Source organism: Sporomusa aerivorans (assembly GCF_041428895.1).
Taxonomy (GTDB): Bacteria; Bacillota; Negativicutes; order Sporomusales; family Sporomusaceae; genus Sporomusa; species Sporomusa aerivorans.
This window is the reverse complement of the sequence record NZ_CP156926.1, coordinates 764,558-822,228: the sequence shown is the minus strand read 5'-3', so window position 1 is coordinate 822,228 and position 57,671 is coordinate 764,558. Positions and strand designations below refer to the sequence as shown.

The 57,671-nt window shown below is 49.5% G+C and carries 50 protein-coding genes and 2 riboswitches (2 of these 52 running past the window's edge); of the genes, 10 read left to right on the top strand and 40 right to left on the bottom strand.

The window, feature by feature from the left end; genetic code table 11:
• The 10 genes from SATMO3_RS03745 to SATMO3_RS03700 form a co-directional block, all read right to left on the bottom strand.
• Nucleotides 1-350: the beginning of a uroporphyrinogen decarboxylase family protein gene (locus tag SATMO3_RS03745; RefSeq protein ID WP_371377671.1), read on the bottom strand. 757 nt of this gene lie to the left of the window's left edge; the window shows 350 of its 1,107 coding nt (coding positions 1-350); its start codon is at nt 348-350; its stop codon lies beyond the left edge, outside the window.
• An 80-nt stretch (nt 351-430) separates the two neighbouring features.
• Nucleotides 431-1,645, bottom strand: a complete 1,215-nt coding sequence (locus tag SATMO3_RS03740; protein WP_371377668.1) for an MFS transporter — start codon at nt 1,643-1,645, stop codon at nt 431-433.
• 106 nt (nt 1,646-1,751) lie between these two features.
• Nucleotides 1,752-2,876, bottom strand: coding sequence for a uroporphyrinogen decarboxylase family protein (locus SATMO3_RS03735; protein WP_371377665.1), 1,125 nt, complete (start codon nt 2,874-2,876; stop codon nt 1,752-1,754).
• 47 nt (nt 2,877-2,923) lie between these two features.
• Nucleotides 2,924-4,030 (bottom strand): uroporphyrinogen decarboxylase family protein, encoded by a 1,107-nt coding sequence (locus SATMO3_RS03730; protein ID WP_371377662.1) that lies wholly within the window; start codon nt 4,028-4,030, stop codon nt 2,924-2,926.
• A 92-nt stretch (nt 4,031-4,122) separates the two neighbouring features.
• Nucleotides 4,123-5,556, bottom strand: a complete 1,434-nt coding sequence (locus SATMO3_RS03725) for an S-layer homology domain-containing protein (RefSeq protein ID WP_371377659.1) — start codon at nt 5,554-5,556, stop codon at nt 4,123-4,125.
• A gap of 152 nt (nt 5,557-5,708) precedes the next feature.
• Nucleotides 5,709-6,920: an MFS transporter gene (locus SATMO3_RS03720; protein WP_371377656.1), complete on the bottom strand. Its 1,212-nt coding sequence runs from the start codon at nt 6,918-6,920 to the stop codon at nt 5,709-5,711.
• An 18-nt stretch (nt 6,921-6,938) separates the two neighbouring features.
• On the bottom strand, nt 6,939-8,045 hold the full coding sequence (locus tag SATMO3_RS03715) for a uroporphyrinogen decarboxylase family protein (RefSeq protein WP_371377653.1): 1,107 nt from the start codon (nt 8,043-8,045) through the stop codon (nt 6,939-6,941).
• A gap of 21 nt (nt 8,046-8,066) precedes the next feature.
• Nucleotides 8,067-9,185: a uroporphyrinogen decarboxylase family protein gene (locus SATMO3_RS03710; protein ID WP_371377650.1), complete on the bottom strand. Its 1,119-nt coding sequence runs from the start codon at nt 9,183-9,185 to the stop codon at nt 8,067-8,069.
• 49 nt (nt 9,186-9,234) lie between these two features.
• Entirely contained in the window at nt 9,235-10,347 is a 1,113-nt protein-coding gene (locus tag SATMO3_RS03705; protein WP_371377647.1) for a uroporphyrinogen decarboxylase family protein, read from the bottom strand.
• Nucleotides 10,348-10,423: 76 nt separating this feature from the next.
• Nucleotides 10,424-11,635 carry an MFS transporter gene (locus tag SATMO3_RS03700; RefSeq protein WP_371377644.1) on the bottom strand — a complete coding sequence of 404 codons (1,212 nt, stop codon included), beginning with the start codon at nt 11,633-11,635 and terminating at the stop codon, nt 10,424-10,426.
• Nucleotides 11,636-11,928: 293 nt separating this feature from the next.
• On the opposite strand from SATMO3_RS03700, the gene SATMO3_RS03695 reads away from it, so the two are divergent.
• Nucleotides 11,929-12,816, top strand: a complete 888-nt coding sequence (locus SATMO3_RS03695; protein ID WP_371377641.1) for a LysR substrate-binding domain-containing protein — start codon at nt 11,929-11,931, stop codon at nt 12,814-12,816.
• A gap of 550 nt (nt 12,817-13,366) precedes the next feature.
• Here the strand turns inward: SATMO3_RS03695 and SATMO3_RS03690 are convergent.
• From SATMO3_RS03690 to SATMO3_RS03660, 7 genes are all read right to left on the bottom strand, one after another.
• Nucleotides 13,367-13,636 carry a TfoX/Sxy family protein gene (locus tag SATMO3_RS03690; protein ID WP_371377638.1) on the bottom strand — a complete coding sequence of 90 codons (270 nt, stop codon included), beginning with the start codon at nt 13,634-13,636 and terminating at the stop codon, nt 13,367-13,369.
• A gap of 208 nt (nt 13,637-13,844) precedes the next feature.
• Nucleotides 13,845-15,203 carry an aspartate aminotransferase family protein gene (locus tag SATMO3_RS03685; protein ID WP_371377636.1) on the bottom strand — a complete coding sequence of 453 codons (1,359 nt, stop codon included), beginning with the start codon at nt 15,201-15,203 and terminating at the stop codon, nt 13,845-13,847.
• A complete protein-coding gene (gene phnX / locus SATMO3_RS03680) occupies nt 15,187-16,002 on the bottom strand; it encodes a phosphonoacetaldehyde hydrolase (RefSeq protein WP_371377633.1) in 816 nt (271 codons plus the stop codon). The genes SATMO3_RS03685 and phnX overlap by 17 nt, the downstream gene beginning before the upstream one ends.
• A complete protein-coding gene (phnW, locus tag SATMO3_RS03675; protein ID WP_371377629.1) occupies nt 15,989-17,092 on the bottom strand; it encodes a 2-aminoethylphosphonate--pyruvate transaminase in 1,104 nt (367 codons plus the stop codon). The genes phnX and phnW overlap by 14 nt, the downstream gene beginning before the upstream one ends.
• Before the next feature lie 23 nt (nt 17,093-17,115).
• On the bottom strand, nt 17,116-18,129 hold the full coding sequence (locus SATMO3_RS03670) for an extracellular solute-binding protein (protein WP_371377626.1): 1,014 nt from the start codon (nt 18,127-18,129) through the stop codon (nt 17,116-17,118).
• 34 nt (nt 18,130-18,163) lie between these two features.
• Nucleotides 18,164-19,798: an ABC transporter permease subunit gene (locus SATMO3_RS03665; RefSeq protein ID WP_371377623.1), complete on the bottom strand. Its 1,635-nt coding sequence runs from the start codon at nt 19,796-19,798 to the stop codon at nt 18,164-18,166.
• Nucleotides 19,791-20,543 (bottom strand): ABC transporter ATP-binding protein, encoded by a 753-nt coding sequence (locus tag SATMO3_RS03660; protein ID WP_371377620.1) that lies wholly within the window; start codon nt 20,541-20,543, stop codon nt 19,791-19,793. The genes SATMO3_RS03665 and SATMO3_RS03660 overlap by 8 nt, the downstream gene beginning before the upstream one ends.
• A 264-nt stretch (nt 20,544-20,807) precedes the next feature.
• Between SATMO3_RS03660 and SATMO3_RS03655 the strand changes: the two genes are divergently transcribed.
• Complete coding sequence (locus SATMO3_RS03655) at nt 20,808-21,572, top strand: DeoR/GlpR family DNA-binding transcription regulator (protein WP_371377616.1); 765 nt, start codon at nt 20,808-20,810, stop codon at nt 21,570-21,572.
• A 54-nt stretch (nt 21,573-21,626) separates the two neighbouring features.
• Here the strand turns inward: SATMO3_RS03655 and SATMO3_RS03650 are convergent, their stop codons facing one another.
• Nucleotides 21,627-22,238, bottom strand: coding sequence for a DNA-3-methyladenine glycosylase (locus tag SATMO3_RS03650; protein WP_371377614.1), 612 nt, complete (start codon nt 22,236-22,238; stop codon nt 21,627-21,629).
• Between the two features lie 281 nt (nt 22,239-22,519).
• Here SATMO3_RS03650 and SATMO3_RS03645 point away from each other — a divergent pair, with 281 nt between their 5' ends.
• Nucleotides 22,520-23,491, top strand: coding sequence for a hypothetical protein (locus SATMO3_RS03645; RefSeq protein ID WP_371377611.1), 972 nt, complete (start codon nt 22,520-22,522; stop codon nt 23,489-23,491).
• A 262-nt stretch (nt 23,492-23,753) separates the two neighbouring features.
• On the top strand, nt 23,754-24,560 hold the full coding sequence (locus tag SATMO3_RS03640) for a hypothetical protein (RefSeq protein ID WP_371377608.1): 807 nt from the start codon (nt 23,754-23,756) through the stop codon (nt 24,558-24,560).
• Between the two features lie 164 nt (nt 24,561-24,724).
• On the opposite strand, the gene SATMO3_RS03635 is transcribed toward SATMO3_RS03640, so the two are convergent.
• The 6 genes from SATMO3_RS03635 to SATMO3_RS03610 all read right to left on the bottom strand — a co-directional run bounded on the left by SATMO3_RS03635 (nt 24,725) and on the right by SATMO3_RS03610 (nt 32,157).
• The gene (locus SATMO3_RS03635; protein WP_371377605.1) at nt 24,725-25,885 is read right to left on the bottom strand and encodes a phosphatase PAP2 family protein; all 1,161 of its coding nucleotides are present in this window, start codon (nt 25,883-25,885) and stop codon (nt 24,725-24,727) included.
• Between the two features lie 92 nt (nt 25,886-25,977).
• Entirely contained in the window at nt 25,978-27,534 is a 1,557-nt protein-coding gene (locus SATMO3_RS03630) for an ArnT family glycosyltransferase (RefSeq protein WP_371377603.1), read from the bottom strand.
• Between the two features lie 312 nt (nt 27,535-27,846).
• Nucleotides 27,847-29,142: a sensor histidine kinase gene (locus SATMO3_RS03625; protein WP_371377601.1), complete on the bottom strand. Its 1,296-nt coding sequence runs from the start codon at nt 29,140-29,142 to the stop codon at nt 27,847-27,849.
• Nucleotides 29,123-29,815 carry a response regulator transcription factor gene (locus SATMO3_RS03620; RefSeq protein WP_371377598.1) on the bottom strand — a complete coding sequence of 231 codons (693 nt, stop codon included), beginning with the start codon at nt 29,813-29,815 and terminating at the stop codon, nt 29,123-29,125. The genes SATMO3_RS03625 and SATMO3_RS03620 overlap by 20 nt, the downstream gene beginning before the upstream one ends.
• A 50-nt stretch (nt 29,816-29,865) precedes the next feature.
• Nucleotides 29,866-30,789: an NAD-dependent epimerase/dehydratase family protein gene (locus SATMO3_RS03615; RefSeq protein WP_371377595.1), complete on the bottom strand. Its 924-nt coding sequence runs from the start codon at nt 30,787-30,789 to the stop codon at nt 29,866-29,868.
• 219 nt (nt 30,790-31,008) lie between these two features.
• Nucleotides 31,009-32,157 (bottom strand): polynucleotide adenylyltransferase, encoded by a 1,149-nt coding sequence (locus SATMO3_RS03610; protein WP_371377593.1) that lies wholly within the window; start codon nt 32,155-32,157, stop codon nt 31,009-31,011.
• Between the two features lie 358 nt (nt 32,158-32,515).
• Here SATMO3_RS03610 and SATMO3_RS03605 point away from each other — a divergent pair, with 358 nt between their 5' ends.
• The 3 genes from SATMO3_RS03605 to SATMO3_RS03595 are packed head-to-tail and all read left to right on the top strand — an operon-like array spanning nt 32,516 to nt 35,595.
• On the top strand, nt 32,516-33,517 hold the full coding sequence (locus SATMO3_RS03605) for an ABC transporter substrate-binding protein (RefSeq protein ID WP_371377590.1): 1,002 nt from the start codon (nt 32,516-32,518) through the stop codon (nt 33,515-33,517).
• A gap of 18 nt (nt 33,518-33,535) precedes the next feature.
• Nucleotides 33,536-34,393, top strand: a complete 858-nt coding sequence (locus SATMO3_RS03600) for an ABC transporter permease (protein WP_371377588.1) — start codon at nt 33,536-33,538, stop codon at nt 34,391-34,393.
• Nucleotides 34,394-34,419: 26 nt separating this feature from the next.
• The gene (locus tag SATMO3_RS03595; RefSeq protein WP_371377585.1) at nt 34,420-35,595 is read left to right on the top strand and encodes a glycine betaine/L-proline ABC transporter ATP-binding protein; all 1,176 of its coding nucleotides are present in this window, start codon (nt 34,420-34,422) and stop codon (nt 35,593-35,595) included.
• A gap of 135 nt (nt 35,596-35,730) precedes the next feature.
• On the opposite strand, the gene SATMO3_RS03590 is transcribed toward SATMO3_RS03595, so the two are convergent.
• From SATMO3_RS03590 to SATMO3_RS03575, 4 genes are all read right to left on the bottom strand, one after another.
• Nucleotides 35,731-36,801 carry an ABC transporter substrate-binding protein gene (locus SATMO3_RS03590; protein ID WP_371377582.1) on the bottom strand — a complete coding sequence of 357 codons (1,071 nt, stop codon included), beginning with the start codon at nt 36,799-36,801 and terminating at the stop codon, nt 35,731-35,733.
• Between the two features lie 21 nt (nt 36,802-36,822).
• On the bottom strand, nt 36,823-37,587 hold the full coding sequence (locus SATMO3_RS03585; RefSeq protein WP_371377580.1) for an ABC transporter ATP-binding protein: 765 nt from the start codon (nt 37,585-37,587) through the stop codon (nt 36,823-36,825).
• Nucleotides 37,584-38,636 carry a FecCD family ABC transporter permease gene (locus SATMO3_RS03580; protein ID WP_371377578.1) on the bottom strand — a complete coding sequence of 351 codons (1,053 nt, stop codon included), beginning with the start codon at nt 38,634-38,636 and terminating at the stop codon, nt 37,584-37,586. Before SATMO3_RS03580 ends, SATMO3_RS03585 begins: the two co-directional genes overlap by 4 nt.
• An 83-nt stretch (nt 38,637-38,719) precedes the next feature.
• Nucleotides 38,720-40,918, bottom strand: a complete 2,199-nt coding sequence (locus SATMO3_RS03575) for a TonB-dependent receptor (RefSeq protein WP_371377576.1) — start codon at nt 40,916-40,918, stop codon at nt 38,720-38,722.
• A gap of 206 nt (nt 40,919-41,124) precedes the next feature.
• Nucleotides 41,125-41,307: riboswitch (cobalamin riboswitch) on the bottom strand.
• 299 nt (nt 41,308-41,606) lie between these two features.
• A riboswitch (cyclic di-GMP riboswitch) is annotated at nt 41,607-41,694 on the top strand.
• A 182-nt stretch (nt 41,695-41,876) separates the two neighbouring features.
• Between SATMO3_RS03575 and SATMO3_RS03570 the strand changes: the two genes are divergently transcribed.
• Together SATMO3_RS03570 and SATMO3_RS03565 are read left to right on the top strand one after the other, a co-directional pair.
• Nucleotides 41,877-42,074, top strand: a complete 198-nt coding sequence (locus tag SATMO3_RS03570; RefSeq protein ID WP_371377574.1) for a hypothetical protein — start codon at nt 41,877-41,879, stop codon at nt 42,072-42,074.
• A 146-nt stretch (nt 42,075-42,220) separates the two neighbouring features.
• On the top strand, nt 42,221-43,924 hold the full coding sequence (locus tag SATMO3_RS03565) for a methyl-accepting chemotaxis protein (RefSeq protein WP_371377571.1): 1,704 nt from the start codon (nt 42,221-42,223) through the stop codon (nt 43,922-43,924).
• An 87-nt stretch (nt 43,925-44,011) separates the two neighbouring features.
• Here the strand turns inward: SATMO3_RS03565 and SATMO3_RS03560 are convergent, their stop codons facing one another.
• The 12 genes from SATMO3_RS03560 to SATMO3_RS03505 all read right to left on the bottom strand — a co-directional run bounded on the left by SATMO3_RS03560 (nt 44,012) and on the right by SATMO3_RS03505 (nt 56,773).
• On the bottom strand, nt 44,012-44,710 hold the full coding sequence (locus SATMO3_RS03560) for a cytochrome b/b6 domain-containing protein (RefSeq protein ID WP_371377568.1): 699 nt from the start codon (nt 44,708-44,710) through the stop codon (nt 44,012-44,014).
• Nucleotides 44,711-44,721: 11 nt separating this feature from the next.
• Nucleotides 44,722-45,033, bottom strand: a complete 312-nt coding sequence (locus SATMO3_RS03555) for an iron hydrogenase small subunit (RefSeq protein ID WP_371377565.1) — start codon at nt 45,031-45,033, stop codon at nt 44,722-44,724.
• Between the two features lie 12 nt (nt 45,034-45,045).
• On the bottom strand, nt 45,046-46,305 hold the full coding sequence (locus SATMO3_RS03550; RefSeq protein ID WP_371377562.1) for a [FeFe] hydrogenase, group A: 1,260 nt from the start codon (nt 46,303-46,305) through the stop codon (nt 45,046-45,048).
• Between the two features lie 415 nt (nt 46,306-46,720).
• Nucleotides 46,721-47,932 (bottom strand): pyridoxal phosphate-dependent aminotransferase, encoded by a 1,212-nt coding sequence (locus SATMO3_RS03545; protein WP_371377560.1) that lies wholly within the window; start codon nt 47,930-47,932, stop codon nt 46,721-46,723.
• 62 nt (nt 47,933-47,994) lie between these two features.
• Nucleotides 47,995-48,756: an aspartate dehydrogenase domain-containing protein gene (locus SATMO3_RS03540; protein ID WP_371377558.1), complete on the bottom strand. Its 762-nt coding sequence runs from the start codon at nt 48,754-48,756 to the stop codon at nt 47,995-47,997.
• A gap of 82 nt (nt 48,757-48,838) precedes the next feature.
• Nucleotides 48,839-49,654: a glutamate racemase gene (gene murI, locus SATMO3_RS03535; protein ID WP_371377555.1), complete on the bottom strand. Its 816-nt coding sequence runs from the start codon at nt 49,652-49,654 to the stop codon at nt 48,839-48,841.
• Between the two features lie 36 nt (nt 49,655-49,690).
• Nucleotides 49,691-51,229, bottom strand: a complete 1,539-nt coding sequence (locus SATMO3_RS03530) for an amidohydrolase family protein (RefSeq protein WP_371377553.1) — start codon at nt 51,227-51,229, stop codon at nt 49,691-49,693.
• 122 nt (nt 51,230-51,351) lie between these two features.
• Nucleotides 51,352-52,338 carry an ABC transporter ATP-binding protein gene (locus tag SATMO3_RS03525; protein WP_371377551.1) on the bottom strand — a complete coding sequence of 329 codons (987 nt, stop codon included), beginning with the start codon at nt 52,336-52,338 and terminating at the stop codon, nt 51,352-51,354.
• The gene (locus tag SATMO3_RS03520) at nt 52,325-53,338 is read right to left on the bottom strand and encodes an ABC transporter ATP-binding protein (protein ID WP_371377548.1); all 1,014 of its coding nucleotides are present in this window, start codon (nt 53,336-53,338) and stop codon (nt 52,325-52,327) included. The genes SATMO3_RS03525 and SATMO3_RS03520 overlap by 14 nt, the downstream gene beginning before the upstream one ends.
• Nucleotides 53,339-53,369: 31 nt before the next feature.
• Nucleotides 53,370-54,224 carry an ABC transporter permease gene (locus SATMO3_RS03515; protein WP_371377545.1) on the bottom strand — a complete coding sequence of 285 codons (855 nt, stop codon included), beginning with the start codon at nt 54,222-54,224 and terminating at the stop codon, nt 53,370-53,372.
• Nucleotides 54,225-54,238: 14 nt separating this feature from the next.
• Nucleotides 54,239-55,195 (bottom strand): ABC transporter permease, encoded by a 957-nt coding sequence (locus tag SATMO3_RS03510; RefSeq protein WP_371377543.1) that lies wholly within the window; start codon nt 55,193-55,195, stop codon nt 54,239-54,241.
• 21 nt (nt 55,196-55,216) lie between these two features.
• Nucleotides 55,217-56,773, bottom strand: a complete 1,557-nt coding sequence (locus SATMO3_RS03505) for an ABC transporter substrate-binding protein (RefSeq protein WP_371377540.1) — start codon at nt 56,771-56,773, stop codon at nt 55,217-55,219.
• A gap of 238 nt (nt 56,774-57,011) precedes the next feature.
• On the opposite strand from SATMO3_RS03505, the gene SATMO3_RS03500 reads away from it, so the two are divergent.
• Nucleotides 57,012-57,671: the 5' portion of a LysR family transcriptional regulator gene (locus SATMO3_RS03500; RefSeq protein WP_371377537.1), read on the top strand. The gene runs 240 nt beyond the window's last position; 660 of the gene's 900 nt are visible here — the first part of the coding sequence; it begins with the start codon at nt 57,012-57,014; the stop codon falls past the right edge of the window.

Sequence of the window (57,671 nt, the reverse complement as noted above, 5' to 3'; positions counted from 1 at the left end):
TCATAATCTTCCACTGTCATCATTTCTTGTTCGTCTAACTGCCAAAGGGCATTATCCGGCAATTCCCGGCCCGGCAGTTTGACCTTCGCGCAAAAGCCTAAGGCAAATCCCTTTGCGGCTGTAAAGGCTACGCCGGAACCATCAATATCTCCCAGCTCTTTGCAGGATTTTAGAATGATTTCATTTGATCTTTCAAGCGTTGAAATATAATCAGACAGTTTTACTCCCATATGACTAGCGGCAAAAGCATCGCCTGACAGTATCACTGGCGTCTTATCCGGTTTTTCCAGTGCTATTGCCTTTTTTATTCTCACAGTACGTTCCTGCAGTAATTCTGCAGATGTTCTCATCAACAGACTCCTCCTAAATTCATCGTTAAGTCACAAGACAATTGGCAGCATGTAAATCAACTGTCAACACCACCCGACAGTTAACCGGCAATCGTGGTTTGAGATTCTCCTTCCCGGTTGCGGGTAAAAATTACATATACTAGCGCAATGAGAGCGAAAGCGGCCATATTGCCGGCGACAAACATAAAGCCAGACCGGATTGAACCATTGGTGAGCCAGTCGACGAATTGCGTGTAAAAACCGGTGAAAAATTGGCCAAGGTAAATAGCCATGCTTAACAGGGAAATGGCAAAGGTCTTTTGGGAATTAGGGGCTACTATGGATACCCGGTTCATTAGGTAGGGGAACATCAAACCCATGGAAAAGCCGAGAAAAATGACTGCAGCCATCATCATGCCATAGGAGTGGGCAATACTAAATAAAAAGTAGCAGACCGACATACAGACTAAACCGACAACAACGGTAAATCGTTTAAGCTTGTTCCAGATTTGGGCAAAAACCATACTAACGGCAAATGAGGCCAGTGTATTGATTGACGAAGCCATACCGGCGTCGGCCGAAGTACCGATGTGTTCATTGACTATGAACAAGGCTAATTTGAAGATAATAAACATAGAAACAGTCATGAATATCAGCATGTCAAGGGAAGTAAGCCAAACCCGGTAGCCGAGCTTTTCCGTCGCGCCAGTTTGCAATTTTGCCTGGGTAATTGCCGGATCTTTTTTCTCCGGGAGAAAATCCGGCAATAAAAACCACTGCATGATTAAAACGATAACAAAAAGCAGGTAGTAATAAAAAGCATATTTCCAGTCAACCAATGCGGCATAGCCGGCGGCAATACCAAGTACGAACGAGACAGCACCGCCGCAGGAATTGGTCCAGCCCATGAGTTGGGCACGCTCCTGACCGTCATACAGGTAGGCGATCATGGCCGGGGCCAGAGGATAAACAATGCCGCAGCCAATTCCCAGCAAGGCCCGGGTCCAGACTAAATCCATAACGCCGGTGGCAAAAATGCCACCAAAGCCACCAATAATGAACAGAAGCGTCCCGACGAGCAGCAAGGTTTTTTTGCTGATATAGTCGGCTAGCTTGCCGGTTATCAGTATTGCCGGAATCATTAGCAATGAAGGTAACGACAGCAATTGATTGAGCCAGGGACCGGCATCCGGGTAGGATTTTGCAATATCGGCCAATAGCGGTACCATCAGAGCGCTGGCGACCATACCGTTCACACTGCTAAGTAGCAGCGTCGTTTTCAGTAAAACAGTTCCTTCTCTTTTACTTTCACTCATAAATCATTCTCCTCTCCTATTTGTAATCTAAAAACAGCTGTTGCAAAGCTATTGCATTCATTAGCGCCATCAACTGGGAGTTGAATAGTGAATAAATCAGGCTGAGCTATTCGATACAGGCCGCGATGATCGCGTCGATATTTTCGGGTTTGGTGTTGTGCGGAAGAGTGCAGGAACCACTGGCGATAAACCCGTTAGGACCGAGATCGGCGATCTGTTTCTTGGCTTCTTTGTATACTTGATCCGGAGTGCCAAGAGACATGAGAGCTGCGCTGATATTACCGGTAATACACATCCGGTCGCCGAGAGCCTCTTTTATCTTATAGATGTCGGTCATGCCGTCGCTGTCAAAGATACAGCGGTTTGCCGGAAAAACTTTGAAGTAATCAAGAACCTTTGTCCAGTTTGCATCCATATGAAAATACGGTGTGCCGCCAACCTCTAAAACAGCGTCGGCTTCGGCCTGAAACAGGGGCCAGACAAATTTTTCAAATTTATCCGGAGAAATAAAATCGCAGTTACCGCGTACTGCAGGAGCGATCCCCACCCGGATGCTTTCTCCGGGGCAACGTTGCTGCAGTGCCGCCAAATCACGCCGGAAGTCGGCTAGCATTTCTTCCGCAATGACATCAAGCGTTGCTTTTACTTTGTCCGGTATTTTCCACAAATCGCGGGTAAAGTTGACGATACCGCGTCCGGCGCATAGACCGTCGTAAATAATCGGCCCCATCATTTGCGTCATGTTGATACAGCCAAATTCCTGCAGCTTCCGGTCGGTATAGGCCATGTATTTTCCGCTCAGCAAAAGCTCTTCTTCGGTCAGACCAAGATAATGTTCAAAATAATACTTCTGATAATACTTCCAGCCCTTGTTAATAATGACGTCATAATCTTCCATTTGCATGCAGGCAACTTCTTCAATCTGCCAGGAGGCCGTCGGCGGCAGTTCATGACCGGGCAGTCTGGTTTTTGACATCCAGACAGCGCCCAGCGCTTTGCCGGGAGTAATCCCCAAAACGCTTACAGCGTCGATGTGTTTCATTTGTTTTAAGGCATCAAGAGCACGCTCAAGCGCCCAGGGAAATTTATTCACATAATCAGCGGGAATTGCCGAACGTTCCGCATATTGGAAGAAAGCAAAGTCTCCGGACAGACAAATCGGGGTACGATCTGTTTTTTCTCTGCGAACCGCTTTTTCAATCCGTTCTTTTCCTTGATTGACTTCATGCATAATTTACACTAACCTCCATCCCGCTTATAAACAGACAGTCTTGTCGGCTACTTACCGGCAGCGGCTGCAACCATGGCTTTAACATTATCTACTTTGGCATTTGGCGGTATGGTGCAACCCGAAGCAAGAATAAAACCTGTTCCCAGATCATGAATCAGTTTGGTGCAATAATCATACACGTCATCCGGAGTGCCCAGCGTCAGTAAGGCAGCCGGAACATCACCCTTAATACACATATGGTCACCCAGAACCTCGCGCACTTTGTAGATGTTGGTAGAACTATCGGACTCGAAGATGCATTTCTGTTTAGGCAAGGTTTTAAAATATTCCAGGTCACGTTCCCAGTTGCCGTCAATATGGAGATTGGCTATGGCGCCTTCTTCGACAATCATCTCCACTGTAGCTTTCAGATATTTCCAGACAAAGCGCTCCCATATTTTGGGCGAATAGAACTCACTAGCACCCCGCGCAGGAGAAAGAAAAACAATGAAAGGCTTGATAGCACGAATTTGTTGCCGGAAATCGGTTAATGTTTCCTGCAGCATCAGATCTAAAACAGCCTCTACTTTATCAGGCATCTTAAACATATCTTTCATAAACTTGGGAAATGACCGTCCGCCGCCCAAACATTCATTAACCGTGATGGCAGCGGTAGAAGCGAATACCAGATAACCGGCATCCTCAAATTTTTTTATAAACTGCGGCACATCGGCCATTTGCGGCAGCAAGTTATCGACATCAATTCCCAGCCGGTTCTTGATGTAATCATCGCTAAACTGTTTCCAGCCATTGTGTAAAATGGCATCATAGTCCGCCACAGTCATCAGTTCCTGTTCATCAAGCTGCCACAAAGCATCAGCCGGCAGTTCCCGCCCGGGTAATTTGACCTTGGAATAAAACACTAAAGGCAAACCTGCCGCTCCTCCAAAAATATTGCCGGCTCCGTCCACATCGCCAAAGTCTTGGAATGAATGTAAAATGGCTTCATGAGAAGCCTTAAAATCCGTACAAAAATCTGATAGTCTCATGCCTGCGTATTTCGCAAAAAAAGCGTCGCCGGTGAGTGTAACCGGTGTCCTGTCCGTTTTCTCAAAAGCAATGGTTTTCCTCACCCGTTCGGTGCGTTCATTCAATAATTGTTGCGCATTTTTCATAATCAGCCACTCACTTTCTTTAAATTCCCGGTCATTTCGACTACAGCAATGCGTAGGAGTATGCATTGCTGTAGTCCGTATCGGGGCCGGAATTAATAGAAGAAGTCTAACTTAACTTGATACAGCTTACCGGATTCATCAGTGTAGCCGGGCAGCAGACTGAGATCTTTATACTTAACCTGCCAGTAGGCTAACTGTAGGTTAGTGTTTGGAGCGATAACTTTTTGATAGAGCAAAAACAGGGTTTTGGTGTTGTCCTGTTGCTCATAGCTAGGGCTGCCGACATAGTTCTTGTTCCACTGAAAATCCCAGCCATTGGTGTACGGCGGCACAGCGCCGGCGCCGCATTCAAAATAGCCGACAGCCCAGGCGCTCTGGCCAACAGTCTTGTGGTCAACAATATCGGACGCCGGCCAGGTGGTGTGGGGAATCGTTGTTTGGCCATTGGTCAGGAACAGGGCCCAAGCTGTAGGATTTTTCGGGAGCGTGGTATAGCCAGACAGCACGCTGCGGTCAGCAAGCCTGGTGTCGATATATTCGGCCAGCAGTGTCAGGCCACCGAACTTGTAGTCGGCCGAAATGTCAAGACCTTGGGATTTTTGAAACGAAGTACCGAGATAGTTGCCGTTGGTATAGGCAAGGTTGGCATCGGTGCTGCCGTTAACCGTGGACCAGTAGTAACCGGCCCGCAGACCTAAGTTGTCAGATACTTTAGTGCCTAATTGGAAATTGCCCAGTACCGGATTGATCTGGGACGGGCTGGTCATAAAAGCCGGCGAGTTTACGTTGGCAATATAGGTAGTAGCTTCAACGCCGCCGAGGGTTTTCTTTAAAAAGATGCCGTCGGCGTTCGAAGGCCGGGCGAGCAGACCGATACCGATATCATGGATCGGCTGGCGGCCTGCCCAGATCATGTCAAAGCCCATGGTATCAAACATCATGGCGCTGGCGCCGGTCATTTTTACAGCGGCAGTGGTATTGCCGATATGTTGGTCGCCGCCCATTTCCAGGGTAAGGTTAACATTCATTTTGTCATTGACTTTGTAGGTGAAGAAGTTCTTATCGGCAAAGGTAAACTTTTGACTGCCCTTAAGCCGCTCAGTACCGGCGGCTTCATTGCCGGCCGGAAGGCTGTCATGATGGTAGCCAAGCTGCAGGTCACCGGTAATTGTTAATTTATCTTGTTTCTCTTTAATAGTCTTAATTTCAGCACCGAGAGTCTTGAGCTCACCGGCAAATTCCGTGGCCAGCTTGTTGATTAGCGCTTTGTCTTCTTCATTGGCCTTGTCAACTCTTTTTAGGGCTTGGACCACGATTAGAGCCATTTCATAACGGGTAAGAACATTATTGCCACGGAAAGTTCTGTCACTGTAACCGTCTACAATTCCATCGCTTGACAACCGGGTAACAGCATCGTACGCCCAGTGATTGGCCGGGATATCGCCGAACGGATTTGCGGCGGCAAAGGCTACCGCCGCAAAACTAAATAGAAAGAGTACTAAAACCAGGAACACTACCTTTCTCATCGTTTTCCCACCTTTTAATTTTCTACTATCAAGACTTTCAACTACTGCCAGCGCTCATCAATTGCTAATAATATTCTTACTTTTATTGTCGATTGGATTAAAAACAACTCCCCCCCTTTCTGGTTGGTGCTGTTCCACCTGCAACCTGAGGATTACTTCTCCACCATGCTGACATTACGGTCCCGTCCCTGTGTGGCAAGGATATATACTATGGCAATCATTGCACAGGCAAAAAGCACCGACGCTACAAAAGAAAATGTTCCGCGAATTGAGCCATGGGAGATCCAGTCGGCAAATTGTGTAAAAAATGCCGAGAGGTATTGCCCTACATAAATCGACATACTCAACAAAGAAATAGCAAATGTTTTCTTAGAATTAGGAGCCACAGCGGAAACGCGATTCATTAGGTAGGGAAATATTATGCCTAGCGATAAACCAAGGCAGATAACCGCAACTACAACCAGTGAAAAGTTGTGGGCAATACCGAAGAAGAAATAACCTGAAGCCATGCAGACAAGTCCCAACACGGCGGTAAACCGTTTTAGCCCCTTCAGCACTTGGGAAAAAACCAGGCTAATTAAAAATGAGGCTAATGTCTGAATCGAAGTGGCAAGCCCGGCATCCGCCGATGTGCCAAGATGTTCGCTAACGATAAATAAGGATAGTTTGTAAAGAAGAACCATTGACAGGGTCATGTATACAATCATGTCGAGAGAAGTCAGCCAGACCCGGTAACCTAACTTTTCCTGCGGATTGCCTGAGACTTTGGCCTGAGCTATCTTGCCATCCTCCTTCTCCGGCGGGAAATCAGGCAACGCAGCCCACTGCATAAGGAACACAAGAACAAAAATCAGATAAAAATAGAAGGCGTATTTCCAGTGAAATAGTGCGGCATACCCGGCACCAATGCCCAAGGCAAATGAGAATACACTGCCGCAGGCGTTGGTCCAGCCTAGCAGCTGTGCGCGTTCCTGGCCCTGATATAAATAAGCGATCATGGCTGGCGCCATCGGGTAAACAACACCTGCGCCGATTCCCAGCAGCGCTCTGGTCCAAACTAAATCCATAATGTTGTTAGCAAAAATCCCGCCAAAGCCACCGGCAGTAAACAAAATTGTTCCAATCATGAGCAGTTTTTTTTTGCTAACATAGTCTGCCAGTTTACCGGTTATTATTATTGCCGGAATCATGAGCAGACTGGGTAACGACAGGAGCTGGTTCAGCCAGGGGCCAGCGTCCGGGAAGTCTTTAGCGATATTGGCCAAAATCGGTACCAACAGGGCGCTGGCGACCATGCCATCGACACTACTGAATAACAAGGCTCCTTTAAGCAGCGTTTTTTGGGTTCCATCACTGCTAACCACAAGACATTCTCCTCTCACTTATTTACCTGAAGCGGCTGATATCATTGCTTTGACATTTTCCACCCTGGCGTTTGGCGGTACATAGCAACCGGAAGATAGAATGAATCCCGGACCCATATCACGTATGAGCTTTGTGCAGTAATCATAGACCTCATCCGGAGTTCCCATGGTCAGCACGGCTGCCGGCACATCGCCTTTAATACACATGTGATCACCGAGCACTTTTTTGATCTTGTAAATGTCGGTCACCGAATCAGTATCAAAAACACATTTGCCCCGTGGCAATGTTTTAAAATATTCCAAATCACGTTCCCAATTGCCATCAATATGGATATTAACTGCCGAACCTTCCTCAATAATTACATCTGCCAATCCTTTAAGGTACCGCCAGACAAACCGTTCCCACAGTTTTCGGGAAAAAAACTGGCTGGCGCCGCGGGCGGGAGTCAGGCAGGTCACTTGCGGTTTGACGACTCGCAGTTGCGTTCTGAGCTCCTCCACCGTTTCTTGCTGGATGATATCCAAGACGGCTTGAACCTTGTCCGGCATACGGAATAAATCGCGCGTAAATTTAGGAAAGGATCGGCCTCCTCCCAAGTGTTCATTTACCGTAATGGTGAAGCAAGGCGTATAAACCATATAGCCGTCATCCTCAACATCGTTGATCATTTGCGGTATACCATTTAATTCCGCTACTATCGCGGGAACAGAAACATGCAGCCTATTGGCAAAATAATCAGCTTTAAAGGCCGGCCAGCCTTTATTTAAAATGACATCATAGTCGTCCGGCATTATCCTTTCCTGTTCGTCAATCTGCCATAAAGCATTGTCCGGCAGTTCCCGGCCAGGCAGTTTGACATTGGCAAAAAAGGCCAGTGGAAATGAATTTGCGGCGGTAAATACCGCACTTATTCCGTCAATATCTCCCAATTGCTTAACTGAATCCATGATGATTTCATGAGATCTTTCCGGGCTGGAGCAATATTCCGCTAATTTTACACCCATGTGCATCGCACAAAATGCATCGGCTGAAAATACCACCGGCGTCCTGTCCGGTTTTTCCAGCGCAATGGCCTTTAACACCCGCGCGGTGCGCTCTTTAAGCAGTTCTTGGGCTGTTTTCACAATAAACACCACCTATTCATCTTAGCCTTTTGCTGCAGCAACTAAAGCTTCGACATTTTCTGGTTTCGCATTGCAAGGTACGGTACAGCCTGAGGAAAGAATGAAGCCGTAAGGACCAATTTCTTCGATTAATTTGCGGGAATACTTGTATACTGCATCCGGGCTTCCCACCGTGAGCATAGCCGGCGATATATCGCCGGTAATGCACATCCGGTCACCGAGTACTTCCTTTATCCTGTAGATGTTGGTCGAGCTATCGGGGTCGAATATACAGCTTCCTTTGGGAAAATCAGTAAAATAATCCAGAAAATCATCCCAGCGGGCGTCCATATGGAATAATACTTTAACACCTTCAGCGATAGCTATGTCGGTAAATTTTTTGAACAATGGCCAGCCAAATTTTTCGAACATCTTGCGCGACAGGAAATCACAGTTGGCCCGGACGCAAGGAACTACGACCGTGCAAAACGGTTTTCTCGCCCGCAGGAATTTTATCTCGTCCTCAACCATTTCAGCTACCATAACCTCTAATACGGCTTTAACCTTGTCCGGTCTTTTATACAAATCGCGGTTAAACTTGGCCAGCCCGCGGCCGGAACAAAGAGCATCATACGGTATGCCGCCGCCAATACCGTCAAGCAGGTTAACCAGGCCGATTGATTTGAATTTTTCGTCCTGCCGTTTGTTGAATTCCAGATCTGGCGTTATTTGTTCTGGGGTATAACCTAACCTGGAGATCAAAAAATCTGATAAAAACTTACGCCAGCCAATTTTTAAAATGGTATCGTAATCTTCTTCGGTCATCAAGCCGACTTCATCAATTTGCCAAAAGGCATCGTCCGGCAGTTCCCGCCCGGGAATCTTGGTTTTGGACAACCACATCGCCCCGGTTGCAGCCGCTCTACCCAGTACCGGCGGTCCGCCAGCGTCAACAGCGGCCATTTTCTGATAGCCGTTAATTACCATATCATCAGCCCAATCCGGCCGGGTTATAAAATCAACCATTTTCGCCTCAGGGTTGCCATATTTCAAGAAGAAGGTTCCCGAAAGCATTATTGGCGTTCGGTCAGGTTTTTCTAATGCAATGGCTTTTTTTAACCGCGCCATTCGTTCAGCGAATAGAGTTTGCGTCGCTTCCACCGCCACACCTCATTTCTTCTTACTTTCAATCGCCGCCATGCTTGAATGCTTATGTACCGGAAGCGGCGGCAACCATGGCTTTGACATTTTCCGTCTTGGCGTTAAAAGGTACAAAACAAGCCTCAGCCAAAATGTAACCGGTCGGGCCGATTTCGTTAATCAGCTTGCGGCTGTAGTTATATACTTCCTCCGGCGTACCCAGCGTCAGCAACGCTGGCGGTACGTCACCCATTATGCAGCCATGGCCGTCTAACGCTGTTTTGAGTCGATAAATATCGGTTGAGTTGTCGCTGTGAAAAATAAATTTCTTGGCCGGCAGTCCGCGAAAGACTTCTAAATCCCGGTTCCAATCACCATCCATATGCAAATAAGCAACTGAACCATTTTCCGCAATAAATTCCACTGCCTGTTTCAAATACGGCCAGACAAAGCGGCGCCAAAGCTTTGGTGATAAAAGGGAAGTAGCGCTGCGCGGAGCGCCGATCATCACCGTTAACGGATTACCGGCAAAGCAAGGCTTGGCCATGGCCAGCAGGTCCGGCATGGCGGCATCCATGGCCGCTTGTACTTTGTCCGGGCGTTTAAATAAATCTTTCATAAAGTTACTCATGCCCCGGCCACAGCTGAACAAGTCAAGCGGCAGGCTGATTGCGCCCCCAGACAGCGGCACAACGCCGGCATTTCTAAAATTGACATCATATTGGGCCATATTGGCTTTACTCACTGCTTCTAAATCGACCAGCGTTTCGGGAATTCTGGTTTGGAGAAAATGCTTATTGAACGCGTTCCAGCCTTTGTTGATGATCATATCGTAGTCCTCGACCGTCATTAGATCCACTTCTTCAACTTGCCAGAGAACATTTTCCCCTAATTCCCGTCCGGGCAGTTTTTGCTTGGAGAGGAATGCCGGTCCGCTGGCAATGGCCAAAGCGGTCGTTTGCATTGAGCAATCGGCGTTTTCCCCCATGTCCAGCATGCAATTAAGCATCATTTCGCTTGCTTTATCCATGTCACTTAAGTATTCGGCTAAGGTAAATCCCATATGTCTTGCGGCAAAGGAATCAACTCCCAGCACTACCGGCGGCCGGTCGATCTTTTCCAATGCAACCGTCTTCTTAATTCGATCAGTACGTTCCTGAAATAGTTCCAGGCCAGTTTTCATAATAATATCCACCCTTTCGGTTACCCGTTTGCGGAGTTTCACAAACTCCGTTGACTTGAGTGAGCTTTTGCCCGCCTTAAGCGTCTAAGGTCTCACTACTATTTACATGACTATTTACATGCTTATCAAATTGACTTTGCGTTAGCAATATAAAGCCAATGGCAATAACAACAATAATCAAAAGCTGGCCGGCAATTATCGAAAATGCCGTCCTTGTTACGCCATTAACCAAAGCTTCTACCGCTTGAACATAATAAGCCGCTAAAAATTGCCCAATATACATTGCTGTACTTATGAACGATACCGCGGTGGTTTGCGCGTTTTTAGGAACAACCATGGTTATTGTTGTCATCAGGTATGGCAACACAGTTGCCAGCGAAACTCCCATAAAAAGCGAGGCAACAATAATCATTGCAAAATTCTGCGCAATACTTAGGCAAAAGAAACAGACTCCGGTTGCGGCAAAGCCCACCACTACCGTATATCTTTTCAAGAGTTTAAATATTTGTCCAAACAATAAACAAAGAATCAACGCGGTAAATGATACTACGGAAGAAGCTATGCCGGCATTAGCCGAATTTCCCAGATTTGCTTCCATGATAAAAATAGCCGTTTTTACAATGTACACCATGCTGATTACCATATAGACCAGCGTCGCCAAAACATAAACCCACGCCAACCAGTTCAAACCGTCATTTTTGTCGTCCTTTTTCATTGTGATATCCTGTTTTTCCGGAGGTACATGGGGTAATATCATTATCTGGGCAACCAACAAAACGATATATATTAGATAAATATAAAAAGCGTAATGCCAGTCCATTACCGCAAGATAACCGGTAACTGTAGCAAAAACCACCCCGAAAATGCTGCCGGCCGCATTTCCCCAGCCAATCATCTTAGGTACTTCCTGGCCTTGATAAAGCTGCGCAATTAATGCCGGAACCAATGGAAAAATCAAACCGGTTCCCACGCCGCCAATAGTCCGCATGAGTAAAATGAAATCAATATTATCATGCAGGCCACCGCCAAACCCGCCAATGATATAAAGAATAGAACCAAAAATCAGAACTGTTTTCTTACTGACATATTTGCTAATATATCCGGACAAAAGTATTGCCGGAATCATAACCAGTGACGGCAAGGAAATTAGCATAGGAATTTTCGTTCCCGCAGTTGGAAATGTTATTGCTAAATTCCCCATGATCGGCATAATTAGCGTGGTTGCCATCATTGTATAGGTGTAGCTAAACAATAGCACTGCCTTCAAAGCCAAATCCCTACTTTGCATGTATAACACCTTCTTTTTTAATTTTTGTTATATAATACTGACAACGTCTTATTCACCTCCATAGCATTCGGCTTTACAAAAATTACATGTTTATTCTACTTAAAAGAAAAAAGATTGTGAAATATCAAAATAGACAGGTATATTCCAAAAATTCATAACCTGTGTGATGGATTTTGTGCGAATCTTGAAGTATAATGACGTATATTGTCTAGAGCACAAAAAAATCGCTCAAGGCACAAAACGAATTTCATCCGTTTTGTGCCTTGAGCGATGCGAGAGGAATGGATATAGCCATGAATAATGATATTCGTTATTTGCATTCATTCATTGCTGTAGCTGAGTATTTAAATTTTACCAAAGCAGCCGAACATCTCCACCTTAGTCAGTCGGCACTAAGCAAGCACATTATGGAGTTAGAAGAACAGTTAGGTGTACAATTATTTATTCGCAATCACTCAATTGTTCGGTTAACACGTGCAGGTTTTACCCTGTTTAAAGAGGCCAAAAATCTTTTGGACAAAATTGACGAAGTGCTGGAAGCAACACGCCAATCCCAGCATGATGTTTCGGGAAAGCTAAAAATTGGCTGCCCCAGTTCTTCACACACTTTCTTGCCGAAAATTTTTAGGCGGTTTTGTACTCTTTATCCCCACATCACACTTGAGCTTCGAGTGCTACAGACGCCAATGAGCAATAACCAACTGTATTTAGAAGAATTAGACATTAACTTCAATTCCTACATTGGACATATGGGGAAACTAAAGTCTCCCTTTAAGCAAAAGGAAATACGAAGATCACGACTATGTTTCTTATTGCCTATCGATCACGCTTATGCTAATAAATATTCCCTTGATCTTCACGAACTTAAACAAGAGCGCTTCATTCTCTTTGACCAACCGGGATTTGAATTTAGCAATTGGTTTGTTAGTAAGTGTACTGAACAAGGATTTACCCCTAATATTGCACATATTTGTCCGGAAGTAGATAGTATTTTTTTACATGTGGCATCCGGGTTGGGAATTTCATTTTTTGTTTTGGATGCAGAATATTGTAAAATGCTGCAAAGTCAAATTTCTGTTGTTGCTATGAGAGGCGACGATGCATATGGCGTGGCTTATGCTGTTTGGAATACTAAAAATAAAAACCCGGCTATTCCACTTTTTTTAAATTCAATTAATTGACTATGGACTATATAATAATCAAGTAGGAAAAATCCTAAATTAAGACTGTCTACAAACGACTAAGAAACAAAAACCGATTCTGTGCTCGTTAAGGTCTAAACACAAAGAAGCTCCACAGGGGAATAGAACCCGTTGTGGAGCAGCTTCGTTTACACCGGAAAATAGCTTACTATGCTGTGCAGGCTTTCTTCTTTTTCATTGCAGCTAGTCACTTTTACGACAACAAATAGTACGGGAATGATAAAGATGTTAAGCGCCGTAGCCACAATGTATTATGACAGCATTGATTTATTTAAACCGGAGGGACGTTACCTTGTGGGCTACTATAAAGGAAACTGACGCCAGATGAATCAAGCCTTTTACCAGCTTGCCGACTATGCAGATTTGTTTGGTCTAAACGTTATTAAATCTGCAGAAAGAGCCAAAAATTTTGGTTCCCATTCCTCAACCAAACGTAAGAGTTCCTGATTGTTCTTCACAAATTCACTCATGTTCCACTCTCTATTTACCTTTCCAAAGGTAAATATGCAAACCGCCTGCTTCAAATGAATTACGCCTTGCTGTTTTTCAGATTATGAAAGAATGCTTTTAACTCCTGCTTAGTTTCAGGCGATAGCTGCTTATCCGGAATACCGAGAACAGCGCCCTGTATTCCGTACAGCATGTGCAGACAGGCGCCAGGGTCACGGTGAAGGCGGATGCGGTAAAATGCCTCCTTCGCGCCAATTGCTTTAAGCTGCTCCGGCGTCTCGATGCCGACAGCCGCCAGATTTGCTGCCATTACCTTGCCGATGTTGGGCAGTTCGGATAATGTACTCATATCAACGCCTCCCGAAAAGCGAATGCAATACAGTTTTTCCCAATTATAGTGCTTATCCCCTTGTTCGTCAATAGCAATTTCTACGGAAAAACAGGGGGACAGGGACACTGTTTTGCAAGAACATGTCCCTGTCCCCACGTTCTTTCCCCGTTTTACCCGGATAGTCCGGCAGCCTGAGCCCCGGTTTTACCGGGACTCAGGCTGCAACTTACGGCCGGTTGTGTTTGATCGCTTCCTCCAGCACGTGAAAGGCAAAAGCCAGCTGCTCTGTTGTCACAATGAGCGGCGGGTGCCAGGTAATGCAGTTGCCGCCTGTCAGCTTAAAGGACAAGCCTTGCTTGAGGCAATTATAGAGGATCTTCTCGGCCAGGTCATTGTATTTTTCTTTGGTAGTCCGGTCTTTTACCAGCTCAAAGGAGATCAGGAGCCCGGCAATCCGGCAGTCGCCGATCCATTCATAGGTATCGTATAGACGGCCGGCGCACTCCGTGACAAAGGCCGCGTGCCGCCGGCACTGCTCTACCAGCTGGTGGTTGTCAATATAGTCAATCGCGGCGCAGATAGCCGCGCAGCCCAGCGCCGGCTTCTCATGCGTGTAATGGCCGAGTGAGATATCCTGGGCCAGATCGTATTTGCTTTTCAGCAGGACCGCCGCCTGGGGAATAACGCCGCCGCCCAGTCCTTTGCCAAGCACCAGGATATCCGGCTCAACGGCAAAATGCTGGTGTACGAAAAAAGCGCCGCTGCGCCCCAGTGCGGTGGGGATTTCATCAAAAATAAGCAGGATGCCGTTTTGGTCGCAGATTTGCCGCAGCCGCTGAAAATAAGCCTGTGGGGGAATATGGGTGTCGGTGGCCCGGATAGGCTCTAGGAGAATGGCGCCGATGTCGCCTTCGTTCTGAATGATATACTCGATATAATCCAGGCAGAATTTGGCCACGGCCTCCGGGCAGGAGCTGTCAAACAGATTCCGGTATGCATTGTAGGGAATGGCGTGGATGCATCCGGGCAGGAGCGGTCCCATATCCTTGCGGAAAACATATTCGCCGCCGACCGATATCGTATCCAGTCCGGCGCCGTGGAAGGACTCCCACATGGATATTACTTTATGCTTGCCGGTAATTTTCCGGGCCGCTTTCAGGGCAATGCCTACCGCCGCACTGCCGGACGGCGTAAACAAAACCTTAAAATCCTTGGATGTTGTTTTATTGATCAGGGCCCGGGCCGCTTTGACGGCAATGTCGGCCGTATACCGGCGGGGAATAAACGGCAGCTCCTCCAGCTGCCGTTTCACGGCCGCCAGCACATCCGGATTCTTATAGCCGACCTGATGTGCGCTGTTACCGTGAAAATCAAGATAGCGCTTGTGATTGAGATCCCAGATATAGCAGCCTTCCGCATTGGCGATCCCGTTCAGGCACGGCGTGGACAGCGACTGCCGGACAAAGACGGCCTCATCGGCCTGTAACAGGGCCTGGCTCCGGTCGTCAAGCCCCTCCAGCCAGCTTACTCTTTGCCGGCTGGAATTGATATCGCCTTCCCGTTCCAGTTCAGTCATGTGTGTCATAGGGTCGCTTGCCGGCTGTAAACAGCCTGTTGATATGTTCGATCAGGGCCGGCAGCTCGCTCACCGCCTCGAGGACAAAGTGAGCACCATAGTTGAGAAACGCCTGTCTTGTCTGTTCAATTACCGGCGCTTTGTCGGACAGCAGTTCAAATTCCCGGCGGCTCAGGCCCATCTGGGAACTGCCGGTACAGACGCCGACCGACCAGACGCCGGCCTGCAAGCCTTCCTGGATATCGGCGGCCGTATCGCCCACTTTCACCACCCGCCAAGGCGCGGACAACTTTAAGGTTTCCATATTGCGAAAAATCATATAGGGATAGGGCCGGCCGCAACAGCCGGTGGCGTCCGGGCTAACCCAGCAATCCGGCTCATAGCCCTTGGCTTTCGCGCCCTGGGTTACAATCGCCATCATGTTGTCGGTATAGCCGGTGGTCGAGCCGATTTTTAACCCTTTGCCCCGGATTGCGTCCACCGTTTGCAGTACTCCGGGCAGCGGCTCAGTAAACTCTGCCAGTGAGCCTAGTAATAGCGGCTCAAATTGGGCGTACAAAGCCTCGATATCCTCTTCCTGAAAGCTTCGCCCGTATTGTTTTTCCCATTCCCGGCCAACCCGCGGCATGGTCAGCATGGCCCTGATATGGTCTTTTTTTAAGAGACCCATAGGCGCTCGCGCTTCCGCCACGGTTACCTCGACGCCGGCGGCCTGGAAAGCCTTCATAAAGGCGCTTACCGGCGCAAAGCAGCCAAAATCAACCGTAGTACCGGCCCAGTCAAAAATAACACCTTCAATTGTGTTCATGATGCTCTGCCCTCATATATTCTTCAATGATATCGCCCAGCAGAGAAATATCCTGCCGGTAGATCTCACCGATATTGCCGATGCGGAACGTGTCGGCGTCGGTTAGCTTGCCGGGGTACAACACAAAGCCCCGTTCTTTGACATAGTGATAAAACCTGTTAAAATCGAAGTCACTGTAGGGAAAAAGAAACGTGGTGATGATGGGCGACTGAGATTCTTCGGCAATGTAGGGCGCAAAGCCCAGGCTTTTGAGCTTTTCCCGCAAAAGCTTGTTATTTTCCCGGTAGCGCCGGTTCCTGGCGCTGACGCCGCCTTCGGCCGCCAGTTCATCCAGAGCCCGGGAAAAAGCGGCCACCACATGCGTAGGCGACGTATAGCGCCACTTGCCGTCCTTCTCCATGCATTGCCACTGATCATATAAATCAAGGCACAGACTGCGGGCCTGGCCCCGGCAGCCGGCCAGCGCCTCAGTTCTCGCCAGCACAAAGCAAAAGCCCGGCACACCCTGAATACACTTGTTGGCGCTGCTGATTAAATAATCTATCTTCCACTCCTGCACCGGGATCTCCAAGCCGCCGAAACTGCTCATCGCGTCGACAATAAAAGTTTTGCCGTACGCCTTGGCGAGGTCGGCCATCTCCTGAAGCGGATTGAGGATGCCGGTTGTTGTTTCACAGTGGACCATGGCCACATGCGTGATGGCGTCGTTGGCCTCCAGCAGCAGTCTTACCGTCGCGGCGTCGGCGGGCTGGCCATAGGGAACCTGGCAAACAATATAGTGCAAACCCAGATATTCCGCCATTTTAACCATCCGCTGGCCATAAGCGCCGTTGGTAATAATCAGACAGGTATCTTCCCGGCCGATACAGGTAGTGAGTACCGCTTCCACCCCGAAGCTGCCGCTTCCCTGCAGCAGCACGGCCGTGTAAGCGCCGGGCGAGGCAGCTGCCAGCGCCAGCAGCTGCTGCCGGATTTTTTGGGTTATTTGCTTATAATCGTCATCCCAGGTACAGCGGTCAAACAGCATTGCCTGTTTCACACTGTCGGTCGTGGTTAAGGGTCCCGGGGTTAGCAATTTGTAATCTTTCATTGTGTTAACACCTTATTTTATATTTATTGTTTGGCCGCTTTGAAAAAGTCCTGGTGCGCCGCCAGCAGCTCAACCGTCAGCGGCTTGGCGAACACTTTGGGATTGCCGGCCTTATTCAGATCGGTTACCGTCTCACCCTGGTACAGGGCGACCGGATAAATTTTAATTAAATCAGGCCTGGCTTTTTCAATAATCACCTGCGCCATTTCCATGGCCAGCTTGGTGGTGGCGGCATCGGCCTTCTTCACGACGGCTACCGATTCAGTCAGCGTATAGTTGCCTTCCACCGGATCAACATAATCAATTGGCTTGCCGGCGGCTTTGTCGGCCACGGCCTGATGACGCAGCCCGAAGCCGGCGGCCACTTCACCCACTCTTACCTTCTTAATCGGTCCCGAACCGGACGACTCAATGTGCGGACCGCAATTCTGAATTAGTTTGGCCAGTACTGCTTTGCCCTCGGTTTCGCCATATTGGCTGACAATCGCCTGCACCAACAGCCAGGCTGTCGAGGAGTCCATGATGTTGGGAATGGAAACCAGTCCTTTGTACTCATCCTTGGTCAGATCCTTAATGGAGGTGGGCAGCGGCAGGCCCTTATCCTTAAGTACCTGGGTATTTACAAAAATGGCGCCGGTATTCGCCAGAATCGGTGTGTAATAGGCCGGATATTTGGCAACGGCCTTGGTATCAAAGCCTAAATCGGCGAACATATTGTATTTCTGCTGGGCGCTTTCGATAAAATAAGAGCTCATGGTGATTATATTGGCCTCAATCTTGTCGCCTTCGGCCATTAACTTGCCGCCAAGCTCGGAGGTTCCCATGGTCTGCACCACATACTTGCCTTCGTAGCCGGCCGTATTGAGTGTTTTTTGCATGGCTTCCACCGCTTCCTTATCGGCGTTGGTGAAGAGAACCACCTTCTGGGCAGCCTGGGACGCGCTTTGGGTAGTAGTGCCGCCGCCCGCACACCCTGCCGTCAGCAGCAGCGAAGCCGTGAGGAAACATAAGAGCAGATTTTTGAATGCTTTTCTCATAATGACATCTCTCCCTATCTGTTTTTTTATAATTTCACTCACGCTGTTGGGTGAATGTTAGCTTTTTACTGACGGCATCGCCGCCGGTCTTGACACATAAGTTGGTCAGGAAAATCAGGATGGACAGCACAAAGATCTCATTAAAACTGGCAAAGTGCTGCAGCTCTTTTATCTTGCTGGTGACCACCGCCGTTTGGGCGCTGACCAGGAAAATAATTGCGCTGATGGTAACCATAGCATTGATGAAATAGTAACTGAACATTTCCACCAGCGTCGAAAAAGAGTTGGGAATAATCACCCGCACGATGGTCTTGAACCAGGTATCGCCCATTAGTTCCCCGGTAATCTCCCAGGCCGGACTCATTTTGGCCAGGGAATGCTTCGCCATCAGATACGGCGTCGTAAAGAAATGGACAATGTTGCAGATTACGAGGATGGTGAAGGTTCCTTTGAAGTCGCTGCCTTTGAACAGTAAGAGGTACGCCAGCCCCAGGACCATGCCCGGCACGGTATTGGTCAGCATCGAGCAAAAATCAATACTGACTTTAGCCGGCTTACGTAACCGGGTACGCACATTGATGACGGCTGCGCCGTAGGCCAGGACAGTTCCGGCCACCGCCGTCCCCATCGCCGTCAACAGCGAGTTCTGATAGGCGTCCGCTATCGGCCGGGAAAACAGAGTTTCCCGGAAAAATTTTGTGGTAAAGCTCATATCATAAGGAAAGTTAGTGACAAACGGCGTAATGAACATGACCAGAAAAACCAGCACGATGGCCGCTACCATAGCCAGCGAAGCCACCAGCAGCAGCATGTCCCGCAGTTTGTTTTTGGTCACATCGATAACCGAAGTTTTATTGTAGTGGAAGTTAAAGCGCTCCAGATAATTAAGAAACAGTACGCCGATTACCGCCGGCGACAGCATCAGCATAGCAATGGCGGAACCATTATTGAAATTGGGCAGCGCGCCCAGCATTACCTGATACAGCTGCGTGGCGATGACACTGTAGGTGCCGCCCACGGAAGCCGGGATGCCGAAATCGGTGAACGTTAAGATAAACGTGATTGCCAGTGCCCCGCCCAGTGTACCGATGAGCGGCCGGAACACCGTGTTGAGGAAGCTTCGCAGAAAGCCGTCCCCCATTAATTCGGAAACAATCATAAACTTCTTGTCAATGTATTTAAAGGAATTATCGAGGAGCAGAAACGCCGGCGGCAGGGTATAAATAACATAGCCGATCAGCAGCCCGTTAAAACCGTAAATGGTAAATAGCTCCCCGCCAAACCATTTGGTTAGTAATCCCTGTTTCCCAAACGAATAAATGATAGCAAAACCGTAGGTAATTGTCGGCAGCAGCATGGGCAGCAGGATGCCTGTTCTGATGACGGCCTTCAGCAGCCTGGCAATATGGGTGCAATTGACGGCATAGGCCAGCATAAAGGCCAGTACTGTGGTAATGAGCGCCGTCACCGTGGAAATCAGGACACTGTTTTTGAGCGCAATCACAAAATCCCTGTCGCCGGTAATCGCCCGGAAATTGGCCAGCCCGATACCCTGTCCGGTTTGAAAGGACTGCAAGAGCAGGGTAACCAGCGGGGTTAGCAGGAAGGCCAGGAAGAACACGGCGATCACGCCGTAAATAAGCTGGATTTCCCGTTTCTCTTTAAACATGACATCCTTCAAACAACTGAAAAATATTGTCCCGCTTGATGCGTAGCTGACGTAAGATAAACTCTTCGATAAAACTGTTTTCGGGCTGGTGGATAACCTGCCGGGGAGTTCCGAACTGTGACACCTTGCCCTGATCAATAATCAGCACCCGGTCCGACATGGTCAGCGCCTCTTCCGGGTCATGGGTAACGATGATGCAGGTCAGGTTGTACTTTTTGGTCAATGCTTTAATCCGGGCCTTAATGGTTTCCTTGATGACGCCGTCCAGCGCGCTTAACGGTTCATCCAGCAGCAGGATGCTGGGCTTGGTGGCCAGTGTCCGGGCCAGCGCCACCCGCTGCTTCTGGCCGCCGGAGAGCTGATCCACCGACTTTGTCAAATGCGGTCTTAGCTCCAGGAAATCGATAATCCCGTCCAGCTCCGCCGGACTGAGCAGGCCCGGCTTGTTTTTTAAACCGTAGACAATGTTTTTGTAAGCATTCAGATTGGGAAACAACGCATAATCCTGAAACACAATATTAAAACCGCGTTCCTTCATGGATACCCGGGTTATGTCCCGGCCGTTATAGATAATGGCGCCGCTGTCCGGCGGCGTCAAACCCAGGATAATATTGAGCAGGGTCGTTTTGCCGCTGCCGCTTTGTCCCAGCATAGAAACAATTTCACCGTCGGCAATCGTAAGATCAATGCCGTCCAGGACAACTTTTCCGTCAAACTGCTTGCGCACGTTTTGTAATTCCAGCAAAGTACTAACCTCCCACAACCAGCCTTTGTTTGCGGCCCGGTTTATCTTTACTATACACTGCCCGCGCCCGGTTATTGTTAAGAACATGTTATGAAATCATTAAGCTATCCGCATTTTTGACTAATTTATTATTAATTTATGACTATATTATTAACAACAATTGACGCTATATTGATAAGTTTAAGATGTTAACCTTGAATATTGTCAGGTTGTACGCTATACTTAAAAAAAACAAAGGCTGCACTGAGCCGCAGGGAGATAGGCATGCTACCAAGCGAACGACAAAAAAAAATCCTGGAGCTGGCAACTACCAAAGAGGTTGTTACCATTCCGGAATTAATGAATACCTTCGATATATCCATAGAAACGGTGCGCCGTGATCTGTCCATTCTGGAAAAACAAGGCGTCATTCAGAAAATATACGGCGGCGCCAAGATCAAAGAAGCCAACTTTTATGAACCAGCCATGGAAAGCAGAATGATCGACCAGTTGGTGCAAAAAGAAGCCATCGGCAAAAAATGCTGTGAATTTATACATGACGGCAACTGTATTTTTATCGACAGCGGCACCACCACCTATCATATCGCCAAATATCTCACCCATAAAAAAAATCTCACCATCATCACCAATTCCATTCCGGTTATCAATGAATTAATGGATACCGACTTTGAAATTATTATTATCGGCGGCAAGATCAGGCATAGTGAGCGCTCGGTCGTCAGCTACGACTACATTTTTAACTTTTCCCAGCTCAACATCCAGAAAAGCTTTATTTGCGCCAGCGGGATCACGGCCGAAAACGGCGTATCAGATTTCAATATGCAGGAAGCCGTCACCCGAAAAATGATCATTGAACGGTCCAAGGAAGTGTTTGTGGCGGCGGACAGCAGTAAATTCGACAAAGACGTCACCATCAGTATCGCCGGCCTGAACAAAATTGACTACATCATCACCGACGCCAACCTCAGCCAAAATACGGTGAACAGTTTTAAAAAATGCGCCACCAGGCTTATCCTGGCCGACGGCTAAAGAGTGTCTTCCCTGTAGCCTTTACAATCCAGCGATGGTTGCAGGGGGCTGTTCTCATTTTACGGAAACACAGGGATTATCCTCTATATAAAACCGCCAGGGATAATCCTTGGCTTCCTCAGCGTAATCAATACCTACGCGCTTGGCCGCTATGATATTGAATTCTTCTTTGTCGCCTTCGGCTACATACAGCCGGTCGCCGCACAAATCTGCACCATTCAGGCTTTTGTCAATTGCCAGGGCTTTGCATAATTTGCCCGGTCCGTTAGTTAGGTTCTTTATCTGGCTTTTTGTCAGCTCATTATAGGCTTTGTTAAACCTGTTTTGCGCGATCAGTTCAAACCCGCCTGCCGGTTCTACGGCTCTTAGCAACACCGCCTGCGGATTTCCGGCTTCCCTGGTCACAATATTAAAGCAATAGTACATGCCGTACACCAGGAACACATAGGCAAAGCCCGGTCCCCCGTACATAACCTCGACTCTTGGCGTTCTTTTGCCGCCGTAGGAATGGGCTGCCTTATCGGTAACTCCCATGTAGGCTTCGGCTTCAACAATCTTTACAGCCAGCTTATGTCCGTTTATTTCGTGAACAAGCACCTTGCCCAGGAGTTCTTGGGCCACTGCTAATGAATCCCGGTTATAAAATTCCCTGTCTACTATTTTCATCTTGAATACTCCTTTCCAGGTCAGCGCTTATTGAAAAATTGCGTCAGGCCTGGATTTCTTTGCAAGTTATGCTATCTTCCCCTGAAACACTGTCCCTGTCCCCATGTTTTTGCAGAGCGCCGCTCAATCCCGCCGGCATTGAAATTCACATTTTTATTATCGATACCATAAAATAAAAAGGAAACTATTCTCTGGCAGACAATGCAGACCCCGGTCGGTTTTTATTGAGCTGCCGTTTCTGATGCATAAATGTACGGTTTATTTTATGGAGGAAGGCAAGGATGAGTAATATAGCGTTACAACTTGGGCTGCTGTCGTCCGGAATGGTCATAACCGGCGGCAATGTGCTTTTTGATACCATTCAATATTCCTCCGGGGATATTGACTATGATATTCCCACAGGCGTCATAACTTTCAACGAAACGGGAAGATATGTTGTCAACTGGTGGGTTACAACGCAGGCTTCCACTTCCACCACCGGCGCCGTATTCACTTTGTCCTCTTCTCAGGGGGATTTACTGGTGGGAAATTCGCCGGTTAAAACAGGCGGAGTCTATGGAGCGGGAATCATAACGGTAGCTGCGGCCCCTGTTACTGTTTCTTTGGTTAACAGCAGTACAGCCACTTTCTATTATGCTGCACAGGTTCCACTGAAAGCAACCCTAATCATCACTCAGGATAACGTAACGAGTACCACTATAGACTGCTTTGCCGTAGATCAACTGGCCAATATTCTTTCGCAAATGATTTCGGCCTATCCCGCCACCACCTGGTCGGTCTTTTCCAGCTCACTGGCTACCTATGCAGGCACACCGCTGGACCTGTATACATCTCCCAATGCCACGGGACCAGGAATTTTACGGTTATTGGACTCGAGTAACAACTATGAAGCGCTGCCGATAGCCAATATCACCGCCCTTTATCCGGGAGCTGGAACGGTATATGATCCCGCCTTCACCTATCTGACTCCCCCCAGCCCTCTGCCTCCGGGATGTGATACAGACATGATAGCGGCAATACAATCCTATCTGCCAATAGGCGCCTCAGTCGAAATTCGCCTGGGCCCCACTATTGTGGCTTCCGGCGACGTATACCGCAACGAATATGGCGTTTTGGTGCTTTCCGATGCCAGTGGAAACACGCCTGTTTTTGTAGCCTCGCCCCACATCCTGCACATCTTGACCAGTGATGATCCTACACTCCTGCTGGCGACAAAGGGTAGCGGCGCGAAACCCAGCATTACTGCAAAGTAGATAAAGAAAGCTGTCATTATCTAAAGCCAACAGCCCCAACGTTGTTGGCTTTATACATTTGTTAACCGATCCGCAGTTTCCTTTTACCGCACAGGGTTGTTACAGCGTTTTCTCAGCGGCGGGGTGACTGTACAACTTAAGACTTAAAATCCGGATTTAAAAAAGCCTAAATCCCAGGTAAAATAGATACCTTCATCACTTTTCATCATATTATATATTATGTAACTCATCCTGAATCTTTATCAAGGAGGAGAGTAGTGATATGGCGAACGATATCGACTTGGACCAATCTGACAGTCTCCGCAACGGTCACTGGCATTACATTAGTCCATGTAATAATTGTATTAGCAGCCCCTGCGGAATCTGTATGCTTATAGGCGCTACCGGGGCTACCGGTGTTACTGGCGCTACCGGCTCTACTGGGGCCACTGGGGCTACCGGCTCTACTGGAGCCACCGGCGATACCGGGGCCACCGGCGATACCGGGGCCACCGGCGATACCGGGGCCACCGGCGATACCGGGGCCACCGGCGATACCGGGGCCACCGGCGATACCGGGGCCACCGGCGATACCGGGGCCACCGGCGATACCGGAGCTACAGGCAGCACAGGTGCTACAGGTGCTACGGGCGCTACTGGAGCTCCGGGACCCGGCTCATTACTTTTGGGACTTCAAGCGCAATATGCTACGGCTGGAGCGCAAACAATAGCTAATGGCGATGCAATTCCCTTTAATGTGGTAATTAACAATCAGAGCCCCAATCTGACGCTAAATGTTACCAATGGCGAAATTACAATTGCCGCGCCCGGAAACTATTATGTCACTTGGTGGATTGCTGTAGATGGCTCGACTTCAGCGACAACCATTACCTTTTCGCTTGAGATTGACAATACAGCCATCTCCGCCGCCTCGACCCCAATTCTCAGCAGCCAGTTGACAGGAGCTGATTTCATTACTGTAGCCGGAACTTCGAGCATTCTGACACTGGTCAATACTACCGGCAATAATATATTTATAGGCGCTACAACCGTGCAGGCCAATCTAATAATTTTACAATTATCCACATAACAGATTTAACGCCGGTAAGAGAGGAAAAGTAAGCTTAGCCGCTGTGGCGGAACGAAAGACGGCCTATCAAAATAAAATCCAGGATTGGCGAAAAGCTGCGCCAATCCTGGATTTCTTCTTAGTTACGCTATCGTTTCCCGAAACACTGCCCCTGTCCCCTGTTTTTACCGCCGCAGCTTTTCCCTGCGCTGCCGTTCCTGCCACATCAGCAGCGAGACGCACAAGGCCAGCCATGTTGAACCGGCGGCATAGCCGGCCACTACATCGGAAGGATAATGAACGCCCAAATAGATACGGCTGATGCCAATGGCGACGATCAATAAAACCGCCAGCGTCATGACCGTCAATCGTCCGCGCCAGGAAGGAATTATACGCATGATCAAGAACGCCACCATACCGTAAAAGCACATGGAGGCCATGGCATGACCGCTGGGAAAGCTATAGCCGGTTTCCTGCACCACCCGGAATAACTCAGGCCGCGCCCGTTGAAACAAGTGCTTCAGCAAAAAATTCAGCACCGCCCCGCCGGCTATGCAGATGGTTAACGACCCCAGCTCCAGCCAACGGCGGTAACGTCCCAAAATCAAAAATGCAGCGCCTACCAGAACGCTATAACTAACGCCGGAGCCGACCTGAGATATAAAAATCATGCTAGTATCCAGGGACGGACTGGCAAAATAGCGAACAAGCCAGATAAACGCGTTGTCAAATAACTCTACCGAACGCCGGAACAGAGTTTCCCAGGCCAAGGTTGTAAACACAGTCAGCATTACCGCACTCACGGCCAAACTAACAATCACGTACAGCGCCGGCCACCGCCGCAGTACAGCTGTAAGAAGTTCTTGCAGTATTGGATACAAGGGCGTCTTTTTAAATAAGCGACCGGCAATCCAGAACAGGATCGGCAGGGCAACAAGACTGGCGGCGCCTATGAGCAGTACCGCACCGATAACTACAGGTACCAGCGGGTGCCCCTGGGGCGCAATAACCAGCGGCCGGTGCTTGACATTCGCCCCCGGCTGAATGGTTACATCTCCGCCAATAATGAATACCTTGCCGCGTACTGTTGCGCCCGGCTCAACCGTAAGGCTGCCGTCAACAATGACAATATCCTCCGTCACTTTGCCGGCCACGACCGCGTTGCCGCCGGCTACCATGAGTTCGCCGACAACTTGCCCGCTGCCAATATAAATATCTTCCCTGACAAATTCGTCAGTGTACGCCTCTTTATCATCCCCAGCGGCGCTGTAGACTGCATTCATAAATACCAATATCCCCAGAAAACAAGCCAGTATACAGCAGGCAATTCGCCGATTCTTAGCCATCAATACGCCCCCCGGAACCAATATCAAAATCTGCTTGCATTTAACGGCTAAAGCCTGAACCGGCTTGGCCGCAGTCTTGCGCAGCGCAATAGTCAATTGTTCTTCTTCATCACTAAGGCTACGTCTTTTTGCGTTGCAATCAGCTGCAGCTTGCTTTGTTCAGCCGGCGGCAGCCCCAGATACGTTTTTTTCTTAAGCACAAAGTAAGCTTTGCCTGAATCGCCTGATACCAAATTCTTGAGCTCGCCTGTTTCCAGTTCTGTGCCCGGAGTACCGGTATAGTAGGTAAATCCGGGGCGATAGGATTTGGATATATAAACCGGAGCTTGCCCGTCATACTGCGCCTGAAACTCGCCGGCCAGGTCTTTCACGGAAAACCAGGGAGCGGCCGCTGGCAGCAGCACCGTCATCAGGACGATTACGAAGGCAGTCATTCCTGCCACAAGTACGCCTACAAAGCTCTTATTTCGCCCCGTATAAACAGTGTACCACGCCAAGCCTAAAACTATCGCAAAAAGTATTCCGGCAGTCACCGTCCCGGGAAACAGCTCCGGTATCGACTGCTTGGCGATGATGAAAAAAGCGGCTTCCACCAGGGTAACCAAAAGAGTTAGTAACACCGCCGGTATTTTAAAGACTCCGGGTTCCGCCGAGCTTAGGCAGCGGTCGGTATACCAGCCCACCAGCAGCGCCAGCGGGGGAAACATCGGCAGAATGTAGGAAATAAGTTTAGTTTGCGATAACGAGAAAAAGGCAAAAATCACGGTTGCCCAAATTACGAAAAAGACAAGCTTGCTGCCCTGTTCATGATCGTGCCCGGCCCGGATGGCCGCCGTCAGCGCCTGAACCAGAAATATCGTCCAGGGAAAGAAACCTATAATCAGGACAGGAATGTAGTAGTACCAGAGACTGCCTGACGCATGCTCAGGCTGGAGAAACCGGGTTACATTGTGAAAACCGAGAAAAGTATCGACAAAATCCATGCCATGATACTGATACATCAGCCAGTACCAGGGCAGTGAGACTGCCAGCACCAGCAGGCTGCCGGACAGTAGCTTTATGCGCCTTAACTGTCCCATTGACCGCGTGACAACCAGGTGAATTAGAATAATCAAACCCGGCAGAATGAACCCGACCGGCCCCTTGGTGAGTACCGCCAGACCGGCGGCGATATACGCCAGGTGGTATTTCCGCCGCAGATACAGCAACAAACAGGCCGACATGAAGAAAGTCAGCGTAGCGTCGGTAACGGCTGCCTTCCCCAGGTAAAAATACTCCAGACTGGTTGCCAGCGCCAGGCCGGCAATGAGGCCGGCCCGCCTGTTTAACAAGGACCGGCCGCCGGCATACACCAATAAGGCCCCACCCACCGCAAAAAGCGCGGAAGGCAGCCTGGCCGCCAGCTCCGTCTGTCCGGCTATTTTCATAGCGCCCGCCACCAGCCAGTAGTACATCGGGGGTTTATCATACCAAAAATCGCCGTATATTCTGGGTGATACGAAATCTTGCGCCGCCAGCATTTCCCGCGCCGTTTGCGCATACACAGGCTCATCCGGATCGAGCAGCGGCAGCCCGCCAAGCCGGAAAGCCATAATAAACCCTGCCACAATAAGTACAGTAATTATTTCAAGCCATGTGTTCTTGTTCATAATGCCTCCCGTAAATATTGATATCTTAATAGCTTGGGGCTCCCCTTGCCAAAGATCGATGCTCTTCCACAGTTCCGAAGTATACAGTGTCTATCTGAAAAATCGCTGAAAGAATAAAGAAAACACGGCCTCAGTCGAGCCTTTGGCGAAAGCGGAAGCCGATGTTGCCCTTATCCAGGCGAAAGTTATACTTTCTATCAGGATAAAAAATGGTGAACCGGTCAGGGAAGCATTTCTTGCCAGCCCAACCGGCTCACCATTATGCCGCTTATTAAATTTTGACTCACGGCCCAAATATGGCCGGCCCGCAAATTACACCGGCAAAGTGACGATAAAGGAACTGCCTTCCCCGAAGGTGCTTGTCACTTTAATGGTCCCGCCATGAGCATCCACTATCCATTTGGCGATCGGCAGTCCCAGGCCGGTTCCCCCCTCTTGGCGCGATCTGGCCTTATCGATTCTGTAAAAGCGTTCAAAGATCAGGGCCCGCTGGTCGTCCGGGATGCCTGCGCCCGTATCCTCTACGGTGATCGTAACACAAGGCTTTGGCGCCGCTGCCGTTTTGAGCAGCACGCCTACCCTGCCGCCGGCAGGGGTATATTTGACAGCGTTGTCAATTAGGATCAGGAGTAATTGCTTCATCCGCTCGCGATCGGCTAAAACAGCAATTTCCGCCTCACCGGCTATTGCCAATTCAATCCCTTTTGTTGCAGCCAGTGGCTGCAGCGAGCGTAAAACCTGCTCAGCAACGATAGCCAAGTCGAATCTTTCCTTTATGATATTGACTGCGCCGGCATCGGCGCGCGCCAGGGTTAGTAAATCAGTTACCAGTTTTGTCATCCGGCGGATTTCATCTTTCATGTCATCAAGCACCTGGATGGAGAGCGGCGATAGCTTTTGGTCCTCCTCGGTCTGGATGACATCTACCGAAGTCAGCATAACACTAAGCGGCGTACGCAGTTCATGGGAAGCATCGGCGACAAACTCTCGCTGCCGGGAAAAAGCCTGTCTGATCGGGATAATTGCCCGGCCCGCCAAAAAATGCCCGGCAAAAGCGGCGATAACCAGAAACAGAATGCAAAGCACCACCATCATTATCAGCAGGATTTTTATCCGCTGGTAATAAGAGCTTATATTCTCACCCACAAAAACGGTGCCTACTACCTCGGTTCCGTCATATATTTTCATACTGCACAGCAGGGCGACGGCTCTGTCCCCGTTAGCATCATGAAATTTTTTCAGTTCAACCACCCCGTCCGGGGCACTCCAATTACCAATAATGCCTAACACACCGGTGTGAATTCCGCCTTCAGCTTCCTCTGCGGCCGCCTGCTGCCCATGTTTATCAAAAACATAATAAAAAATCTTAGCGCCGCTGTCCGCATTCTCTTCTTCCTGATACGGAAACTGAAAAAAAGCGGCTCTCTCTTTGTACATGGCGGTTTGCTCTCTCGCCTCCCTTTCCGTGAAGGAGCGCAAGTCCTGCTGTTCTTCCCGGTAAAGAATCCAGAGCATACCGGTGGAGCTTACGATAATAAAAGCCATCATCAGCAGCATCATGACCATAGAATAGCGCAAAGTCAGTTCATTACGGATTTTGGCGAACATCTTGAACCTCCAGTTTATAACCAATACCGCGGACGGTTTGTATTTCCACCGAGTCATCCAACGGACTGAGTTTTTTCCGCAGCAAGCGTACATAGGCATCCAGGTTGTTGGAAGATACATCGGCTTCCAAACCCCACACCCGCTCCAAAATAGTCTCCCGGGGTATTACGTGCTTCTGATTCCTGACCAACAGCTCAAGCAGCCGGAATTCCCGGCTGGTAAGCTGTATTTCCGTGTCACTTTGCAGTACACGATGCGTTGAACAATTAAAGATCAAATTACCGGCCTGTAAAACATTTTCAGTTAGTCTCACCCGTCTGCGCCTCGATAATGCCCGGATCCGGGCATGCAGCTCAGCAAACTCAAAAGGTTTGACAAAATAATCATCGGCGCCTGTATCCAGCCCCCGTACCCGGTCGTCGAGGGCGTCTTTCGCCGTCAGCATCAAAATAGCTTCCCGGTAACCGCATTTTCGCAACTCTTCACAGACCTCAATACCGGTTCGGCCCGGCAACATCCAGTCCAGGATAATAACATCATACGGGTCGTGAAGCGCATACTCCAATGCCTGCTCCCCGTTCAACACCCAGTCAACCTGGATAGCTGCCTTTTCCAGCATATATTTGATTAATTTCCCCAGCTTGGCATCATCTTCGGCAAGTAATATCCGCACAATACCACCTCCTAACTTCCAGCGCCTGCGGCGGCAATTTTTTCAGAGTTCTACATTGTTTGGTGTCCCAATTCACGCAGCATCAGAGATAAGCCGGCTGGCAAAGTGTATGCCGGCTGCCAGTTCAGTCCATTGGCGGCCGCCTGGTTGGCCAACACCGAACGCCTGATATCATTGTCACGCGGTGCGTCATGTATAACAGCCGGCTGCAGCCCGGCGAGCTGAGACAATAGCTCAATCAGGTCATTGACGCTCGTCTCCTTCTGAGTGCTGATGTTATAGCTCCGGTTTGCCGTTCCGGCGAATAAAGCCTGATAGTTGGCTGCCGCCACATCCTTAACATAGATATAATCCCGCGTCTGGCTTCCGTCGCCGTACACAGTTAGACCCTGGCCGGCGAGCAGTTTACGCAAAAATATGCTGATAACGCCACCCTCGCCGCTGTCGCCCTGGCGTTCTCCATACACGTTGGCATAGCGCAGGGCAACATACTCCAGGCCAAAATTTTTATAATACAATTCCAGATAACGTTCCCCGGTCAATTTGCTCTCGCCATAGAAAGAAGACGGCTGTTTCCCGCAGTCCTCAGCAATTGGCAATACATCAGTATCCCCGTAAATCGCCGCGCTTGACGCGAAAATAATCCGCTTCACCGCCGACAGCCTGCTTGCTTCCAGCAAATTAACCAAGCCGCGAATATTAACGTCACAATCGTAATACGGATCAGCCAGGGAATTGGCCACCATGGTTTGCGCGGCCTGATGGATAACATAGTCAAACCGCTCTCTGGCCAGCAATTCTTTAAGCCCCTCATCCCGAATGTCCTTTTTCAGGAAAGCAGCCCCCGGATTAATATTACTGAATGATCCGGTACTCAGATTATCCAGGATGTATACCTGCAGGTCAGCTTGAACCAATTTATCTACAATGTGCGAGCCGATAAAGCCGGCTCCCCCTGTTACCAGAACTTTCATTTTTCCATCTCCTCTTCACTGCTGTCGGCTGAGCCATTATTTAGTCAAGAGGAGTATATCAAGTCAGTCTGAAAATAATATGAAAAAGAAATCTGCGGCGTGGCCTTTCTTTTACGGAACAGAAAACAGCGCTATTTGTCCGGACTGACAAATAGCGCTGTTTATTTTTTAATGCTTTAATATTAAGTTACCGCAGACAATCGGTCTCCCCGGAAACAGTCAGGATTTTAGCTGTAAATAGCTGCCGTAATTGGCCTCAATGGCTTTCACATGCTTCTGTCGCAGCCATTCCCCAATTTCTTTACCCTTTAGATTCTCGGGAACCGCCTCGCCCGGCGGCAGGACCATACCGGCTTTCAGCGGCCCCAGTTGAGGGATCTTCAGTCCCGTCGCCTTGGTAATAAGGTCGAACTCCTCTAGGGTGAGAGCTCCGCGCTTTAGTTTATTAATGCTGTCAACAAGCTTAGCAGCAGTCGGACTTTCTAAAAAGACGACCGTTTGGCGGACGGCAAGGGCTCCCTCCGTCCAACTGACAGGCAATTTCATTCTTTGACTCCATAAGCCTAAGCTTTCTTGGTCCAGTACTACGCCCAAGGCAGCAAATCTTACCTTGGCATTGGGTGTGGCTTTTGCCGCTAAGTCGAGCCCGTCCATTGCCTGTATAAACACTTCCGCCGGCAAATCCGCGATCTCTTTAAAGCTAACCGGCAACAAACCGGTTTCGGCCAGAACCCGGAAAAAACATCCCGGAGCCTGCGCGTCCGACAAAACACTTATCAATTCTGCAGTCATCCGTTCCGCCGGCACATGCGCAAGTTCTTCCCGGACCGCAGCCACGAGCGGCAGCGTATCGCTGTCGATAGCGAAACCCAAACGGGCGGCTTGCCCGGCGATTTTCAAGGCGCGCAGCGGCTTATCGGCAAAATGCGGGCCGTTCGCTCTAAGTATCCTGGCTGCCAAATCCGTCCGGCCATGGCAGGGATCAATAATTTCTCCCGTTAAGCAATCCTGGGCCATAGAGTTAACCGTAGTATCACGGCGAAAAAGGTCCTCTTCAATGGTAATCCTGGGTTTGGCGGATATCTTAACCCCATTGCCCGCTTTCTGCTCTGTTCTGGCAAAGGCAGCTTCCCGTTTCATACCGTCTATTACCAGGTGAAAAACGGGATAAGCTTTGCCGCAGTCCTCAGACTCGGAAAAAAGCATTTGGAAGTTTTTCCTGACCATACCTACAATGCAATAATTCATATCCTGAGGCGGTATTCCCATAATACTGTCGCGAACACAACCACCGACTCGGTAAACACGGCCGCCATTTTGGGCAACAATTTCGGCAAATTTTGCCTCTGTCAACACACAAGTACTCATACTCTATCCTTTTCCCTCTAAATTATCCCGGCTCTTCCCGTAAAGCTTATCAGGCAAACCGGCCTCTGCTACCTTATATAACTTCCCTTAAGAACAACCTGACGCCCGGCGTCGGACCAACCAACTGCCGGTCCCTTGTTTAACTAATGTTACTATATAATCTGTCCACAGTACAATCCAATTCAACAAATATACTGTAGCAGGTGAAAAACACGGTCCCTGTCCCCGTGTTTTTTACTTGTTTCCGCAGTACTTTTATGGAAAAAATTTCCTAACTTTTAAAAACACAATTGACATACTAACAACTCACAACTTATAATTAAGTTGTGAGTTGTATGAAAAAGAGAGGTGGGGTATTGTGTTTAGTAAAAAGATTATTGGGGTATTGCTTGGCGTTTTTCTGGCAGCACTGCTTCTTCCCGGCTGCTCCGGCAGTAATCAGTCCAAGCCGGAAACTACTGTCAAGTTTGCTGACGCCGGCTGGGACAGCATTAAATTCCACAATGCCGTTGCCATGTTTATCATCCAACATGGCATGGGCTATAAAACGGAGGAAGTTAGCGGAACTACGACCCTAACCTATCAGGCGCTGAAAAACAATGATATTGATGTTTATATGGAGGCTTGGTCAGATAATCTCGCCACCTATAAAGACGATGTCGCCAAAGGAAACATCCTGGAGTTAGCTGTAAACTACGGTGATAACGCCCAGGGCCTGTATGTTCCAAGGTATGTTATCGAAGGAGACAGCAAACGCAATATAAAAGCTATGGCGCCTGACTTAAAAACTGTGGAGGATTTAAAAAAATATAAAGATCTTTTCGCCGATCCGGAGTCCCCGGGAAAGGGTAGAATTTACGGCTCTATTCCCGGCTGGGAAGTCGATAAAATACTTTACAACAAATACATGAGCTATGGCCTGGATAAAGACTATACATACTTTCGTCCCGGGTCGGACGCAGCCCTTGCCGCTGCCATCAGCAAAGCGTATGAACAGGGGCAGCCGGTTGTCGGCTATTACTGGGAACCAACCTGGCTGACAGGAAAATACGACTTGGTAAAACTGCAGGATACTCCGTATGATCAAAATACTTTCAAAGAGGGTAAAGGCGATTTTCCTGCGGTGCCTGTCATTGTATGCGCCGCCAAAAACATCCCGCAAAAAGCTCCTGATGTAGCTGAGTTCCTCAAAAGATACAAGACGTCGAGTGCAATAACCGCTCAGGCCCTGGCATATATGGCCGATAACAAGGCCAGCTATGAGAATACCGCCAAGTGGTTTCTCAAAAACAACGAGAACGTATGGCGCAACTGGGTGACTTCACAACAGTTCGAAAAAGTAAAAGCAGCGCTAAACTAAACGAATGGGTGATGTTATATGACTAACTGGTTGTGGAAGTTCCCCGACAGCTTACATCTGGATATCGGAACGCCGGTTGATAAAATGGTGTTGTACTTAAGCCATAATTTCAACGATATCTTTAGTCTTATAAAAGAAATACTGATCGGCTTTACCCAGTTCATCTATCAGGGAATAGCCCTGCTTCCGTGGTGGCTCATCATTGCCGCCGCCGGCATCTGGGGCTGGAAAGCCAGCGGCCGGCCGGCCAGGGGAATAGTATTCAGCCTGTTGCTCTTATTGATTGGCGCTGTCGGGCTTTGGCAGCCTATGCTGGAAACAGTGGCCCTGGTCTTTGCTTCCGTCCTGATCTCCTTATTGCTCGGCTTTCCGGCAGGCATATTTTTGTCCAGCAATGACAAGGCCAATGAAGTCGTGCAGCCTGTACTTGACGCCATGCAGACCATGCCGACCTTTGTCTATCTGATACCGGCCGTTATGTTCTTTGGCCTGGGTCAGGCGCCGGCGGTCCTGGCAACAACCATTTACGCCGTGCCGCCGGTGATCCGGCTTACAAGCCTGGCCATTAAGCAGGTAGACGCGGAAGTGGTCGAAGCCGCCCGGTCTTTTGGCTCCACCTGGCTCCAAACCCTGGTAAAGGTGCAAATTCCCCAGGCCTTGCCGACAATTATGACCGGCGTGAATCAGACCATTATGATGGCCGTTGCCATGATTGTAACCTGCTCAATGATCGGCGCCAAAGGCCTGGGCATGGAGGTTCTGATCGGGATCAACCGTTTGGAGCTCGGCCGCGGCTTCACAGCCGGTATTGTCATTGTCATCATCGCCATCATCATGGATCGCCTAACGCAAAGTTGGTCGGGTGTAAAAAAATAGTAAGCAATTCGAAAGGAGACGGCGAAATGGATGAGATTCTACGGGTAGAGCGCCTTACTATGCTATTCGGGTCCAACACAACGGCGGCCTTAAAGCAGTTGGAAGACGGCGCAAGCAAAGAAGACGTACAAAAACGGACCGGAGTCACGGTTGGCGTATTTGATGCCAGCCTGTCGGTAACCCAGGGTGAAATATTCGCGATTATCGGTCTTTCCGGCAGCGGCAAATCAACGGTCCTGCGCTGTCTCAACCTATTGCATCAACCGACCCGCGGCCAGATATTCTTTCAGGGATCGGATATTACACAGTACAACAGTCAGCAGCTTATGGACTTCCGCCGCAACAATATTGCGATGGTGTTTCAGAATTTCGGGCTCATGAATCATCGCAATGTCATGGGCAATGTGGAATATGGGCTGGAAATACGGGGCGCCGGCAAGCCGGAGCGGGAGCAAAGAGCCTTGGAAATGATCAATCTTGTCGGCCTGGCCGGTTGGGAAAACCACCCCATTCAGGCCTTGAGCGGCGGAATGCGCCAGCGGGTCGGACTGGCGCGGGCGCTGGCGAATAATCCTGACATTCTCCTTATGGACGAACCTTTTTCCGCATTAGATCCGATCATCCGCCGGGATATGCAGTTCGAACTGCTGAGCATCCAAAGAAAAGTACAGAAAACGATTATATTTATTACCCATGATATCAATGAAGCCTTTAAAATCGGCAACCGTGTCGCCATTATGAAGGACGGCCGCGTGGTCCAGATCGGCTCGCCTGAACAGGTATTGGATAAACCGGCTGACAGTTATGTGGAAAATTTGATCCGGGATATCGACAGGACAAAAATATTATCGGTAAAGAATATCATGTCCTCGCCGTCGGCGATTGTAAAATCCGGCGACGGGTGGCATGTAGCCCTGCGGCAAATGGTATCCAACGGGGTATCCAGTGCTTATATGGTAAACGATACTATGCAACTGGTAGGTCTGGTGACCCTTGATAACGCGATGAAAGTCCGCAACGGGCTTTTAAGCATGGAGGAAGCCGTAATCCACGACATTCCGCTGACAAGTCCGGATTTTGCCTTGCAGGATCTTTTACCGGTTGCCGCCGAGGCCAAATATCCTATAGCAGTAACCGATGAAAATAAACAGCTTGTCGGCATTGTGACCAAGGCGGCAGTGCTTTCTTCGCTTGTGAGTTAGCCGGGCTTTCATTCTTCATATTAACAAGACATGAAGCCAATCCTTAGAACAGAACGCACCCGCAGGCTGCTTAAAGCAGCCTGCGGGTGCGTTTCCCTGTTTCGTCAGGCGGACACTGCGGGAACAACGCGTCGCCTAATTGTTCAGCTCAAAGGCGGGATAGGTGTGTCCGCTTCTATATTCCAGATGCTGATATTGCGTCAACCATTCTTTAAAAACCGCTTCCGGGTTCAGATCGGGCAGTTCCTTGGGGTACAGGTATTTTGCCAGGAACAGGGTGCCGGTGATCTTGGAGGCCCCGCCCTGAGCATAGTGGGACAGTAAAAATATATTACCGTTCTTTACTGCATTGATTTCCGACCAGCCCGGCCTTGCCATGATTTCCTGCTTTATTTGCGCAAATTCGCCAGCAGCGGGCGGCTTGTGCTGAGTGACAACATTCGCCTTGCCGACTCTGACGATATAATCGGGATTTCGCATAATAACGGCGTCGGCATTAACCTGCACATTTTTGGCGTCGGCGAATATATTTTCCGTATTGGCATACTCCAGTATCCTGGCGAAATAATCGCCGGGTATGGTTGTATTTCCCTCCCGTTTATACTCAAAATACACTCTTTTTTTCGGCACATTCCGCAGCTGCTCTTTTACATAATTCAATTTTTCCGCAAAAAAATGGTAATAGGCCTGCGCTTCTTTTTCTTTACCGAAAATTTTACCGGCCAGCAGGCAGTTTTCCGCAAATTTGTCGGTGTAATAGATATCGATTACGATGACTTTGATGCCGAAATCGGCCAGCTTTTTTTCCGCCTCTGCCCACGCTCCGTTGCCGGTGATGAGCAGGGCGTCAGGCTTAAGCTCAATGATTTTTTCATAATTCAGTTCCCGGGTACTTTTGCCGATAACGCTGTTTTCATTGAACCGGCCCCGGTAGATATCCTGCTGTTCATAAATGCCGTAATCGACGCCGACAATAGCATCCAGGGCCCCTATGCAATTAATTAGCTCCGCAATATAACTGTTGGACACGACCACCCGTTTTACCGGCGCAGGTATTTCGACTTTGCGGCCCAGGCTGTCCTCAATGACCTGTGTGGCTGCACTGCTCTGCACAGCGGCGTTTTTAGAACCGCAGCCATAAACAAAAAGGCTGGCAATTACCAGAATCACGCATATAAGGCTTGTGGAATAGACGTTGTTCTTCATCCTGTGTTTGCTCACTTCCTTTTATTTTAGCAGCCGTACGTGCTTATAGCCGTCTTCTGTGGTTACGGCCGTAGCAACGCCATAGATAGAGGCTATGTTTTCCCTGGTGATCACGTTGCCGGGAGAACCGCAGGTAAATATCCTCGTATCTTTTAGCATTAAAATCTTATCGGCAAACATCGCTGCTAAATTGAGATCATGAATTGACATGATAACAGCCAGCTTTTCCGTTTTACAAAGGCCGGCGATAAGCTTTAAAATATGCAGCTGATTCTTTAAATCCAGATTGCCTGTCGGCTCGTCCAGAATAATCACTTTCGGCTGCTGGGCCAGTGCGCGGGCAATCACTACTTTTTGCCTTTCGCCGCCGCTCAGCTGCCGGATATCACGAAAGGCGAATTTTTCAATATCCATTTTCTGCAGAATAGAAAAAACAATTTCCCGGTCTTTCGCGCTGTATTCGCCTTGCGCATGCGGCAGCCTGCCCATCATAACGGCGTTGATTACCGGCATAGGCCGTAGGGCGTTAGTATACTGCGGCACATAGGCCATAATTTTCGCTATATCCTGTTGCCGCGAGCCGGTGATATCGTTTCCGTTGAAAATGATTTGGCCGGCTTGCGGCCGCAGGATACGATTCATGCATTTTAACAAGGTGGTTTTGCCGGTGCCGTTCGGACCTGCCAGGCTGACAAACTCATTTTCTTCAACCGCAAAGGATATATCCGCTAAAACAGTCTGTTTGGGACTGTAACCAAAGGTAATGTTTTTGATTTCCAGACTCATTCCAGGCCCTTCTTTCCGCCGCTTAAAATCAAATGAATAAATAACGGCACCCCTAAAAAAGAAATGACGATACCTACCGGTATGCTCACCGGGTAAAGAATATATTTGCCGAAAGTATCCGCCAGCAAAAGCAGCAGCGCTCCCAACAGGCCGGAAAAAGGGATTAAAAATTTGTGCTCATTGCCGATAAGGATGCGGGCCATATGCGGCGCGATGAGTCCGACAAAACCGATGACACCGGTAAAACTGATAATCGCCGCCGTTATCAGCACCGCTGTAATGCCGATTTTCGTACGCAGTCTGCCAGGCTGAATCCCCAGGCTTTTGGCCATATCATCGTCGTTGCTGGCCAGGACATCGAGTTCCAGACCGTATCTTTGCAGCAGTAAAAAACAAACAATGACAACCCCGCCGGTAAAAGCGACATGCTCCCAGGACGCTCTGTTAAACGTGCCGAACGTCCATTGCACAACATCCTCCAATTTATGTTCTTTGGCAAAAAATTCGACGGTTGCCGTTAACGCACTGAAAAAATAATTGAGGGCAATCCCCACCAGCACAATGGCGGTCGGGGTAATACCCAGCTTCTGCGCAACCGTGTAAATGACCGCCACGCATAACAGGCAAGCGATAAAAGCGCAGGTAACGATACCTGCCTCGCTTTGGAAAAACAGAGTATTGCCGAAAACGATGCACAGCGAGGCGCCGAACGCCGCCGCCGAAGATATGCCGAGCGTAAAGGGACTGACCAGATCGTTTCTGGTGATGGACTGCATGACAACCCCGGCGACCGCCAGCCCGATTCCGGCCAGTATGGCCAGCGCAATCCGCGGCAAACGCAGTAGCAAAATGATTTTGTTGATGTTGGTATCAGGAGAACCCTCCAGCGTACCGGCAAAATACAGCTTTACCGCAATGAGCACCTGCATTACGCCTTGCTTCATGCCAATGGCGGTAAAAAACAAACCCAATACCACAATGATGACTGCAGTACTTAAAAGCAGCAGATATTTTTTTTTGTTTGCCGCTTTATACTCTTGTTCAAGCATAACTCCTCCGAAGTAACCATTTCTGTTGTAGTTCAATGATCCGACCGTAAAAAAAGGGAGATTTCGCATCTCCCTGCCGGATTTTACAGGTCAAACTGAGCGGTAAGTGTAAAGGTTCTGGGCATAGACAGGCCGAAGGTCGTGCTGCCGCCTCTTCCCATCCAGTAATCTTTATCGGCGACATTATAGCACATGGCGCTTAATTTAACCGGTGTAGCCGAAATTTTGGTCTTGTAGCTGACACCGAGATCAAACGTAACATACGAAGGGATTTTGGCTTTATTATCATCGATATAGGCCGAACTGTTGTAATTGGCGCGGCCAATCACCGCAGTCCTGTCGTCCGGATTGTACTCCAGCGCGATAACACTGCTCCAGTCGGATACACCGTTTACATACCAGCCGTCTTTCATGGCAGTACCCGTTTTTTCCCGCTTGTGATCCAAGTGCATAAAGCCGCCGGTAATATTCCATTTCGGGGAAATTTTACCGTTGACGGTTAGTTCCACCCCTTTATACCGGTTTTCCCCTTCCTGCGTCAGGATATATTTTCCGCTTGTGCTGCCGGGCAGGTCCACATAATTTCCCTGATTTAAATCAAAATAACTTAACGTAGTCAGCAAACCGTTATTTTCGTATTTGACGCCAACCTCTGCTTGCTTATTCTTTACCGGCGACAGGATACGGCCTTTGTTTTCATATTTTGCATCGGAAACAAACGCACCGCGGGAGTAACTGCTGGAATAGCCGGTATAAAAAGAGACATTTTTAACTGGCTTATAGGTAATGCCAACGCTGGGCGCCAAATCGAGATTATTCACCTTTTCGGACGAGGATTCGAACTTACCGTCCCGTCTTGACCCTGCCACCAGAACCTGCAGTTTTTTGTATTCCATCGTATCGGCCAGAGTAACGCCCACGACGGTTTCTTCATAGGACAAAGACGCGTGGCCTGCCTCAGGCAGCGTATAGTCTCCATATACAATCCCGTCATACAGGTTGCCGGATATCAGCCCTGCGACGCTGTTTACCGATGTATTCCAATATTTTGTCCAGGCTCTGTCGACGGAAAAAGCCAGGCTGTGCTTTACTTCGCCGGCAGTAAAATCACCGTTTACACCCGTCTGAACATAAACATTCTTGGAAGCTTCATTCTGGTGATTGAGTTTGTTTGATGAGAGGAAATTCCCGTAACCGTCAATATATAAAGCCGAGCCCGCATTATACTTGGTGCCGCTGCGGCTCGCCATCCCCGTATTCACATACCAGCGCCAGGTGTCGTTGATTTTTTGCTCATGATTCAATGTTGATAAATAGCCATGGACATATTTCGTTGTTTCGGGAAAATCATAGGAATTCTTTGCGTCGGGAACCTTGGGCATCAGTCCCTTGTTTACACTGTCGCTCAGAATAAACCAGCGCTGCCCTTCATTTACCCTGAGATCAAAATACCCGGCCAGAAGATTGGTGGTACTGCGGTCATCCCGGTGGTCAAGATTGATAAAAAAGGTTTTTTCTTCCTTTTCCGTTCCTGCCAGCGACAAGTCGCCGTCCAGATGACCGGCGTTGACGCGAAGCCCCCACTCCTGATTTTCACCAAAGCGTCTGCCGATATCGATGTATTCGCCCCAGGAGCCCCTGCCGGAGAAGGTTTGCGTGTAACGGGTAACAGGCTCGTCCCCGGCTCGCTTTGATATCACATTAATCATACCGGGCGGCGCGCTTTTACCGCTGTTTGTCCCGTTGGAGGAAGTAGTCGCGCCGTTGATGCCCGCGTTTGGCCCGACAGTTACGTCCATGCGTTCAATGATATGCGCCGGCGGTGTTGTGAACTGGTAAAACAAATTTGGAATGCCGTTTAAGTACATATTATTGCCGTTCATGTTAATGCCGCGCATGGAAAAATCCGTGTACATCGGCGAGCTTGTACTGCTTCTAATCGACGGAATATTGGTCAGCACTTCGTTTAACGTTAAACCGGGCGTGCCGAAGGTTTCAATGCTTTTGGCGGTAAGACTTATTTCCGTGTAAGGAATATCCAGAATATCCTTATAACCTAATATCCCGTACCGGGCTTTCTTATTGACATAACTTCCGGGATAAACGAAAGCTTCCCCTTCTACCAGAACCTCCTCCAGCTGATATACCGTTTTTTCGGCCGCTTCCTCAGCATACACGGCATTGTCCGCGCCTGCGCCCATGAATAGCATCGCCGCACCGGCCGCCAACAGAGTCATTCGTCGTTTCAGCGCTTTTTTATTTACTCTATTCTTATTACTCATCCTACATATCCCCTTCTCCTCTAACCTTAGCCAGCCCTAACCTTACCATCCTGCTATTCTCGAAATCACATAAAAAATCGACCTCCTAATTTCGAGAGGCCGTTACTGAGCAAGAAAACCTGTTTAATAAAAAATCCCAGCTTGTAAAAAGCTGGGAAGGAAATGGCACAGGCGCCCGTAAATCCCCTCCCCATCGTCGTGGGTAAAACGGTGATTGTCAAACAGGCAGTTCTCCTGGCTTCGGATCTTCGTTTGCCTGCGCCTTCCCAAAGCTTGCGCTCCAGTGGCATTGTGCAGGTTCACTCCCCGTTACAGTGGCGGGACCGCGCCGGCATTACACCGGACTTCCCTATTAAGCCCCGTAGGGCACCTATTTCCACAATATCTTTTTTTACAAATCACTTTAATAAATACTTAATTTATACTAGCAAATAATGTCATAAGCGTCAAGAGGCTGTCGAAACTTGACAGAAACTATACCGGTTAAACTGTGGCGTTCGAAGAGGACCTGCACAAAAGCGAAGTCCTGATAGCCGCGCTTGGATTAAAGAGGCAGGTATTGCATTGTTAAGAAATGATTATACCATGTTAAGTTTCCGGGAAGTTCATTGACGAATTTACACTAAGAGATTTATACTGGGGATGGATTTATTGACAATATAATCCAAAAATTTCAACACTCATATATCCTGTTTTATGGCAAACCCGTTGAAAAACGGGGACGCAAAGCCGTGGGTCTAAGGGTAGGTGCTTCCTATGACAGCCTGGTTGCTCTTGAGAATTATTACCAAGATGCTGCCCGGTTTTTTTTATTGCCTTCTTTTATCGATCTCGTTAGTGCTAAAAAATTTAGGCACAGACTTGAATGATAACAGTTACCTGACTTAGCAAAGGCAACAAATTTACTAGACGGGAGTTGGTCGGTCTATGAGAATCACTAGTATGAGAACGAGATGATTTGAGCAAAGAATCCAGCGAAATCACCGCCATCCGGGAAATTGAGGCTGCTGGCAGACATCGGCGACCCCAATCACAGACAATCGCCAGCGCGACCGAGGAGCAAACCGCTTCCATGCAGGAAATCGCGGCTTCAAGTCAAAGCCTGGCGCAAATGGCCACAGAATTAACCCAGGCCAGCAGTAAGTTCAAAATATAAAAGGAGAGCTGCGGTGCGCTTAGCCCTCCCTCTCCTTGCATAATTAATCGAACTTTAATTGTTTGGTAACCTGTAAAAAATGTAACTATGCCATAATATAACCAGATATACACGTACTTATCTTGACATTCAAGGAGATGCTCAAAATGACAACGAGACGGTATCCAATAATTGTACAACTTACTACTATTTTTGCGGTGACCATTTTATCTTTTCTCGTAATATTAGGGTATGTGCTGCATAGTTACGCAAACACTACCACCTCGACAGTAGAATTCAGTAACAAAGTTAATACTGCTTCGACAAGATTGATAATGGTCAAAGATGCCCATACTGATTTTACCCGGGCGCTGCTGAATATGCGTGGTTTTCTGTTTTATACCGACGGGACGGCTCAATACGAGCAGGGTTATCGCAACAAATTCGGCAGCAGTTATGATACGGTAAAAAAGTATAACGCGACGGCGCAAAATATAGACGAAGATGCCGGCAGACTGGAAAAACTGCTGGCTGAATATCTTATACTCGGCGATAAAGCGATAGCAGCAAAAAAGAATAATGACCCTGACCTGAATAACGTGCTAAGTGCGGGACGGCAATTAGTTGATCAGATCGACGCTCAATTTGTGGTTGTAGCCCAAAAACAAGGCGACGCCATCAACGCCGGCAGCCAATTTCTCATTGATCAGTCAAGAACGCAAAGTCAGATCGGGATAATGGCCGGCGTAATTGTAACCATTCTGGTAATATCTATCGTGGTCATTTATAGCCGGCGAATAACGATCCGTCTGAATAACCTAAAAACTGAGGTGTCGGCGGTTGGATCGCTGGATTTAACCAGACCGGATTTTCACGCGACTCGTAATGATGAAATCGGCGATATGGCCGAAGCCATCATTGCTATGAAGCGCTCACTCCGCAGTGTTGTTGCCCGGATTAAGAACAGCGCCGATACATTGGCGGCATCGTCTGAGGAACTTACCGCGAACTCAGAACAGTCAGCCCAGGCGGCTAACCAAATTGCCGCTTCGATTACCAGTGTAGCCACCGGAGCTAATGAGCAATTAGCGGCGGCCAATAAGGCTTCTACGATAGTTGAGAAAATGTCGGCCGGTATACAGCAGGTATCCGCCAGCACAAACCAAGTTGCCGAACAGTCCACCCAGGCAGTTGGCAAGGCCGCGGAAGGCGGCAAGGCCGTTGAAGAGGCAGTCAGCCAAATGATTCAGGTGGAAGACACCGTCATTACATCCGCAGAAGTCGTGGCCAAGCTGGGTGAGCGCTCACAGGAAATCGGCCAGATTGTAGGAACTATTTCCGGTATCGCCGGCCAAACTAACTTGCTGGCCCTTAACGCAGCCATCGAGGCGGCAAGAGCGGGCGAACAAGGACGAGGCTTTGCCGTAGTCGCCGAGGAAGTCCGCAAGCTTGCCGAGCAGTCCCAGGAAGCAGCCAAGAAGATCGCAGGGCTGATTGGGGAAATTCAGGGAGACACCGCTAAGGCTGTCGCAGCTATGAACGACGGTACGCGGGAAGTAAAAGCCGGGGCTGAAGTAGTCAACGCCGCGGGAATATTCTTCCGTGAAATTGTAGAAATGGTGTCACATGTGTCAGCTCAAGTTAGAGAGAGTTCCGCGGCCATCCAGCAAATGGCCGGCGAAAGTCAACAGATTGTGGGAGCAGTCATAACAATTGATAATCTCAGCAAGCTGTCAGCCGGCGAGGCTCAAAGCGTCTCAGCGGCCACCGAGGAGCAACTGGCTTCAACGGAAGAAATCGAAGCCTCCAGCGAAGAACTGTCGAAGCTAGCTCAGGAACTCCAGGCGGAAATGGCTAAGTTTCGTGTATAGCGTAGACGAAACAACAGCACCAAACTATGTTGGCATATCATGGCATAAAAGCCGCAGGAAACGCAGCCCCTGACCAGGATTTTTCTTTTACCGGCGCGCCTGGTGACTTGCAGTTACAGGCTCGTTTGCCTTTACCGGCATAATTTCATTTTCCACCCATACCGGGTTATGGTGCTTGGCCTCCTCAATTGTCTGGGTGCCGTCGCCAAACATGCATAAGAACTCGCCCCAATTGTAGATCCCGAGAAAAATATGGGCGAATACGCTCAGTCCCAGGACAATCCCAACAACTAAATGCACCATATCAAACCAGTACATCACTGCTTTGGGCGCTACCGGCAGGAACGCATATAAGCCCCAGCCGGTTACAATCAGGAGAATGCCGCCAAGCAGCATCATAATTCCCATCTGCTTTTGGCCAGAATTCATTTTTCCCATCGGCGGCACCGGAATGATTTTGCCGAACAGCATCTTCTGGGGATAACCGCCGCAAACTTTCATCCAGGCGATATCCCGTTCATCAAAGCTGAATATCCGGCGGATAAAGGCCACAATCCGATCCAGGCCAAAGAGAACAAATAATATACAGGATATGGTAAGAATGCTGGCGCCTACTATATGAATTTGCATTACAAGGTTCTGAAGATCTTCATTGAATGGTTTCAGCCAGATTAAGAAGCCGGTAATGGCTGCCGGCAAAAATCCTAAAATTAAACCCCAATGAAACAGCCGGGAAATCAGCGGGTGCTTTAATACTCTGGGGCCCTCTTTACCGTGATGACTCATCAATATCCCTCCTATACCAGCTTAGTTCGGTCTATGTACTTGGTGTGAAACAGGTCTTCGGCCAAATGGCTGAGCGGGTTCTGGGCAAACTTTGTGTACACATCCGTTAAGGCCTGATTGTTATGGCTTTGACGGATTTTTGCCTTTTCATCGTCTTTATAGATGCCTTGCGCCCGCAGTTTGATGTATTTGTTGCGGTCCTGCACCAAATCGGTGGCGACATAAGCGCCTGTCCACAGGATGGCGCCCGCTACGCCGGCTAAGCCGATAAATTCACGCCGCGAAACTTTCACGGCCTTTTCTATATAATCATAATGCGCCACTATATTCCCTCCTTATGACCAGGGCAGTACAGCCTTGGCTTTATCCAGCCAGGATGTCCCCATTGGATTGATGGGCTGACCGCCGCCGTTGACACAGCCCCCCGGACAGTTCATTACTTCAATAAAGTGATAGGGTGATTTGCCGGCCCGTACCTCGTCCAAAAGCGGTTTCACATTTTCTTTGATACCATGGGCTACGGCTACTTTCAGGGTAACTTCTTTGCCGGTTTTGGCGTCTCGCATGGTAACACTGGCTTCCTTTACGCCCTTTAAGCCGCGCACAGGCTGAAAGGGAAGCACGTCCAGCTCTTTGCCGGTTATTACGAAATACGCGGTGCGTAAAGCGGCCTCCATAACCCCGCCGGTATTGGCGAAAATCGTGCCTGCGCCGGAGTATTGCGCCAAGGGATTATCCTGATCGGTAAATTCGGGAACTGTTTTAAAGTCAATACTCAGCTTCTTAAACAGGCGGGCCAGATCCCGGGTAGTCAGTATTACGTCGATATCCGGATAGCTGCCTGCCCGGCCCTGTGATTGCCAGTACTGAGCGGCGCTGGTAAATTCCGGCCGGGAAGCCTCGAATTTTTTGGCCGTACAGGGCATAACGCCTACCATAAACATGTCGGCGGGATTAACCTTCCATACTTCCTTAGCACCGTAGGTTTTCCCCAGCGCCCCGGCCATCATCATCGGCGACTTGGCCGAAGACATATTGGGTAAAAGATCCGGGTAATACAGCTCCGCATACCGGACCCACGCCGGACAGCAGGATGTAAACTGCGGCAACGGCCCCATATGATGCTCCGCCGGCTCGCCTAAGGCATAGTGGCGGATTTTGCCAATGAGTTCCGTGCCCTCTTCCATAATGGTCTGGTCAGCCGCAAAATTCGTATCCAGTACTTTAAAACCGGCCTGTTTCATGGCCCCATACAGTTTTTCCGTTACCAGACTGCCTGGCTCCATGCCGAATTCTTCACCGATCGCAACCCGAACGGCCGGAGCAATGGTCGCCACAACGGTTATCTGCTTGTTTTTAAGCTTTTCAATAACCTGATCCACTACGTCAACCGTATCCTTAGGCGCACCGAAGGGACAGTTAATCAGGCATTGACCGCACGAGACGCATCTTTCGCTGTCGACCTTATGCACAGCCCCGTATTTGCCTTCGATGGCGTCCGCCGGGCAAAACGACTTACAGGAATCGCAGCCTTTGCAAGCCTTACGGTCAATCTCGATAACGCTGGTTAACTCCCGTTTTTGAAATCCTTTCAAAATTATACCTCCTTACATAAAGTAAACTTAGCTTCAGGCGGGGTTTTAGCCCCCTCTGAAGGTTAGTCATCGGACAAACTAACTTCGCCAATTGCTACTTACTGCAAGATACATGCCAATATGACTTTTGCCAAATACCTTTTTTTTGAACCTTTCATCTATGTATAATTCCTGAACTTACCTGCTTCTTATCTGTTGACGGCAGGCAAACAAAAAGGGATACTGTTTCAATTGAAACAGTATCCCTTTATTAATTTGATACACTGCTCACGTTTCTTCACCTTACACCGGAACGCCGCCTGCCAATCCAGGAGTCCGGCCGCTTTTTGCCTATCGGCGTCGAACACGCCTTACCTCTCCGGCGACGATAACATACCCGGCGAAGCCGGATAATGTAAAACAGCAGTACTGTGTATTATTGGCGATATCTTTCAATTAGTGTAACGGCGCGTTCGATGGCCTGGATGGCTGCGGTATGATCCTGCGAGAGATTGAGCCGGAAACTGTCGGTGAAATGTGAACCGAATTCGGTACCGGGAGTCACTGTTACCCCGGCCTGCAGTCGCAAAATCTTGACAAAATCCTGGATAGTGACAGCCAGCGCCGGAATGCGTGGAAAGAGATAGCTGCCCGCCTCCGGTACTCTTACTGCAAGACCCTCGACAGACTGGAGAATTTTTAATAAGTCATCCCGGATGGCCTTATGCAGCACGATACGCTGATCCAGCCAGCCGGTCGGCTCGGCAAACCAGGTCTTCAATACGGCCTGGCTGTAGCCGGCGGCCCGCAGGGACACAATGGCCTGCAGCTTCTCCATACGGTCAATGATTTTGGCTGAACCAAACGCCACTCCCAGCCGGTAGCCGCTAAGGGATTCCAGCTTGGACGGTCCGATAATGGTAATTACATTTTCCGGATCGATGTCCATCGTACACAGGTGGGTATAGGTTCTCCCTTCGTACAGCAGCCGGGAGTATAGTTGATCGACAATAACCGTGGCGCCGTATTTCTGGGCCAGGCCGGCAATAGCGCGAATCTCGGCCGGTGAATAGATAACCCCGGCAGGGTTGTTCGGGTTGGAGAATAAAAAGAGTCTGACGCCGGCCTTAAACGCGTCCTCGAGCTGGGTTAGGTCCAAGCCGGCATACTCGGAGGTTCCCAGATAGTCGATTTGGACGGGAAACACCTCGCCCTCAAAGAATTGCACAAGCTTGCGGTTGGCAAAGTAGTCGGGCTCAACGATTGCGACCTTGTCGCCCCTGGCAACGGTAGCGCCGATTGCCAAAAACAGCGCGCCTTGCGTTCCCGGAGTAACAATAAGACCCTTATCGGCGGAAACCGCGGTTCCGCAGAACCGGGTGAGTTTTGCCGCCAAATCCTGGCGGGTGCCGCTGCCGCCGCGATACTCCGTATAGGCCTGTTCACCGCCGCGCCCGACGCCATCGGTAAATTCGTCCAGCGAGCCGGGAATTGGTTCAAATGCATTTACATCGCCATGCGAAAAGTCGACCGGCTTACCAGGCAGCTCTTCGCCCCGGAACTGAATTCCCCCTACTTGCTGGCGTACTTCCTGACCGGGAGCATTGTCAACACCGATCCTGGAAAATTTGTCCTGTATTAGACTCATTGTACTTCTCCTTTCATCCCGTCAAAGTAATTTTTCAATAATAAATAAAACGCTGTATTTATTTAAATTATTACCAGTCCCTGCCTGAATAAGATCCGCCGTATCGACGCGTAGGCGGAAACCGGTGTATAGGCCCCTGTTACCCCGGATACCGGCTCGCTTACTACTTCGATTTTAAACGTGCAGCCCTGGGCTTTGATCTCAATGCTATGGGCGTTGCCGGGGGAATCAGGGTCGGAAATAATTTTGGACCGGGTTTTGTCAAAGCCGAGTCCGGCTAAGGCTATGGCGGCATGGACATTAACATTCCGGGGATACAGCTTGCAGACATCACGGGTTGCTCCCTCGTACAGAATGGTTCGCGAGCTGTCGGTGCGGCCAAGATTCTCCGGCCGCTTGGTTGTCGTAACTGTGACCGCCTGTAAAACGTCCTGGCCGTCAACGATGCCGTCAAGCCCCAAAATGGCCCCGTGCGGAATATAGAGCTTGCGCTGGGAGGTTTGGCAAATTTGCTGCAGCCGGTCCAAGAATTCCTGATCGGCAAAGGCGGTTGCCGAAAAGACAACCATGTCGGCGAACCCCAGAATTGCCGGCGCTAATTCCACTACCGCCTGCGAGGTTGCTGTTTCTATGACCAGATCCACGCCGGCGGCGCATTTTTGTATAATTTCTTCACTGGAGTTGGTAAACAGGATGCCGGCCATTTTATTCGCTGCGGCCTTCCTGTCAAGCACAAAGGCGATTTCCACCCCGTCCCGGGACAATTTTTCAAAAATATGCCTGCCGATTGTACCATAGCCAATAATACCCACTTTTTTCTTCATGCTCAGCTCTCCTTGCCGTCTCATCCAGGGTCGCGCCCCGGGTTTTGATCAATTTTTCTGCGGGAGATGCACTTCTTGCAGGTTAAGCAGGCTCCCTGCCCTGGTCCATATCCAGATATTGAAAGCTGCAATCGTCTACGTCGATGATCTTCCCGGCAATAAGCCGTATTTTTTCGAGGTCGGGTTCCGAGAAGAATAGCGTATTGGTCGGATTCCCGGAGTTGTTCAGCCGCCCGGCCTGTTGTAAGGAGCGCAGGAGCTGCCTGGCTGTTTCTGCCGCCGGGTCCAGGATCGTAACGCCTTCGCCCATAAACTCCCTGATTACCGGCAACAAAAACGGAAACGCCGTGCATCCCAATACCAGCGTATCAATATGCGCCGCTTTTAGCGGCGTTAAATATTCCGCCACAGCCTCTCTGGCTTCTTTCCCTGCCAGATCGCCACTGTTCAGGATGGGGGTAAACTGGGGACAGGCCATATAAAATACCTGGACAGCAGGATCGATATGCAAAATATCTTCTTTATGCAGCCCGGAACGAACGGTGATCTCCGTGCCGATAACACCGACCCGCTTGTTCCTGGTAGTGGCCACCGTCAGTTCCGGAATACGGCTTACACCGATTAACGGTATTCTGAACTCCTGGCTCAATTGCTCTAAGCCCAGCGCTGTAACTGTGTTACAGGCGATAACGATTGCTTTGGCTTTATGCTGTTGCATAAACTGAATAATTTGTTTCACAAAACTTTTCAATTCCGCTTCCGGCCGCGAACCATACGGCGAACGGCCGGTATCGCCAAAATAAATATAACTCTCATTGCGCAATATTTTTTTTACCTCTTTATAAACCGTCAAGCCACCCAAGCTCGAGTCAAACAAGCCAATCGGCTGATCGTTCAAAGTAAAGCGCCTCCTAACGAATACAGACATTTACTACTAGAGGGACATTCCTTCCTGATAGCGCAGCACGCCTTTCACCCAGACCTTGCAAATACCGGCCGGCAGCTTTTTGGGCTCGGCATAGCTGTTGGTATCCAGCACCCGCTCGTAATCAAACAGTACCAGATCAGCCGACAGCCCCTCGCGCACCAGCCCACGGTCCCACAGCCGCAAGCGCCGGGCCGGTTCGAAAGTGATGTTGCGGATGGCTGTTCTGAGCGGGATAACGCCAAGCTCGCGCACATAGCGCCCCAGAAAACGCGGAAAAGTGGAATAGGCCCGCGGATGCGGCACTGCGCCGACAATGCCGTCGGTACAAACGCAATGATAGGGACTCTGCATCACTTTTTGCACATCCTCCTCACAAATGGCGTGGTATATGCAAATGACCGCCGAACGGGTTTTCTCCAGAATATGAAGTACCGCCACCGCCTCGTCCATGCCTAAGCGTTTGGCTACGGCGTCGAGATGCAAACCGGCCATCCACTCCAGCTCGCCGGGAGGGACTGCGGCAATCTGCACGCTTTTGCCACTGCCGCGCACGTACAATTCCTCGCGGGTATCCGCTAGAATTTTTTCATACAGCGCGGGATCATGCAGGCGCTTATGGAATTCATCCTCGCCGCCGGCGTAGGCCCAGCCGGGCGCAATGACCTTCATGCCGGTGCTGCCTGCCGTCCAGGGATACTGGTCAAAGGTAATGTCATAGCCTTCGGCCTGGAGCTCCTCTATACGGTCAAGTATCCTGAGCACCTTGCCCCAGTTGAGAAACCCCAGTGATTTGAGGTGGGAGATCAGCAGCCTGACGCCGCTCTCCTTCATTACCTGCACCATTTCTTCAAACGATTCAATCAGCCGTCCCATTTCGTTGCGGGTATGCACCATAACGATGCCGTCATGCCGGGCCACTACCCGGCAGATCGCGATGAGTTCCTCGGTGGAGGCATAGCTGCTGGGCGGATAGATCATACCGAACGAAACGCCGCGCGCGCCTTCAGCCATGCTGCGTTCAATGATGCCTAAGATTTGCTCCAGTTCTGCAGGTGTAGGAACCCGGTTTTCGCTGCCCATTACATTCATGCGAACCGTGCCGTGTCCCACCAGGCCGACGAAGCGCACCGCGGGATTGACCTTGTCGATTTCACGCATGTAATCGGCATAGCTCCGCCACCAATACGGACGGTCTGTCCTGCCGCATAGCGGCGCCATATTTTCAGCCAGCTCATGGACATGGGCGTCGTCGATAGGGGTGACGGATGAACCGTCCTGGCCGAGCACCTCTGTAGTGATGCCCTGGCCGATTACCTGCAGCAGCCGGGGTTCCCTGAATATTTCCAGCTCGGAATGGCTGTGGGTATTGATAAAGCCGGGCGTGAGAATCCTGCCCGCCGCTTCCACTACCTCGCAGCCCGCTTGCTCAATAGTTCTGCCGATCCTGCTGATAAGACCGTCCGCAATCAGAACATCGGCGATAAAAGGCGGGTCTCCACTGCCGTCATAGATAGTTGCTCCTTTTATAAGAATAGGGATATTCATATCATTCACTCCATTCCGGGTAGATCGCCTCTATTATGGCTATATTTAATATAAAATCAAATACTTTATGACTATTATTCATATTTTAATCGTGCAGGAAACATAACCCAGATCCGGCCCGGTTAATAGAGATGGCAGGCAACCCGCCGTCCGGAATGCACATCCTTTTGCCGGGGAACTTCTTGCCTACACTGCTCCCTGACGGCCGGACAGCGGGTGTTAAAAGCGCAGCCTGCCGGTAAATTGAGCGGCGACGGCACATCACCGGCCAAAATAATACGTTCTCTTTTACGGTTCAGATCGGTCCGCGGGATGGCGGACAGCAGGGCCTGGGTATAAGGGTGTAAAGGCTCGGCGAACAAGTCATCCGTATCGGCCTCTTCAACCAGGTTTCCCAGATACATAACCCCGATTTTATCGGCAATATGCCGTACCACACTCAAATTATGCGCAATAAACAAATAGGTCAGCGACAAATCCTGCTGCAATTCCTCCAGCAGGTTAATAACCTGCGACTGAGTTGAAACATCAAGAGCCGACACCGCTTCATCGCACACAATAAAACCCGGATCCACAGCCAGAGCCCTCGCCAGCACGATCCGCTGCCGCTGTCCGCCGGAAAACTCATGCGGGTAACGGTCATACTGCTCCCGGTTTAAGCCTACCCGGTGAAAAAGCTCATAGACTTGTTCCCGGCGGGTATTAGGTTCCCCGAGGTTATGAATATCGAGGACCTCCCTGATGGCCTCACCAACCCGGATGCGGGGATTCAGGGCGGAAAACGGATCCTGGAAAACAATCTGCATGTCTTTACGAATCTGCCGCAGTTCCAACCCATTTAACTTTAAAATATCTTTTCCCTGATAAAAGACCTCCCCGGACGTAGGTTCGATCAGCCGCAGCAGCATACGCCCGGTCGTGCTTTTCCCGCAGCCGGACTCCCCGACCAGGCCGTACGTCGTTCCTTTGTCGATGGTAAAGGAAAGGTCGTTAACAGCCTTTACCACCGCCGGAGGCTTAAACAGTTCCTTTTTTCCCGGAAAATGCTTTACTAAATTCTTTACCTGAATTAACGGCTCAGCTTCCTGAACAACCTTACTGCCCGGCATGACTCATCACCCTCTCATCCGGATTTTTATAATGCCAGCAGCGCACTTTATGGGCATCCTCAACAGTCTCCAGGCTCGGCAGCTTAGACCGGCAGAGAGAATCAGCCCGGGGACAGCGGGGAGCAAACCGGCAGCCCGGCGGAATCTGCTGCAAAGACGGGACCTTGCCGGCAATCATGTGCAGCGGTTCCCGGCGATTGCCTTCCAGGGTGGGAATGGAGCGAATCAGGCCGATGGTGTACGGATGCGCCGGCCGTGTAAATAAGGTTTCCACAGGGCATTCCTCCACAATTTGACCCAGATACATAACCATTACCCGTGAGCACACCTCGGCTACCACCCCCAGGTCATGGGTAATCAGAATAATCCCCATATTGATCTTTTGCTGCAAGGCCAGCATGAGATCCAGGATCTGCGCCTGAATCGTCACATCCAGCGCCGTTGTGGGTTCGTCGGCAATCAGCAGTCTGGGCTCACAGGCCAGTCCCATGGCAATCATTACCCGCTGCCGCATGCCCCCGGATAATTGATGGGGATATTCATGGAGCCGCCGTTCCGGTGAGGGGATTCCCACCAGTTTCAGCATATCCACCGCCCTCGCCAGGGCCTCTTTCTTGCCAAGCCGCTGATGGAGGATAATCGATTCGGCGATTTGATCGCCAACCGTAAACACCGGATTTAAGGAGGTCATAGGGTCCTGAAAGATCATGGCTATATGGTTGCCCCGGATGGCTTGCATTTCGTCCATCGTCGAAGCCAGCAGGTTCTTGCCTTCAAACAGGATTTCGCCTTCAATTTTAGTGCCGCTGTATTCTTCAAACAACCGCAAAACTGAAAGGGAAGTTACACTCTTGCCGCAGCCTGATTCACCGACCAGCCCCACCGTTTCGCCGGCCTGTACCGTGAAGTCAATGCCGTCAACTGCGGTTACCGTTCCCTGCTCTGTCGCAAAATAGGTTCTTAAATTATTCACTTTAAGTAAAGGATAAAGATTGTCCATGTGTCTCATCCCTCATTTTCTATAGTTAAGCTCAGCTTTTGGCCTTGTTGGTGCGTGGATCCAATAGGTCCCGCAAGCCGTCGCCGATAAGATTCAGTCCCAGGACGGTCATAACAACAGCACAGCCGGGAAAGATCATAATCCACCAGGCCTGCCGTATCAGCGTCCGGCCATCGTTTAAAATATTGCCCCAGCTTGGCTGCGGCGGCGGTGTACCCGCCCCCAGAAAGCTAAGGGAAGCCTCAATGATAATTGCGTAGGCGAAAATAAAGGTAGCCTGAATAATTAAGGGGGACAGACAATTAGGGGCGATGTGGCGCCAGATAATCCTGGCCGGTGTTCCTCCCAGGGCGCGGATGGCCTCAATATAGGTTTGTTCCCGCACCACCAGGGCGGCAGCCCTCACAGCCCGCGCCACCCGGGAGATGTAAACCACACTGATGGAAATGATAACATTTTGAATGGTCGGCCCCAAAGCGGCAATAATCGCAATTGCCAGCAATATGGTCGGAAAGGCCATCATCCCGTCATTGATACTCATAATTACCAGGTCCAGCCGGCGGTAATAGGCGGAATACAGTCCTAACACCATTCCTCCCAGTGAGGTGATAATAACCACAGCCACGCCCACCTGCAGGGAAATCTGACTGCCGTAAATAACCCGGCTGAACACATCACGGCCAAACTCATCGGTGCCAAACCAATGCTCGGCGCCAGGAGGCTGCAACCGGTCCGCAACCTTCATGGCCAGCGGGTCATACACCGTAATCAACGGCGCCAATACAGCCATCAGGATAACTAAGAGGACCAGGATACTCCCTGTTACGGCCAGCCGGTTAGCCAAAAAGCGCCGCAGGATAAGTCGTTTTCTTGAAATAGCTTCCACTGCCAACTCTCCCTTCATCGTGACTGGTCGTCAAAGCGAACCCGTGGATCAATGTAGGCGTACAGAATATCAATAAACAAATTGATAAATACATAGGCTGCGGCAATCATCAGAATTGTGCCCTGGATCACCACATAATCCCGCCGCAAAACCGAGTTAACAACCAGCTTGCCGATCCCGGGAATATTGAACACCATTTCGGTTACGACCGCGCCGCCGACCAAGGTGGCAAACGTCAGTCCGATTACCGTTATAACAGGGATAAAGGCATTTCTCAGGGCATGCTTATAGATAATAACCTGCCGTTTCAGGCCCTTGGCCTGCGCCGTGCGTATATAGTTTTCGCTGAGCACCTCCAGCATGGAGGCTCTGGTCATGCGGGCAATCAGCGCCGCCTGCATAATCCCCAGCGACAGAGCCGGCAGCAGCAAATATTTAATATGATTCAGCAAACCGCTGGACAGCGGCTGATAGCCTGCCGCCGGCAGCCAGTTGAGTTTCACGGCGAACAGCAGGATAAAATTGAGCCCCAGCCAGAAGCTGGGAATGGAGATTCCCAATAACCCGGTGACCATTAACAGCTGGTCAATCCAGCTGCCCCGCCGGGTTGCCGCCATAACCCCCAGCGGCAGGGCAAATATAACCGCGATAAACTCCGCCAGCAGCGAGAGCGACACCGTAGGCCCCAGGTGCTGCCAGATCGCCTCGGTAACCGGCATATTCATAAAAATCGAGGTTCCCAGGTCCCCTTGCAGCACACCTAACAGCCAATGGCTAAATTGAATATAAATCGGAAGAGTAAGACCAAGCTGCTCACGCAGCTTGGCCAAATCTGTTTCAGTGGCATCTGATCCCAGCATAATAGCCGCGGGATCTCCCGGAGTCAGATGAATAATAATAAAATCAACCAGCGCAACAACGGCAAGCACGGGAATCAACGACAGTATCCGTTTGAAGATATAGCTCAGCATAAGTCTCTTCCCCCTTGCAGATTATTGAACGGAAACATTCCAGAACGGAGACTCCATAAAGTATTTATAGCCTTTTACATAATTGCGATAGACTACCAGCCCGTTCATATTGCCGAGCTTGACGGTCGGGACGTCTTCCCAGTAAAGCGCCTGGGCCTGACCGAATATTTTCCTGGCATCCTCAAAATTGGCGCTGCCCCGAATCTGATCCAGCAGGTTGTCCATTTGCGGGTTGTTATACCAGCCTGCCCACTTCAAACGGGAATCAAGAAACAGGATGGCTGTCGGCTCCCTGAAACCGGAAGAGGTTGTCACAAACATATCCCAGCCGTTCTGGTTCGAACGTTTGCTGTTTAAGGTCGCCCAGTCATATACCTCCAGCTTGACATTGACCCCGATTTTTTCCAGCTGTTCCTTAACAACCAGCGAGCTCTTGTACATATAATCAAAATCACGGGTTACCAGAAACACCACCGGTTCTCCCTTGTAACCGGACTCCGCCAACAGCTTCTTAGCCAGTTCAGGGTTTTTCTGGTTGTATTTTTCCTTGCCGTTATCCACATACCAGGCATCCTTAGGGAATACCAGCCCGGCATCCAGTGTATAAAATTCCGGATTACCCGTTACCGCTTTCATAATAGGGTCCATATCCAGGGCGGCGGCCACCGCCTGGCGGGCCTTAACATTGGCGAACAGCGGATTTTTTTTGTTAAACACCAGATTCAGATAGGTCGTATCCTGGGCAATACCTGTTTTTAAACCGGCGCTGCTTTTTAACATTTCATAATTATCGAAGGGGATCTCATCGGCAAGATCGTATTCACCGGATTGCACGCCGGCCACCCGGGTCGCATTGTCACCCACAGGGATGAAATAGAGATCCTGTACCAGGGCTTCCCGCTTGCCGCCAAGGCCGCTGGCAGGTTCCGGGCGTGGTTTGAAACCGTCAAACTTTTTCAGGTGAATATATTGATCCTGCTTCCATTCCACAAACTGGAACGGCCCTGTACCGACAAACTGTTTGACATTGCCGTCGCCGGCTTCGTCAATAACCTCTTTCGGCATAATGGACGCCCCCTGTGAGGGATAAGCCAGGGAGAACAGCACGGCGTTTGATGCTTCCGGCAGCTTTATGACAATGGTAGCTTTATCAGGCGCGGTAATTTCGGCTTTCCCAAGATTGGCTTTACCCAGCGCAGAATACTTGCGCCAGCGGTTAAGAGAAGCCAGCACATCCTCGGCTGTCATAACCTTGCCGTTATGGAAGGCAATATCCTTGCGCAGCGCCAGAGTAGTGGTCTTGCCGTCAGGGCTGATCTCAATTTTCTCAGCCAGCATCGGCACCACTTTGTAGTTTTCATCAAGCGTAACCAGGGTATCAAAGATATGCCAGCCCACTTTCTGGGCAATCTGCGTAGTGGTTTTGTGCATATCCAGTGTTGGCGGCGCTGCCGATATGGCCACTTTCAGCTCGTTCTTTTCCTTTTTGGCAGTTCCGGGGGTGGAGTTGGAGCAAGCGGTTGTTACAAACAAAGCCAGTATTGCGATTACTGCCAAAAGCCATTTACAGCGAATCATAGAGAACCCCTCCTGTTTTTATTTTCTGATGTATCCACTGTCGGTTCAGCCGGCAAACCGACAGTAATAAAAAAAACGCCTTTTAAGTCCATAGTCCTTAAAAAGCGTCTTTGCTTTCCAACAAATTTAATTGTTTTGTATGAGTAAAGTATAGCCCTTTCCTATTATGCTGTCAAATGATATAATAACATAAATATTATGATTTTTATTCATATGTATATGTTATGAGGTGAAACACATGAACATTAAAGAACTTCAGTATGTGATAAAAATAGCGGAGGAACAGAGCATATCCAATGCCGCCAGTCAGTTGTTCGTTTCGCAGTCCACCCTCAGCCATTCGCTGAATAAGATTGAAAACAAGCTGGGAACCTCCTTGTTTGACCGCTCTACCATACCGTTAAAGCCTACTTACGCCGGCAAGGTATTTGTCGAGACAGCCCACAAAATACTGGCCCTCAACAAAGAACTCTACCAGCAGATCCAGGATATAGCCGAATACAAACGCGGCGCCCTTGTCGTTGGCGTAACCCACCTGGCGGAGCGCTACTATCTGCCGATGGTTTTACCAAAATTCCGTAAAAAATACCCGGGCATTCAACTCACTATTAAAACAGCCAGTCTGGCCGAACTGGAAACCCTGCTGTTGAAAAATACGGTTGACTTTGCCATCACCCTGCCGAACGACAATCCCCAGCTTGAATACCGGCCGATCTTTGACATGGATATCCTGCTGGCCCTGCCCGTAAATCACCCGCTAAGCCAGCGCCATCCCTGCCGGGACCGGGAATATCCCGAGCTTGACTTAAAAGAGCTGGCCCAGGAGGAATTCATTATTCTCCAGCCGGGCCGCATGATCAGAGAGACAGCGCTTGATGCCTGCAGGAAAGCCGGCTTT

Excerpts from the sequence above, each read along its gene's own strand:
- SATMO3_RS03740 (WP_371377668.1), bottom strand. The coding sequence starts at position 1,645 with ATGAGTGAAAGTAAAAGAGAAGGAACTGTTTTACTGAAAACGACGCTG.
- SATMO3_RS03735 (WP_371377665.1), bottom strand. The coding sequence starts at position 2,876 with ATGCATGAAGTCAATCAAGGAAAAGAACGGATTGAAAAAGCGGTTCGC.
- SATMO3_RS03730 (WP_371377662.1), bottom strand. The coding sequence starts at position 4,030 with ATGAAAAATGCGCAACAATTATTGAATGAACGCACCGAACGGGTGAGG.
- SATMO3_RS03725 (WP_371377659.1), bottom strand. The coding sequence starts at position 5,556 with ATGAGAAAGGTAGTGTTCCTGGTTTTAGTACTCTTTCTATTTAGTTTT.
- SATMO3_RS03705 (WP_371377647.1), bottom strand. The coding sequence starts at position 10,347 with ATGAAAACTGGCCTGGAACTATTTCAGGAACGTACTGATCGAATTAAG.
- SATMO3_RS03700 (WP_371377644.1), bottom strand. The coding sequence starts at position 11,635 with ATGCAAAGTAGGGATTTGGCTTTGAAGGCAGTGCTATTGTTTAGCTAC.
- SATMO3_RS03695 (WP_371377641.1), top strand. The coding sequence starts at position 11,929 with ATGAATAATGATATTCGTTATTTGCATTCATTCATTGCTGTAGCTGAG.
- SATMO3_RS03690 (WP_371377638.1), bottom strand. The coding sequence starts at position 13,636 with ATGAGTACATTATCCGAACTGCCCAACATCGGCAAGGTAATGGCAGCA.
- SATMO3_RS03685 (WP_371377636.1), bottom strand. The coding sequence starts at position 15,203 with ATGACACACATGACTGAACTGGAACGGGAAGGCGATATCAATTCCAGC.
- phnX (WP_371377633.1), bottom strand. The coding sequence starts at position 16,002 with ATGAACACAATTGAAGGTGTTATTTTTGACTGGGCCGGTACTACGGTT.
- phnW (WP_371377629.1), bottom strand. The coding sequence starts at position 17,092 with ATGAAAGATTACAAATTGCTAACCCCGGGACCCTTAACCACGACCGAC.
- SATMO3_RS03670 (WP_371377626.1), bottom strand. The coding sequence starts at position 18,129 with ATGAGAAAAGCATTCAAAAATCTGCTCTTATGTTTCCTCACGGCTTCG.
- SATMO3_RS03665 (WP_371377623.1), bottom strand. The coding sequence starts at position 19,798 with ATGTTTAAAGAGAAACGGGAAATCCAGCTTATTTACGGCGTGATCGCC.
- SATMO3_RS03655 (WP_371377616.1), top strand. The coding sequence starts at position 20,808 with ATGCTACCAAGCGAACGACAAAAAAAAATCCTGGAGCTGGCAACTACC.
- SATMO3_RS03650 (WP_371377614.1), bottom strand. The coding sequence starts at position 22,238 with ATGAAAATAGTAGACAGGGAATTTTATAACCGGGATTCATTAGCAGTG.
- SATMO3_RS03645 (WP_371377611.1), top strand. The coding sequence starts at position 22,520 with ATGAGTAATATAGCGTTACAACTTGGGCTGCTGTCGTCCGGAATGGTC.
- SATMO3_RS03640 (WP_371377608.1), top strand. The coding sequence starts at position 23,754 with ATGGCGAACGATATCGACTTGGACCAATCTGACAGTCTCCGCAACGGT.
- SATMO3_RS03635 (WP_371377605.1), bottom strand. The coding sequence starts at position 25,885 with ATGGCTAAGAATCGGCGAATTGCCTGCTGTATACTGGCTTGTTTTCTG.
- SATMO3_RS03630 (WP_371377603.1), bottom strand. The coding sequence starts at position 27,534 with ATGAACAAGAACACATGGCTTGAAATAATTACTGTACTTATTGTGGCA.
- SATMO3_RS03625 (WP_371377601.1), bottom strand. The coding sequence starts at position 29,142 with ATGTTCGCCAAAATCCGTAATGAACTGACTTTGCGCTATTCTATGGTC.
- SATMO3_RS03615 (WP_371377595.1), bottom strand. The coding sequence starts at position 30,789 with ATGAAAGTTCTGGTAACAGGGGGAGCCGGCTTTATCGGCTCGCACATT.
- SATMO3_RS03610 (WP_371377593.1), bottom strand. The coding sequence starts at position 32,157 with ATGAGTACTTGTGTGTTGACAGAGGCAAAATTTGCCGAAATTGTTGCC.
- SATMO3_RS03600 (WP_371377588.1), top strand. The coding sequence starts at position 33,536 with ATGACTAACTGGTTGTGGAAGTTCCCCGACAGCTTACATCTGGATATC.
- SATMO3_RS03595 (WP_371377585.1), top strand. The coding sequence starts at position 34,420 with ATGGATGAGATTCTACGGGTAGAGCGCCTTACTATGCTATTCGGGTCC.
- SATMO3_RS03590 (WP_371377582.1), bottom strand. The coding sequence starts at position 36,801 with ATGAAGAACAACGTCTATTCCACAAGCCTTATATGCGTGATTCTGGTA.
- SATMO3_RS03585 (WP_371377580.1), bottom strand. The coding sequence starts at position 37,587 with ATGAGTCTGGAAATCAAAAACATTACCTTTGGTTACAGTCCCAAACAG.
- SATMO3_RS03580 (WP_371377578.1), bottom strand. The coding sequence starts at position 38,636 with ATGCTTGAACAAGAGTATAAAGCGGCAAACAAAAAAAAATATCTGCTG.
- SATMO3_RS03575 (WP_371377576.1), bottom strand. The coding sequence starts at position 40,918 with ATGAGTAATAAGAATAGAGTAAATAAAAAAGCGCTGAAACGACGAATG.
- SATMO3_RS03565 (WP_371377571.1), top strand. The coding sequence starts at position 42,221 with ATGACAACGAGACGGTATCCAATAATTGTACAACTTACTACTATTTTT.
- SATMO3_RS03560 (WP_371377568.1), bottom strand. The coding sequence starts at position 44,710 with ATGAGTCATCACGGTAAAGAGGGCCCCAGAGTATTAAAGCACCCGCTG.
- SATMO3_RS03545 (WP_371377560.1), bottom strand. The coding sequence starts at position 47,932 with ATGAGTCTAATACAGGACAAATTTTCCAGGATCGGTGTTGACAATGCT.
- SATMO3_RS03540 (WP_371377558.1), bottom strand. The coding sequence starts at position 48,756 with ATGAAGAAAAAAGTGGGTATTATTGGCTATGGTACAATCGGCAGGCAT.
- SATMO3_RS03530 (WP_371377553.1), bottom strand. The coding sequence starts at position 51,229 with ATGAATATCCCTATTCTTATAAAAGGAGCAACTATCTATGACGGCAGT.
- SATMO3_RS03525 (WP_371377551.1), bottom strand. The coding sequence starts at position 52,338 with ATGCCGGGCAGTAAGGTTGTTCAGGAAGCTGAGCCGTTAATTCAGGTA.
- SATMO3_RS03520 (WP_371377548.1), bottom strand. The coding sequence starts at position 53,338 with ATGGACAATCTTTATCCTTTACTTAAAGTGAATAATTTAAGAACCTAT.
- SATMO3_RS03510 (WP_371377543.1), bottom strand. The coding sequence starts at position 55,195 with ATGCTGAGCTATATCTTCAAACGGATACTGTCGTTGATTCCCGTGCTT.
- SATMO3_RS03505 (WP_371377540.1), bottom strand. The coding sequence starts at position 56,773 with ATGATTCGCTGTAAATGGCTTTTGGCAGTAATCGCAATACTGGCTTTG.